The organism is Halopiger aswanensis (assembly GCF_003610195.1).
Taxonomy (GTDB): domain Archaea; phylum Halobacteriota; class Halobacteria; order Halobacteriales; family Natrialbaceae; genus Halopiger; species Halopiger aswanensis.
The window spans coordinates 663003-719160 of record NZ_RAPO01000002.1; the positions used below are offsets into that span (position 1 = coordinate 663003).

54 protein-coding genes (2 of these 54 only partly in view) are annotated in these 56158 nt (G+C 66.6%); 33 read left to right on the forward strand and 21 right to left on the reverse strand.

Annotated features, from left to right (window positions below; genetic code table 11):
- Positions 1–581, forward strand: the 3' portion of a protein-coding gene (locus ATJ93_RS10375; protein WP_120244573.1) for an amidohydrolase family protein. It extends 259 nt beyond the left edge of the window; 581 of the gene's 840 nt are visible here — the last part of the coding sequence; its start codon lies beyond the left edge, outside the window; its stop codon occupies positions 579–581.
- A 43-nt stretch (positions 582–624) separates the two neighbouring features.
- Here ATJ93_RS10375 and ATJ93_RS10380 read toward each other — a convergent pair whose 3' ends face one another.
- From ATJ93_RS10380 to ATJ93_RS10390, 3 genes are all read right to left on the reverse strand, one after another.
- A complete protein-coding gene (locus ATJ93_RS10380) occupies positions 625–1278 on the reverse strand; it encodes a hypothetical protein (RefSeq protein ID WP_120245246.1) in 654 nt (217 codons plus the stop codon).
- Between the two features lie 136 nt (positions 1279–1414).
- Entirely contained in the window at positions 1415–4678 is a 3264-nt protein-coding gene (locus ATJ93_RS10385) for a nitric-oxide reductase large subunit (protein WP_120244574.1), read from the reverse strand.
- A 156-nt stretch (positions 4679–4834) separates the two neighbouring features.
- On the reverse strand, positions 4835–5305 hold the full coding sequence (locus ATJ93_RS10390) for an MGMT family protein (RefSeq protein WP_120244575.1): 471 nt from the start codon (positions 5303–5305) through the stop codon (positions 4835–4837).
- Between the two features lie 124 nt (positions 5306–5429).
- Here ATJ93_RS10390 and trpC point away from each other — a divergent pair, with 124 nt between their 5' ends.
- The 9 genes from trpC to ATJ93_RS10435 all read left to right on the forward strand — a co-directional run bounded on the left by trpC (position 5430) and on the right by ATJ93_RS10435 (position 14619).
- Complete coding sequence (gene trpC, locus ATJ93_RS10395; RefSeq protein WP_120244576.1) at positions 5430–6296, forward strand: indole-3-glycerol phosphate synthase; 867 nt, start codon at positions 5430–5432, stop codon at positions 6294–6296.
- A 6-nt stretch (positions 6297–6302) separates the two neighbouring features.
- Positions 6303–7625 carry a tryptophan synthase subunit beta gene (gene trpB / locus ATJ93_RS10400; protein WP_120244577.1) on the forward strand — a complete coding sequence of 441 codons (1323 nt, stop codon included), beginning with the start codon at positions 6303–6305 and terminating at the stop codon, positions 7623–7625.
- Complete coding sequence (gene trpA / locus ATJ93_RS10405; protein ID WP_120244578.1) at positions 7622–8491, forward strand: tryptophan synthase subunit alpha; 870 nt, start codon at positions 7622–7624, stop codon at positions 8489–8491. The genes trpB and trpA overlap by 4 nt, the downstream gene beginning before the upstream one ends.
- Before the next feature lie 25 nt (positions 8492–8516).
- Entirely contained in the window at positions 8517–9317 is an 801-nt protein-coding gene (locus ATJ93_RS10410) for a 2-amino-3,7-dideoxy-D-threo-hept-6-ulosonate synthase (protein WP_120244579.1), read from the forward strand.
- A gap of 146 nt (positions 9318–9463) precedes the next feature.
- Positions 9464–10060: a poly-gamma-glutamate hydrolase family protein gene (locus tag ATJ93_RS10415; protein WP_120244580.1), complete on the forward strand. Its 597-nt coding sequence runs from the start codon at positions 9464–9466 to the stop codon at positions 10058–10060.
- Between the two features lie 95 nt (positions 10061–10155).
- Positions 10156–10782: an NfeD family protein gene (locus tag ATJ93_RS10420; protein ID WP_120244581.1), complete on the forward strand. Its 627-nt coding sequence runs from the start codon at positions 10156–10158 to the stop codon at positions 10780–10782.
- A 215-nt stretch (positions 10783–10997) separates the two neighbouring features.
- Positions 10998–12395, forward strand: a complete 1398-nt coding sequence (locus tag ATJ93_RS10425; RefSeq protein WP_120244582.1) for a sodium-dependent transporter — start codon at positions 10998–11000, stop codon at positions 12393–12395.
- A 128-nt stretch (positions 12396–12523) separates the two neighbouring features.
- A complete protein-coding gene (locus tag ATJ93_RS10430; RefSeq protein WP_120244583.1) occupies positions 12524–13735 on the forward strand; it encodes an SPFH domain-containing protein in 1212 nt (403 codons plus the stop codon).
- A gap of 260 nt (positions 13736–13995) precedes the next feature.
- Positions 13996–14619, forward strand: coding sequence for a winged helix-turn-helix transcriptional regulator (locus ATJ93_RS10435; RefSeq protein WP_120244584.1), 624 nt, complete (start codon positions 13996–13998; stop codon positions 14617–14619).
- A gap of 77 nt (positions 14620–14696) precedes the next feature.
- On the opposite strand, the gene ATJ93_RS10440 is transcribed toward ATJ93_RS10435, so the two are convergent.
- The 3 genes from ATJ93_RS10440 to yjjX form a co-directional block, all read right to left on the reverse strand.
- Positions 14697–15422: an HAD family hydrolase gene (locus ATJ93_RS10440; protein WP_120244585.1), complete on the reverse strand. Its 726-nt coding sequence runs from the start codon at positions 15420–15422 to the stop codon at positions 14697–14699.
- Positions 15423–15577: 155 nt separating this feature from the next.
- Positions 15578–15811: a DUF7123 family protein gene (locus tag ATJ93_RS10445; RefSeq protein WP_170155556.1), complete on the reverse strand. Its 234-nt coding sequence runs from the start codon at positions 15809–15811 to the stop codon at positions 15578–15580.
- Between the two features lie 202 nt (positions 15812–16013).
- Positions 16014–16535 carry an inosine/xanthosine triphosphatase gene (gene yjjX, locus ATJ93_RS10450; protein ID WP_120244587.1) on the reverse strand — a complete coding sequence of 174 codons (522 nt, stop codon included), beginning with the start codon at positions 16533–16535 and terminating at the stop codon, positions 16014–16016.
- Positions 16536–16754: 219 nt separating this feature from the next.
- Here yjjX and ATJ93_RS10455 point away from each other — a divergent pair, with 219 nt between their 5' ends.
- The 4 genes from ATJ93_RS10455 to ATJ93_RS10470 all read left to right on the forward strand — a co-directional run bounded on the left by ATJ93_RS10455 (position 16755) and on the right by ATJ93_RS10470 (position 19893).
- The gene (locus ATJ93_RS10455) at positions 16755–17744 is read left to right on the forward strand and encodes a transcription initiation factor IIB (protein WP_120244588.1); all 990 of its coding nucleotides are present in this window, start codon (positions 16755–16757) and stop codon (positions 17742–17744) included.
- Positions 17745–17831: 87 nt separating this feature from the next.
- Positions 17832–18518 carry a type I 3-dehydroquinate dehydratase gene (gene aroD / locus ATJ93_RS10460; protein WP_120244589.1) on the forward strand — a complete coding sequence of 229 codons (687 nt, stop codon included), beginning with the start codon at positions 17832–17834 and terminating at the stop codon, positions 18516–18518.
- Between the two features lie 126 nt (positions 18519–18644).
- Entirely contained in the window at positions 18645–19343 is a 699-nt protein-coding gene (locus ATJ93_RS10465; RefSeq protein ID WP_120244590.1) for a hypothetical protein, read from the forward strand.
- A 115-nt stretch (positions 19344–19458) separates the two neighbouring features.
- Complete coding sequence (locus ATJ93_RS10470) at positions 19459–19893, forward strand: DUF7575 domain-containing protein (protein WP_120244591.1); 435 nt, start codon at positions 19459–19461, stop codon at positions 19891–19893.
- A 35-nt stretch (positions 19894–19928) separates the two neighbouring features.
- On the opposite strand, the gene ATJ93_RS10475 is transcribed toward ATJ93_RS10470, so the two are convergent.
- Positions 19929–21161: a 3-dehydroquinate synthase II gene (locus ATJ93_RS10475; RefSeq protein WP_120244592.1), complete on the reverse strand. Its 1233-nt coding sequence runs from the start codon at positions 21159–21161 to the stop codon at positions 19929–19931.
- A 137-nt stretch (positions 21162–21298) separates the two neighbouring features.
- Between ATJ93_RS10475 and ATJ93_RS10480 the strand changes: the two genes are divergently transcribed.
- Positions 21299–21979, forward strand: a complete 681-nt coding sequence (locus ATJ93_RS10480) for an HAD family hydrolase (RefSeq protein ID WP_120244593.1) — start codon at positions 21299–21301, stop codon at positions 21977–21979.
- 21 nt (positions 21980–22000) lie between these two features.
- Here the strand turns inward: ATJ93_RS10480 and ATJ93_RS10485 are convergent, their stop codons facing one another.
- Together ATJ93_RS10485 and ATJ93_RS10490 are read right to left on the reverse strand one after the other, a co-directional pair.
- The gene (locus ATJ93_RS10485) at positions 22001–22540 is read right to left on the reverse strand and encodes a hypothetical protein (RefSeq protein WP_120244594.1); all 540 of its coding nucleotides are present in this window, start codon (positions 22538–22540) and stop codon (positions 22001–22003) included.
- A gap of 110 nt (positions 22541–22650) precedes the next feature.
- Entirely contained in the window at positions 22651–23247 is a 597-nt protein-coding gene (locus ATJ93_RS10490) for a SprT family zinc-dependent metalloprotease (RefSeq protein WP_120244595.1), read from the reverse strand.
- 93 nt (positions 23248–23340) lie between these two features.
- Between ATJ93_RS10490 and ATJ93_RS10495 the strand changes: the two genes are divergently transcribed.
- The 3 genes from ATJ93_RS10495 (at position 23341) to ATJ93_RS10505 (ending at position 26110) form a co-directional block, all read left to right on the forward strand.
- Positions 23341–23631, forward strand: a complete 291-nt coding sequence (locus tag ATJ93_RS10495; RefSeq protein ID WP_120244596.1) for a PadR family transcriptional regulator — start codon at positions 23341–23343, stop codon at positions 23629–23631.
- Between the two features lie 262 nt (positions 23632–23893).
- On the forward strand, positions 23894–24877 hold the full coding sequence (locus tag ATJ93_RS10500; protein WP_120244597.1) for a cation diffusion facilitator family transporter: 984 nt from the start codon (positions 23894–23896) through the stop codon (positions 24875–24877).
- 732 nt (positions 24878–25609) lie between these two features.
- A complete protein-coding gene (locus ATJ93_RS10505) occupies positions 25610–26110 on the forward strand; it encodes a GNAT family N-acetyltransferase (protein ID WP_120244598.1) in 501 nt (166 codons plus the stop codon).
- A gap of 228 nt (positions 26111–26338) precedes the next feature.
- Here ATJ93_RS10505 and gfo6 read toward each other — a convergent pair whose 3' ends face one another.
- Entirely contained in the window at positions 26339–27412 is a 1074-nt protein-coding gene (gene gfo6 / locus ATJ93_RS10510; RefSeq protein WP_120244599.1) for a D-xylose 1-dehydrogenase Gfo6, read from the reverse strand.
- 321 nt (positions 27413–27733) lie between these two features.
- On the opposite strand from gfo6, the gene ATJ93_RS10515 reads away from it, so the two are divergent.
- The 8 genes from ATJ93_RS10515 (at position 27734) to ATJ93_RS10545 (ending at position 36652) form a co-directional block, all read left to right on the forward strand.
- Entirely contained in the window at positions 27734–28507 is a 774-nt protein-coding gene (locus ATJ93_RS10515; RefSeq protein WP_120244600.1) for an SDR family NAD(P)-dependent oxidoreductase, read from the forward strand.
- Positions 28508–28727: 220 nt separating this feature from the next.
- Positions 28728–30011, forward strand: coding sequence for an extracellular solute-binding protein (locus ATJ93_RS10520; RefSeq protein ID WP_245977546.1), 1284 nt, complete (start codon positions 28728–28730; stop codon positions 30009–30011).
- 1 nt (position 30012) lies between these two features.
- The gene (locus ATJ93_RS10525; protein WP_120244602.1) at positions 30013–30930 is read left to right on the forward strand and encodes a carbohydrate ABC transporter permease; all 918 of its coding nucleotides are present in this window, start codon (positions 30013–30015) and stop codon (positions 30928–30930) included.
- Complete coding sequence (locus tag ATJ93_RS10530) at positions 30927–31793, forward strand: carbohydrate ABC transporter permease (protein WP_120244603.1); 867 nt, start codon at positions 30927–30929, stop codon at positions 31791–31793. Before ATJ93_RS10525 ends, ATJ93_RS10530 begins: the two co-directional genes overlap by 4 nt.
- A 6-nt stretch (positions 31794–31799) precedes the next feature.
- On the forward strand, positions 31800–32480 hold the full coding sequence (locus ATJ93_RS10535; RefSeq protein ID WP_120244604.1) for a hypothetical protein: 681 nt from the start codon (positions 31800–31802) through the stop codon (positions 32478–32480).
- The gene (locus ATJ93_RS23650; RefSeq protein WP_170155557.1) at positions 32477–32614 is read left to right on the forward strand and encodes a hypothetical protein; all 138 of its coding nucleotides are present in this window, start codon (positions 32477–32479) and stop codon (positions 32612–32614) included. Before ATJ93_RS10535 ends, ATJ93_RS23650 begins: the two co-directional genes overlap by 4 nt.
- Positions 32611–33828 carry an ABC transporter ATP-binding protein gene (locus tag ATJ93_RS10540; RefSeq protein WP_120244605.1) on the forward strand — a complete coding sequence of 406 codons (1218 nt, stop codon included), beginning with the start codon at positions 32611–32613 and terminating at the stop codon, positions 33826–33828. Before ATJ93_RS23650 ends, ATJ93_RS10540 begins: the two co-directional genes overlap by 4 nt.
- 31 nt (positions 33829–33859) lie before the next feature.
- Positions 33860–36652, forward strand: coding sequence for a sugar-binding domain-containing protein (locus ATJ93_RS10545; RefSeq protein WP_120244606.1), 2793 nt, complete (start codon positions 33860–33862; stop codon positions 36650–36652).
- A gap of 29 nt (positions 36653–36681) precedes the next feature.
- Here the strand turns inward: ATJ93_RS10545 and ATJ93_RS10550 are convergent, their stop codons facing one another.
- Both ATJ93_RS10550 and ATJ93_RS10555 read right to left on the reverse strand, forming a co-directional pair.
- Entirely contained in the window at positions 36682–37119 is a 438-nt protein-coding gene (locus tag ATJ93_RS10550) for a universal stress protein (protein ID WP_120244607.1), read from the reverse strand.
- 289 nt (positions 37120–37408) lie between these two features.
- Positions 37409–38173 carry an IclR family transcriptional regulator gene (locus ATJ93_RS10555; RefSeq protein ID WP_120244608.1) on the reverse strand — a complete coding sequence of 255 codons (765 nt, stop codon included), beginning with the start codon at positions 38171–38173 and terminating at the stop codon, positions 37409–37411.
- 215 nt (positions 38174–38388) lie between these two features.
- Between ATJ93_RS10555 and ATJ93_RS10560 the strand changes: the two genes are divergently transcribed.
- From ATJ93_RS10560 to ATJ93_RS10570, 3 genes are all read left to right on the forward strand, one after another.
- A complete protein-coding gene (locus tag ATJ93_RS10560) occupies positions 38389–38943 on the forward strand; it encodes an LUD domain-containing protein (protein WP_120244609.1) in 555 nt (184 codons plus the stop codon).
- Positions 38933–41191: an LUD domain-containing protein gene (locus tag ATJ93_RS10565; protein ID WP_120244610.1), complete on the forward strand. Its 2259-nt coding sequence runs from the start codon at positions 38933–38935 to the stop codon at positions 41189–41191. The genes ATJ93_RS10560 and ATJ93_RS10565 overlap by 11 nt, the downstream gene beginning before the upstream one ends.
- Before the next feature lie 378 nt (positions 41192–41569).
- A complete protein-coding gene (locus ATJ93_RS10570; protein WP_120244611.1) occupies positions 41570–41848 on the forward strand; it encodes a ubiquitin-like small modifier protein 1 in 279 nt (92 codons plus the stop codon).
- Between the two features lie 583 nt (positions 41849–42431).
- On the opposite strand, the gene ATJ93_RS10575 is transcribed toward ATJ93_RS10570, so the two are convergent.
- Both ATJ93_RS10575 and ATJ93_RS10580 read right to left on the reverse strand, forming a co-directional pair.
- On the reverse strand, positions 42432–44807 hold the full coding sequence (locus ATJ93_RS10575; protein WP_120244612.1) for a GAF domain-containing protein: 2376 nt from the start codon (positions 44805–44807) through the stop codon (positions 42432–42434).
- Positions 44808–44924: 117 nt separating this feature from the next.
- Positions 44925–45899: a sugar phosphate nucleotidyltransferase gene (locus tag ATJ93_RS10580; RefSeq protein ID WP_120244613.1), complete on the reverse strand. Its 975-nt coding sequence runs from the start codon at positions 45897–45899 to the stop codon at positions 44925–44927.
- A gap of 193 nt (positions 45900–46092) precedes the next feature.
- Between ATJ93_RS10580 and ATJ93_RS10585 the strand changes: the two genes are divergently transcribed.
- Both ATJ93_RS10585 and ATJ93_RS10590 read left to right on the forward strand, forming a co-directional pair.
- Positions 46093–46389 (forward strand): transcriptional regulator, encoded by a 297-nt coding sequence (locus ATJ93_RS10585; protein ID WP_120244614.1) that lies wholly within the window; start codon positions 46093–46095, stop codon positions 46387–46389.
- 172 nt (positions 46390–46561) lie between these two features.
- A complete protein-coding gene (locus tag ATJ93_RS10590; protein ID WP_120244615.1) occupies positions 46562–46924 on the forward strand; it encodes a DUF7344 domain-containing protein in 363 nt (120 codons plus the stop codon).
- Between the two features lie 18 nt (positions 46925–46942).
- Here the strand turns inward: ATJ93_RS10590 and ATJ93_RS10595 are convergent, their stop codons facing one another.
- Positions 46943–47434, reverse strand: a complete 492-nt coding sequence (locus tag ATJ93_RS10595) for a Rieske (2Fe-2S) protein (RefSeq protein WP_120244616.1) — start codon at positions 47432–47434, stop codon at positions 46943–46945.
- Positions 47435–47531: 97 nt separating this feature from the next.
- Between ATJ93_RS10595 and ATJ93_RS10600 the strand changes: the two genes are divergently transcribed.
- The gene (locus tag ATJ93_RS10600; RefSeq protein ID WP_120244617.1) at positions 47532–48680 is read left to right on the forward strand and encodes a saccharopine dehydrogenase family protein; all 1149 of its coding nucleotides are present in this window, start codon (positions 47532–47534) and stop codon (positions 48678–48680) included.
- A gap of 145 nt (positions 48681–48825) precedes the next feature.
- On the opposite strand, the gene ATJ93_RS10605 is transcribed toward ATJ93_RS10600, so the two are convergent.
- The 5 genes from ATJ93_RS10605 to ATJ93_RS10625 form a co-directional block, all read right to left on the reverse strand.
- Positions 48826–49719, reverse strand: a complete 894-nt coding sequence (locus tag ATJ93_RS10605; protein WP_120244618.1) for an aminotransferase class IV — start codon at positions 49717–49719, stop codon at positions 48826–48828.
- Complete coding sequence (locus tag ATJ93_RS10610) at positions 49716–50387, reverse strand: anthranilate synthase component II (RefSeq protein ID WP_120244619.1); 672 nt, start codon at positions 50385–50387, stop codon at positions 49716–49718. Before ATJ93_RS10610 ends, ATJ93_RS10605 begins: the two co-directional genes overlap by 4 nt.
- Positions 50380–52065 (reverse strand): aminodeoxychorismate synthase, component I, encoded by a 1686-nt coding sequence (gene pabB, locus ATJ93_RS10615; RefSeq protein ID WP_120244620.1) that lies wholly within the window; start codon positions 52063–52065, stop codon positions 50380–50382. Before pabB ends, ATJ93_RS10610 begins: the two co-directional genes overlap by 8 nt.
- Before the next feature lie 168 nt (positions 52066–52233).
- The gene (locus ATJ93_RS10620) at positions 52234–53043 is read right to left on the reverse strand and encodes a helix-hairpin-helix domain-containing protein (RefSeq protein ID WP_120244621.1); all 810 of its coding nucleotides are present in this window, start codon (positions 53041–53043) and stop codon (positions 52234–52236) included.
- Positions 53044–53122: 79 nt separating this feature from the next.
- Entirely contained in the window at positions 53123–53932 is an 810-nt protein-coding gene (locus tag ATJ93_RS10625) for a shikimate dehydrogenase (protein WP_120245247.1), read from the reverse strand.
- Between the two features lie 157 nt (positions 53933–54089).
- Between ATJ93_RS10625 and ATJ93_RS10630 the strand changes: the two genes are divergently transcribed.
- A complete protein-coding gene (locus ATJ93_RS10630; RefSeq protein WP_120244622.1) occupies positions 54090–55034 on the forward strand; it encodes a calcium/sodium antiporter in 945 nt (314 codons plus the stop codon).
- Between the two features lie 23 nt (positions 55035–55057).
- Here ATJ93_RS10630 and ATJ93_RS10635 read toward each other — a convergent pair whose 3' ends face one another.
- A protein-coding gene (locus ATJ93_RS10635; RefSeq protein ID WP_120244623.1) for a DUF7344 domain-containing protein crosses the window boundary here: on the reverse strand, positions 55058–56158 show its 3' portion. The gene runs 348 nt beyond the window's last position; 1101 of the gene's 1449 nt are visible here — the last part of the coding sequence; its start codon lies beyond the right edge, outside the window; it ends in the stop codon at positions 55058–55060.

Genomic DNA, 56158 nt, shown 5'->3' on the forward strand with positions numbered 1-56158 from the left:
CGCGACGACCGGAGGGGAGCCCGACCGGTCGCCTCCGGAACGCGGTCAGCCGGCGGAAGGAGTACCACACGTCGCCCGGCGACGTCGAGAAGTACGCCTACGACGACCGGTTCCACGGCTTCGTCTTCGATCCGACGGTCGACGACTACCCGGACGAGGACGTGCTCGACGTTCTCGAGGACGTCGGGCTGCCGCTTTTGGTCCGAGCCGGCGTCGACGCCCCGCCCGCGGAACTCGCCGAGATGCTGCTCGGGCGGTCGTTCCCGGTCGTCGTCGCCCACTTCGGCGGCCACCCGCTCGACCGGTCGCTGATGCACGAGATGATCGACCTGCTCGACGAGTACGACGACTGCTACCTCGAGACGAGTTTCGTCCGCTACCGCGACCTGCTCGAGCGGGCGGTCCTCGAGCATCCGGACCGCGTCTTCTTCGGCAGCGGCGCGCCGGCTTGCCACCCGAACGTGGCCGTCATGGAAATTCTGACGCTGGACGTTTCAGAGGACATGCTGCGGCGCGTTTTCTCGAAGAACGCCTGCCGCGTGATCGACGCGCTCGAGTCCGACGTGCAGCTTCGGGTGTGAGCCGTTGAGTACGCGGACCGGTTTTGGGATCGCCGTCCGATCGCTACGAGAAGGGCCCGATCGAGCGATCGTACTCGAGGACGGCGTACCCCTGCGCTTCGTACGCCGCCTGCTGGTAGCGAACGGCAGCGATCGTCTGGGGTAGCCGATTGAGCGGGAACCGACGATTCGACTCGACCGAGACCGTCACGTGCGTCGCGCCGTCCCGTTCCTCGAGCGCGACCGAATACGTCCCCCACGGTCGGCCGGCTTCCGCAACTTCGATCTCGAGATCGACGTCCGGATCGTCCGAAACGGTTCGGGTTTCGACCGTCATCGTAACGGATCGGAGGCCGAACAGATACGATATTTCGTAGTCGGTGCCGTCATCGGTCGAGCGAACGGTGTCGGCGAGTCCCCACTGAAAGGGAAGGATCGGCGGCGTCTCCCCCTCGAAATCGCGTCGAACCGTCTCGAGATCGGCGTCCGTTTGCAGGTGAAGCGTCCCGGAGGTGGTCGAAAGCGGCAGGAGGAGAGCGACGAGTGCGCCGAGCGAGAGGCCCAGGGCGACGAGGTACGGGAGCGCGGCGAACGCGGCCAGAACGGCGACGACCGAGACGGCGGCGACGCTCACCTTCAGTATCCGCTGGGTCCGTTCGTATCGCCGGACGATCGAATCGACGGAAGCCGAATCGCTCGGACTCGTGGCGGAGGGCATACTACCGACGTGATAGAACGAAATCATAAGCCTGCCGAACCGTCGCAGCACCCGATTGCACGCGTGCCGCCGGTTGGGACCGCCGACGGTCGGACCCCCGACACCAGGGGCCGCCGAGACCGGAGGCGGCCGGCTGTCACGCAGTCGCGGTGCTCGCGCTCGAGTCGACTTCTCGACGCGCCGCCAGGAGATGCCGTATTGCCCCCGCCGTAAACGCCAGCGCACCCAGGATCATCGGCGTGTCGCCCAGCGTTCGGGCCCACAGCAGCGTCTGGATGCGGTCCCGCTCGTAGAACTCGAGGCTCCGCGCGGCGGCGTACCCCTCCTGGAACGCCGTCCGCAACTGCAGGAAGCCGATCGGCAGCAGGGAGGCGATCGACATGACCGCGAGGCCGACGTTGGTCAGCCAGAACGCGGCGCGGAACCACGTCGGTTGCCACGCGGCTTCGGGCGTAACCACCCGCAGGATGTAGGTGCCGAGCCCCAGCGCCAGCAGGCCGAAGGCGCCGAACGTCGCCGTGTGGCCGTGCGCGACGGTCAGGTAGGTCCCGTGCTCGTAGTAGTTGATCACCGGCAGGTTGATGAAGAAGCCGAGCACCCCGCCGCCGACGAAGTTCCAGACGCTCGAGCCGACGATAAAGAGCAGCGGCAGCGTGTAGGGGAACTCCTCGCCCTGGGCCCGCAGCGTCCGGTACTCGCCGAAACTGCGGTAGAGGACGAACACGAGCGGGACGAACTCGAGCGTCGAGAACGTCGTCCCGATCGGCACCCAGACGTCGGGGAGACCGACCCACCAGTAGTGGTGAGAGACGCCGACGATGCCGGCGGCCATGATGGCGAACACCTCGAAGAGGATCGCCTGCTCGGCGTCGGCGCGCTCCAGCAGGTCCATCGAGACCAGCGCGACGGCCACGATGGCAGTGACGAAGAACTCGAAGACGCCCTCGACCCACATGTGGACGACCCACCAGCGCCAGAACTCCGTCACCGCGATGTTCGTCTCCGGCGTGTAGAGCATGCTCGCGCCGAAGAGGAGGGCGATCGAGCCGCCGGCGTAGGTCATGAAGTGGCCCAGCCCGGTCGGCGGTTCGTCGAGCCGGCGGACGCTCCGGAGCACGAGGCCGGTCCAGCCGACCAGCGCGGCGAGCAGGGATACCTTCCAGATGCGGCCGGTCTCTAAGTACTCCAGTCCCTCGGAGCCGAGCAACCACCAGAGTTCGCCGTCCTCCGGGCTTCCGAACGCTCCTCGCATGCTAAGCCAGACGCAGGCGAAGGCCCCGACCGTGACGACGACGAGCGCGCCCAGCAGGGCGGTCGCCCCTTCGGCCTGCCGGGGCGGATCCTCGTCGGCGAACAGGCCCGGCAGGAAGAGCCCACCGGCGAGCCACAGCGTCGTGATCCAGAGGATGCCGAGGTTGATGTGCCAGGTGCGGCCGACCGAGAACGGCAGCACGGAGACGAGGTCGATTCCCAACTTCTCGCCGATGCCGTAGAACCCGGTCCGCTCGACGTAGTAGTGCGCGAGGTAGGCGCCGACGAGCACCTGCGCGAGGAACAGCGCACCGGCGACGGGGACGTACCGCGCCGCGGCGTACTGCGCGGGCGTGATCGACACCGAATCGGGCGCGGGAACGTCGACGAGTTCGGTCGTCGGCTCGGCGAAGTCGAAGCTGTGGTAGGCCCAGACGCCCGCGCCGCCGCCGGCGACCAGCAGGACCACGCTGATCGTGCTCCAGACCAGCACCTGCCCCGTCGGCCGGTTGCCGCTGCCCGGCACCGGCGGCCAGTCGTTCGTGTAGGAGTGGTCCGAGCCGGGTCGGTCGGTGTGGGCCATCCACGCCGTCCAGCAGGCGAAGTCCGCGATCCGCGCGGCCTGCGAGGCCGACTCGACGAACCCCGCCGGCACGCCGCGCTCGGGCGACCCGGCGTGATAGCGGTCGACGTACTCGTTCCGAATCCGGCGGTGCGCGTAAGCCTCCGCCGCCGAGTAGCGCGCGATCGCACCCTCGGGCGCGTCGTTCTCGAGTTCGCGCTCGACGCGGTCCGCGACGGCAGCCTGCCCGTCCGCCGACAGCTCCTCGAACGAACCGGCCCCTCGCTGGCGCGCGTAGTACTCGCGCATGAACTCGGTCTTCAACTCGAGCGCGTCGGCGGTGATGTCGACCCCGAAGTACGAGCCGTTGCCCAGCACGGAGCCGTGGTTCATGAGCCCGTTCGCCTGGAAGGCTTTCTTTCCCTGCCGGACCTGCTCGGCGGTTACGACGGGCTCCCCGTCTGGCCCCCGAATCTCGTCGGGGATCGGCGGCGCCCGCTGGCGCGAGAGCCACGCGCCGATCGACATCGCGACGAGGTTGGCGACGAACAGGCCGATCAGCGCCAGCGAGCCCTTCGAGCGCGAGCGAAGCGCCGCAACGCCCGTGAGATCGAAGCCGTCGTCTCCGTCGCCCTCGAGCAAGAGACTCGAGACGAGTTCGACGAGGGCGCGCTCGATCGGGGTGTCCGAAGCGTCACCGGCACTCGAAGCCGTCGGACCCAACAGAGAGAGTAACTGGCCGGCGGCCGGATCCAGCCCGCCGTCGTCCGCGAGTAGCGCGAGCATCGTGGCCGCCGCGGTCGCGACGGATCGGGGTTGGACGGGCTGGTTCCCTTGAGCGGCGGCATCGGTCCCTCCCTCGAGCGCGGCCCGGTCGGTCTCGGTCGGCGACGCGGGAGACAGTTCGCGCTCGTTGGGCTCGCTCGAGGACTCGTCCGGCGTTCGCTCGTCTACGAGCCGCGGAATCTCCTCGGTGAGCAGGCGCTCGAGGGCGTGGCCGACGACTACAGCGTCGCACTGTCCAATTTCCGCGACGGCTTGCTCGAGCGACTGGTCCGGCTCGAGATCGAGTTCCGTTTGAATCGTTTCGCGCAGCTCCGTGAGGGCGGCCTCGATCTCGAGCGGGTCCGCAGCCGTGCTGTCATTGGCCGTCGCTGCATCCGGGCTGTCTCCGTCAGTGAGTCGCTCGAGCAACTCGCCTACGTCCACATCGCCGTCCAGCCCTACTTCCGTCGCCAGCCGCTCGCGAATCGCGTCCAGCGTCCGCTCGTCCAGTCGCGCTTCGTCGAGGTCGTACCGGCGGACGAACCGCTCGAGGGCGCGATCGATCGGATCGGTCCCGTCGGGGCCGCAGGCCGCCTCCTCGCGGAGGTCCTCGGGCGACCGGCCCGCGGCTCGCTCGCAGAGTTCGGTTACGGCGCGGTCGACGACCTTATCCCGTGCGCTCTCGAGCCGTTCGCGAGAACGGTCGCAGAGGTCGTCAACGGTTTTCGCCCCGGCCTCGAGGCGGTCAGTTACGAAATCGGTTCGCCGACGCCACGTCTCTCCGGTGTCATCCCGTGAGAGCAATCGGTCCGTAATGCGCATGTTGCGGCCTCGTTCGGCGTAGCTACTAGGGCCCGAGACCGCACCGTAAGCGTGGACGTGTCAGTCGCCGGCGGTTTATCCCGCCGACTGTGGCGATCGCTAACCCGAAATAAAATGAAGGGGACAGTCGGTTTCGGAGAACGAGCGGTTGTGCCGTTACAGCCCCTCGAGCGACCGCAGCTTCTGCTCGACCGCCGGCGGCGCGGCACTGGGGCCGTCACGGACACGATGGTCCGGGATCAACAGCGGTGCCGGGTTGTTGTCCAGCGCCGTCCGGACAAGTGTCAGATCATCCTCGTCGTCCGGGTCGAGTTCCGGCGTCATTCGAGCCAGCGCCTTCACGTCGACCTGGTCGCCGTAGGGAATCTCCCGGACCTGCTCGAGCACGGCCCGCTGGTCGGTCGGGACCGTCAGCGCGACCTGTACGTCGTCGAAGTCGACCTCCTCAAGGCCCTCGAGGTACTCGAAAATACGGTCGAGGACGGGGTGTTCGTCCTCGGCGTCGGCCTCGGGCGTGTCGGGGAAGTCGACGCTCAGGACGCGTCCGCTGGCGGCGCCGAGTTGCACGTACCGGTCGAGATACGACGATTCCCGCGCGTAGATTCCGGCCTCCGTGACGTCCTCCATGCGCGAGCGTAGGGCACGCCGGTTTGAATAACCGCCGGTCGCGGCCCGGACGCGTTCGCTCGAGCGCCCGCGGCGGGCGGATGGCGCAAGCCTTTTGTACATATGAGTACGTCGATGTACAACAATGAACTCTGGAACGGAGCTCGCGCCCGCGGTGGCGTCGATCCTCGAGGCCGCCCGGGAGCGCTCTGGCGGCGAGACCGCCGTCGACGTGGACGCGCGGTCGCTGCCCGATGCGATCGCGAGTGCGGAGGCGGACGGCCGCGTCCCGGTGATCGCGGAGGTCAAGCCGACGAGTCCAACGGCCGAGGGAACACGGGACGACGATCCCGTCGAACTGGCCGAGGCGATGGTCGAGGGCGGCGCAGCGGCGATTTCGGTGCTCACTGAGCCCTCGCACTTCGGCGGCTCGCCCGAGGCGCTGACCCGCGTCCGCGAAGCCGTCGACGTCCCCGTCCTCCGGAAGGACTTCGTCCTCGAGGAAGCACAAATGGACGTCGTCGAGGCCGACCTCCTCCTGCTGATCGCCCGCTTCGTGGACGATCTCGAGGGACTAATCGGGGCCGCCCGCGAGCGCGGATTCCAACCGCTCGTGGAGGTTCACGACCGCGAAGAGCTTGAGGCCGCGCTCGAGGCGGGGGCGGCGATCATCGGCGTCAACAACCGGGATCTGGCGCGACTCGAGGTGGACCTCGAAACCTTCGAGTCGGTCGCGCCCCATGCGAGGCGCATGACGCGCCTCGATGAGTCGAGCGGCGAAGCCGCGAGACCCGCTCCCGATGACGTGACGCTGATCGCCGAAAGCGGCGTCTCGAGTCCGGCGGACGTGCGCCGGATGCGCGAGGCGGGCGCGGACGCCCTGCTGGTCGGCAGCGCCGTCATGGACCACGGCGCGGCCGACAGCGACGTCGCCGCGAACACGCGGCGGCTGACGCGGGCGGAAGCAACGGGCGAGACGAGCGACGACGACGGCGACGGCAACGGAGACTGATACGACATGAGCACACACGAGCACGCGAGCGAGACGGACGACGAACGGCGGGACGGCACCTTCGGCGACTACGGCGGTCAGTACGTCCCCGAGGCGCTGATGCCGGCCCTGCAGGAACTCGAGGACGCCTACCAGCGGTACGTCCTCGAGAACGAGGACGGCTTCATGGACGAGTTCCGCGAGCGGATGCGCGATTTCGGCGGGCGGCCGACGCCGCTCCAGCGCGCGGATCGATTGAGCGAGCGCTACGACCGCGAGATCTACCTCAAGCGCGAGGACCTGGTCCACGGCGGCGCGCACAAGCTGAACAACGCGCTCGGCCAGGTCCTGCTGGCGAAGTACATGGGGAAGGAGCGCGTGATCGCCGAGACCGGCGCCGGCCAGCACGGCACCGCGACCGCGATGGCCGCGGCCCACCTCGACATGCCCTGCGAGATCTACATGGGACGGACGGACATCAACCGCCAGCGCCCCAACGTCTATCGGATGCGGATGAACGGCGCCGAGGTGAACCCGGTCGAGGCCGGCAGCGGCACCCTGAAGGAGGCGATCAACGAGACGATGCGCGACTGGGCGACGACCGTCGAGCGAACCCACTACGTCATCGGTTCGGTCGTCGGCCCGCACCCGTTCCCCAAACTCGTCCGGGACTTCCAGTCGGTCATCGGCGAGGAAGCCCGCGAGCAGGTCCAGGAGAAGGCCGGTCGACTGCCCGACACCGTCGTCGCCTGCGCCGGCGGCGGCTCGAACACGATGGGGACGTTCCACGCGTTCGTTCCTGACGAGGGGAGCGCGGAGCCACGCTCCGCGGATGACTCGAGCGGCGACGAGCCGCGAGAGCACGTCGATCTGGTCGCCGTCGAGGCCGGCGGCTCGAGCCTCGAGATCGACGAGGACGAGGGCCTCGCACCCAACTCCGCGACGCTCTCGACGGGCACCGACGGCGTGCTCCACGGCGCGATGACGAAGCTGCTCCAGCAGTCCGACGGCCAGATCGTCGAGTCCCACAGCGTCAGCGCGGGGCTGGACTACGCCGGCGTCGGCCCCGAACTCTCCCACCTCGTCGAGAGCGGCCGCGTGACGCCGACCAGCGTCGACGACGAGGCCGCGCTCAACGGCTTCCACCGGCTCTCGAACCTCGAGGGGATCATCCCGGCGCTCGAGTCGAGTCACGCGCTCGGATATCTGGAGGAGCACACCGACGAACTCGGCGACCTCGTCGTCGTCAACGTCTCCGGCCGCGGCGACAAGGACCTCGAGACGGTCCTGGAGGAGACCGAGAAACGCGATCTTGAAGCCGCGCCGGACGTGGAGGTGTTCGACGCGTGAGCGACACACCCGGCGAGTACGACAGCGACGTCGAGGCCGCCATCCGCGAGAACCACCCCGCGCTGATCACCTACATCACCGCAGGCGATCCCTCCCTCGAGGACACCAAGGAGTACGTCGAGGCGCTCGATCGCGGCGGCTCGGACCTGATCGAACTCGGCCTCCCGTTCTCGGAGCCGATCGCGGAGGGCCAGACGATCCAGGCCGCGATCAACCGCGCGCTCGAGGCCGGCACGACCCCCGAGGGCTTCTTCGAGTTGGTCGACGACCTCGAGACGGAGGCGCCGCTGCTGGTGATGACGTACTACAATATGATCCTGCAGTACGGCGACGAACCCGATGTGCGGCCGTTCGTGGAGCGTGCTGCAGAGGCCGGGCTGTCGGGCATCATCGTCCCCGACCTCCCCGCCGAGGAGGCCGATCCCCTTCGCGACGCCTGCGACGACCACGGGCTCGATCTCGTCTTCATCATCGCGCCGACGACCGAGGGCCAGCGCCTCGACGACATCATGTCCCAGGTCTCGGGCTTCGCCTACGTGCAGGCCCGCCTCGGCACGACCGGGGCGCGCGCGAACGTCTCGACGGCGACCCACGACAGCCTCGCGCGCCTCTCCGAGTACGACGTCCCCAAGGCCGTCGGCTTCGGCGTCAGCGAGGGCGACCACGCCGCGGAGATCGTCGAGGCCGGCGCCGACGGCGTGATCGTCGGCAGCGCCTTAGTCGATATCGTCGCGAGCAGCGACGAGACCGCCGAAGCCGTCGAGCGCCTCGAGGCCAAAGCGGCCGAACTCAAGGACGGTGCGCGCCGCGGCGCGGACTCTATCACGGTCGATGCGGAAGATGCACCGGAACCGGAACAGCAATAACTGCAAGCTTGCTACACACTCGCAAATGACCACCGCCACCGGAATCGACGCACGACTCGAGCGAATCGGTACAGACGGGAACTACGTCATCGTCCCGATGGACCACGGGATCACGATGGGCGCCGTACAGGGCCTGAAGGACATCGAATCGACGATCGACGGCGTAACCAGCGGCGGCGCGGACGCCGTCCTCACGCAGAAGGGGATCGCGCCCCGCGTCCACGAGAACAAGAACGGCAAGGGGTACATCGTCCACCTCAACGGCTCGACGACGATCGGCCCCGACGAGAACGATAAACGGATGACCGGCACGGTCGAGGAGGCCGTCCGCGCCGGCGCCGACGCCGTCTCCTTCCACATCAACGTCGGCTCCGACCACGAGCCCGACCAGATCACGCAGCTCTCGGAAGTGACGGCGGAGGCCGAACGGCTCGGCATGCCGGTCCTCGCGATGGCTTACGCGCGCGGTCCGGGCGTCGACCCCGAGGACCCCGAAGCGCTGGGGCACGCCGTCCGACTCGCCGAGGAACTCGGCGCCGACATCGTCAAGACGGGCTACAGCGGCGACGCCGAGAGCTTCCAGCACGTCGTCGAATCGACCCGCCTGCCGGTCATCATCGCCGGCGGTTCCAAGGGCAGCGACCGCGAGACGATCGAAATGGTCCGCGGCACGATGGACGCCGGCGGCGCGGGCATCTCGATGGGCCGCTCGATCTTCCAGCACGAGGACCCCGAAGCCATCGCGACGGCCGTCTCGGGCGTCGTCCACGACGATCTCTCGACCGAGGAGGCGCTGCGCCGGGCCGGCCTCGCGCTCGAGGCCTGAGATCTGACGCGGTCACTGCTGTACACGTTCACGTCGCCGTTCGTCGGTTCGATCTCGTCTTCTATCGCCGTCCTCGACGCCGCACCAGCGACGGCAGTGACGAGCGTGTCCAACAGTTATCCGCATCACGGTCGTAGTCGGTCGCCGTGACGCGACGGACGCTTACGACGCAACCCCTCGAGCGGACCGACACGGGACACTACTCCGAACTGCTGTACGACGACGGGGCGAACGACGACGTGCTGATCTGCGCCGCTCACGGCGGCGAAGTTGAGCCCGGCACCGCTGAAGCGGCGATGGAACTCGCCGGCCGACTCGAGGACGCCACCTGCTGGGCCTGTCTCGGGTACGACGACGAACGGCGGGCGTTCGACCTCTACCATCCGCCCTCGAGTTCCTTCGTCCCCGACGACTACCCGCTGCTCGGCCGAATCGCGGATCGGGGGTTCGAGACGGTGATCAGCCTCCACGGACTGGGCGACGACCGGGTGATCGTCGGCGGCGGAATCGACGCCGACGTCAAGCACCGCGTGCAGGACCGACTCGACGACGCCGTTACGCATCCCGTCGAGACGGCGTCCGACGGGCCGTACGGCGGCGTGAGTCCGGACAACTTCGTCAACTGGCTCGCGCGGGACGGCCGAGGCGGCCTCCAGCTCGAGCAGAGCCTCGCCGTGCGCAGGGCCGAACGCGACGCCGTCGTCGACGAGTTAGCGTCGCTGGTCGACGGCGGTCTCCGCTGATCTGGTCGGACGACCGTCGCAGTCTTTCGATCGGGAAGCTGCTGAAAACGGTATCGCGGTAAACATTTAATCGGGGTGAGCCCTTACGTCCGACCATGCTTGACGCCCTTCTGGGGAACGTGCCGCTCTTGCTCCTCTCGGTGGGTCTCGTGTTGATGCTGCTCGAGGCCCTCTCGCCGGGCGCGCACCTCATCGTCATCGGGGTTGCGCTGGTCGGTGCGGGACTGATCGGGATGCTCGTGCCGCTCACGCTGAGCCCGATCGTCCTGGCCGCGCTGACGCTCGTGATCGGGCTCGCCGCGGCGTACGTCTACCGCGAGTTCGACTTCTACGGCGGGAAGGGAACCGCTCAGACGACGGACTCGGACTCCCTCGCCGGCGCGACCGGCTACGCTACCGAGCGCATCACGACGCGAGACGGCGAGGTGAAACTCGACGAGGGCGGCTTCGCCCCCTACTACAGCGCCCGAACCTCGAGCGGGACCATCGAGGAGGGCGAGGAGATCATCGTGATCGATCCCGGCGGCGGCAACGTGCTCACCGTCGAATCGCTGGGTGCGATTGGCGAGGACGAGATCGACCGCGCGCTCGCCAAAGACGCGGCAAACAACGCCACGAATGCCGATTCGAACACCAGCGCCGACACCGGCAGTCCGCTCGAGGACTCGGGGAACGCGAATGCGAACCCCGAGCGGGAGACGGAAACCGAAAAATCGAGTTAGATCTCTACCGGGCTCGTTGTGCGGACGGCCCCGAAGGCACCGCTAGCTCCGCTGCGTTCTCGATATCTCGTCGTTCGCTCTCGAGCATGCAGTATGGCGTGCGAGAGCCGGTGTGTTCTTCCTATCCTCCTATCGGATTCAAAATCATTATTGACCGCAGTACGGGAGTCGAATCAACACCGATTTCCTACTCCAACGGACACGCCTGTACATAGATGGCTACTCGTGATTCGTGGGTATCGAATATCGGGTTCGTGCTCGCCGCGATCGGCAGCGCAGCCGGTCTCGGGAACATCTGGCGGTTTCCGTGGCTCACCGCCGGCAACGGCGGCAGCGCGTTCCTCGTCGTCTACCTGCTCATCGTCGTCGGCGTCGGCGTCCCCGGACTGCTCGCCGAGTTCGTCCTCGGCCGTCGTGGTCGACAGACCCCGATCGGGGCGCTTCGGTCGCTGACCGCCTCTCGCTGGGGATCGGCGCTGGGGGCGTTCAACGTCGTCACGGCGCTCGTGATCTTCTCGTTCTACTCGGTGGTTGGCGGCTGGATCCTCCGTTACATGCTGGTCTCGCCGTCAGGGTCGTACTTCGGCCAACCGCAGGCGTACTTCGGGACGGTCAGCCACGGCCTCCAGGCGGTCGCGTTTCACCTGCTTTTCCTCGGGATCGTCGCTGCGATCGTCTTCTTCGGCGTGAGCCGCGGTATCGAGCGCGCCTCGAAGGTGATGCTTCCCGCAGTCGTGGTGCTCTTGGTCGGCCTCGCGGTATGGACGGCGACGCAGCCGGGGACCGACGCCGGCTACGCGTTCTACCTCGGTTTCGACGCCGACTACCTCGCTGCGAACTTCGCGAGCGTTCTCGGACCCGCGGCGGGCCAGGCGCTGTTTACCCTCTCGCTCGGCACCGGGGCAATGTTGACCTACGCGTCCTACCTCGAGGAGGACGTTTCGCTCCCGCGAGATACGCTCGTCATCGCCGTCTCGAACACGTTCATCGGCGTTCTCGCCGGGCTGGTCGTCATCCCGCTGCTGTTCTCGCAGGGCATCGAGCCCGGACAGGGCGGCCCGGGTGCGCTGTTCGTCGCGCTCGCGACGGCGTTCGCGTCGCTGCCGGGCGGCGCGGTCGTCGCGACGGCCTTCTTCGGTGCCGTCCTGCTGGCCGCAGTAACCAGCGGGATCAACCTGCTCGAGACGCCGGTCGGGACGCTCGTCGACCACTTCGAGATGCCGCGGGACCGAGCGACGCTGCTGACGACGCTCCTCGTCGCGGTAACCGGGAGCGGCTTGGCGCTGGCCGGATCGATCTTCCAGTTCGTCTCCGGCACGCTCGCGGATCTGCTGTTAACCGTCGGCCTGTTCGCGTTCCTCGCGATCGTCGGCTGGCTACTGCGCGAGGACGCCGTTGCGGAGTTTCGCGTCGGCGCCGGTCGATTCGCCCCGCTGGCCGAACCGTGGCTGTGGCTGGTGAGTTGGGTGCTGCCGGTCGTCGTCCTGTTCTCGCTGACGAACACGCTCACCTCGCTTGCCGGCGTCTCGCTGGGTCTCGGCGGTCGGGCGGTCGTCGCCGTCGTCGCGACAGTCTGTTGTCGGCTGGCCGTCGCGGCGCGAGTCGACGGCTAAGGTGTCACGCTCCGTCTCGAGGGCGAAAGCGGCGATCTCGCTGCGCCCCGCTAATAAGTCACCGGCCGGCGTACACATGTCGGTAACTCAAGGGAACGTTTTTCACGGCACCGACACAAGACCGAACCATGGTAGTAGACCTAATACCACTCCAAGCCGCCGCCGGAGGCGCCATCCTGTTCATCGGCGCCCTCGTGCTCGTCGTCGTCGTCGCCGCCCTCCTCAGCGCGATCGAGATCGTCGACGCGTACGAGAAGCGCGCGCTGACCGTCTTCGGGGAGTACCGTAAGCTGCTCGAGCCGGGGATCAACTTCGTCCCGCCGTTCGTGTCGAACACCTACCGGTTCGACATGCGAACGCAGACGCTGGACGTCCCCCGACAGGAAGCGATTACGCGAGACAACTCGCCCGTGACCGCCGACGCCGTCGTCTACATCAAGGTGATGGACGCCAAGAAGGCGTTCCTGCAGGTCGACGACTACAAGCGGGCCGTCTCGAACCTCGCTCAAACCACCCTCCGCGCGGTGCTTGGCGACATGGGACTGGACGACACGCTCAACAAGCGACAGGAGATCAACGCGCGCATCCGCCAGGAACTCGACGAACCCACCGACGAGTGGGGGATCCGCGTCGAGTCCGTCGAGGTCCGCGAGGTCAACCCCTCGAAGGACGTCCAGCGCGCGATGGAGCAACAGACCTCCGCGGAGCGCAAGCGCCGCGCCATGATCCTCGAGGCGCAGGGTGAACGCCGCAGCGCCGTCGAGAAGGCCGAGGGTGAGAAGCAGTCCGAGATCATCCGCGCCCAGGGTGAGAAGCAGAGCCAGATCCTCGAGGCGCAGGGTGACGCGATCTCGACCGTCCTGCGCGCTCGGTCCGCCGAATCGATGGGCGAACGCGCGATCATCGACAAGGGCATGGAAACCCTCGAGGGGATCGGCCAGAGCGAGTCGACGACGTTCGTCATGCCCCAGGAGCTCACCTCGCTGGTCGGCCGCTACGGCAAGCACCTCTCCGGCAGCGACGTGAAAGAAGACGGCACCGAGCTTCAGGCCCTCGAGTTCGACGAGGAGACCCGCGAACTGATTGGCCTGGACGACATCTCCGAGATCATCGGCGAAATCGATCAGGAGGCCTCGATGGACGTCGAAGCGATGGAGCAGGAGGCTCAGGCGATCAAGGAAGGCGAGGATCCCTCCGAGATCACCGACCCCGACGAGGTCATCGAGGAGATGGACCAGAACTTCCAGGGCCAGACCGACGGCGGCACCGACATCGACATCGACGCGCCCGACGATGGAGACGACGCCGGCACTGACGCGGAGACGGACGCGGACAACTGACGATTGCTGACGACCGCCGCCGACCCTGTCGATCGCTGCGCCGCCCGCCCCTGATCGACGCAGCGACACTGAACGCGGGTTTCGGCCCGTAATCCGATTTTACCGACGGAAACCGATCGCTCGAGTCGAGCGTCCCGACCGAGTCGTCGAGGCGAATTCGGTCGCGAATTCGGTCACGAATTCGGGACGTTCACGGTTCAGTGAACGAAGCGGAGCGAAACCTGTTTTACGTGTCGGGCCCTTTCGAACGGTAGAGAGACATGACATCGTCCGATGGGGTCGACGACAACAAACGAGCGACCCTCCGCCGGTTTGCCGCCCTCGGTGCCGCGACACCGATCGCCGGAGCCGGCTTCTCCGAATCCGCGGCCGCCGACGCGGGCGAGAGCGACGCCCGCGATGCGATCACCGGCTACCTCTCCACGACGCCCGGTGCGCACTTCTCGAAGATCCGGGACGACCTCCAACTCGGCACCGGCGAGACCCAACACCACCTGCGCCGCCTCGAGGAGATCGACGCGATCGAACGGTACCGCGACGGCGACTACAAGCGGTTCGTGACCGCCGGCCGGTTCGACGAGTTCGAGAAGCAGACGCTCGGCTACCTCCGGCGGGACACCCCGCGGGGCATGCTGATCGAACTCCTGTTGAACCCGGACGCGACCGCGGGCGACCTGGCCGACGCGCTCGAGGTCTCGGCGCCGACGGTCAGCAAGTACGCCGGGAAACTCGAGGAGGCGGGCCTGCTCTCCCGAGACGACGGCTACGCGGTCGAACGGCCGGAAACCGTCATGATGCTCGTCGTGCGCCACGCCGACTCCTTCGGCGATCGCGCGCGGAAACTGGCGCGGAACGCGGATCAGCTACTCGAGTACGAGGGCTGAATCGGACGGGATCCCATCGGGCTGCAGTGAATCGCTTCTCGTTCGGTTTTTAGGAGCCGTTGCCGAGCCCAGGCACCTCACGGCCGTTCCGCAACGATCTCGAGATCGAGAAGAGCGGTCAGCGACTCGAGGTCGTAGGTCGCGTCCGCCGGACGCTCGCGGTCGCGGTTGTGCGGACGGCGGATGAAGGCCGTCTCGAGGCCGAGTTTCGTCCCGGCGACGACGTCCTTCGGCGAGTCGCCGACGTAGAGTCCTCGCGGCGCTCCCGTTCCGTCGCCGGTGCCGTCCGCCGGAACGCTATCGGTCTCCGCGGCGTCGAGTCGCGCGAGCGCGTCCTCGAGATAGTACGGGCCCGGCTTCCGTCGCCGGAATCCGTCGATGGTGGGATCGCGGCCGCGAACGACGTCGAACGGAATATCGACGAAGTCGGCGACGAACTCGGCGGTCTCGTGGCGGTTGTTGGTGACGAGTCCGACCGTCGTCCCCGCCCGATCGGCGAGCGTCCGGATGGCGTCGATATCGTCGTACAGGCCGCGTGCGCCCGAACGGAGCCGCTCGTGGGTCCCTTCGGAGGCGTACCGTTCCTTTAGCGTCCAAAACTGATCCGGCTCGAGACCGAGTTCGGCGCAGTGTTCGCGGATCGCCGCGATGTCCTGACTCCTGAGTGCGCGGCGCTGGTTGGGTGTCGGCTCGGCGCCCAGTTCCTCGAGCGCGGCGTCGGCTGCGTCGTCGTACACCTGCGGAGCGGTCCGGGGCCCCTCGAGGATGATTCCGTCCATGTCGAAGCAAATCGGCACCGTCATTCGTGGTGGCTCGTGCATCGCCGGCGCAGCTGAAATAGACGGTGGTCGCGGCTAGGTGACGTGCGCTGAAAGAAAACGAGAAAATCGATCGCCGAGCGGGGACTGCCGGCGACGCGGGGAGGATCGATTCAGGGGAACTCGCAGCGAGCCTGCAGTTAGACGCTGACCTTCCAGGTCGTACTCGAGGAGTAACCCCACTTTTCGATCTCGACGTCGTAGTCGCCGTCCTGAATGGCGGTGATGTTCGACCCCACCTCCTTCGCGGTCATCCCGAGCTCCTTCCCGATGATACGGGATTTGAAGTAGGTCTTGGTAGCCGCGTTCTCCCGGAGGTAGCGGAGAATTCGTTGTTGTTTGCTCGTGAGGTCGGATGCCATTGCGCTGCTCATACCGATTTCGATGCGAGGAACGCCCTTAGGGGGTTTGGTACGCGCGGTTAACCCGCCGCCGTCGTGCGGTTTTCCCGGAGAGTAATAGCTCGATACTCGACCGGAAAGACTGGCTTGGTACGAGCGGTTAATTCATTCGATTTGACGACTATCCGGGCCCGTGATCGGTTTCGATCGGAAAGAAGGGATTACCGGCACCCGGCTACTCGTACTGCGTCGTCCGGAAGGGACCGAACGCGCAGGCGAGCGCCTGGCCGAGCGCCGTCGTTCGATCGGTTAAGCCGTCCGTACAGACGCCGATCGCTCCGTCTGACTCGGCGATGCCCGTCGTATCGAGTTCATCATCCATTACCGGGCCGAGTTCTTCCCCCGCCTCGAGCCGCTCCGCGACGCGGTCGGGGAGCCGAAGCGAAGGGCCGCCGCCGCGCTCGACTCGCTCGCCGTCGGTCACCGCCGCCCACATGATCAGCGTCACGCCGGGCGCGCCGTCGAACCGGGTAACGCCGCCCTCGAGACCGACGCCGAACTCGTAATCGGCACTCGCTTCGGCCAGTGCACGCCGGGCGCGGTTCTCGGCGCCCGCGACGGTTTCCTCGACGGACCACGGCTGTTCGGGGACGCCAGACTCGACGTCCACGGCGGTAACCGTCGGCTCGAATCGCTCGAGCGTTCGTTCGACCGCGTCGATCTTGACCGGGTTAGTGCTGCCGACTGCAACGTCCATACGGGGGCTTCGAACGACGGCTAATTGGACTCTCCGCTTTGGGACGCATTCACTACTTCAATGTTATGATTCCTCATACCGGTTCGGGCGAATTACCGGGTTTCGTGGCGTATCGGATCTCGATTTCGAAATCATTATACCTCGGGTCTCAGAACGGAGTAGGTAACGACTCCGTCCGGACTTTTGCGATTCGTTCGTCCGGGCAGCACTCGCCATCGCATGACCGACGCACAATCGAACACGAGAGTACGGCGTACCGAACGAGAAACCGACACCACGACCGAAACAGAGACCGAAACCGAATCGAACGACCTCGTCTGTCCGGAGTGTGCGGGCAACCTGGTCGTCGACGACGAGCACGGTGAAACCGTCTGTGAGGACTGCGGCCTCGTCGTCGAGGAGGACTCCGTCGACCGCGGCCCCGAGTGGCGCGCCTTCGACGCCGCCGAGAAAAACGAGAAGTCCCGCGTGGGCGCCCCCACGACGAACACGATGCACGACAAGGGGCTCTCGACGAACATCGACTGGCGCAACAAGGACGCCTACGGTAACTCGCTGGGATCCCGGCAACGGGAGAAGATGCAGCGCCTGCGCAAGTGGAACGAGCGGTTCCGCACCCGCGACTCCAAGGAGCGCAACTTAAAACAGGCCCTCGGTGAGATCGACCGCATGGCCTCCGCGCTCGGCCTGCCGAACAACGTCCGCGAGACCGCTTCCGTCATCTACCGCCGCGCGCTCGAGGAGGATCTCCTGCCCGGCCGCTCGATCGAAGGCGTCTCGACGGCCTGCGTCTACGCCGCCGCGCGCCAGGCCGGCGTCCCGCGGAGCCTCGACGAGATCGCGGACGTCTCCCGCGTCGAGAAAAACGAGATCGCCCGCACGTACCGCTACGTGGTCCGCGAACTGGGGCTCGAGGTCCAGCCCGCCGACCCCGAGAGCTACGTGCCCCGCTTCGCCTCCGGACTCGAGCTTTCCGACGAGGCCGAACACCGCGCCCGCTCGCTGCTCCAGAACGCCAAGGAGAAGGGCGTCCACAGCGGCAAGTCGCCGGTCGGCCTCGCGGCCGCCGCGGTCTACGCCGCCGCGCTGCTGACCAACGAGAAGACCACCCAGGCCGCCGTCTCCGACGTCGCCGACATCTCCGAAGTCACCATCCGCAACCGCTACCACGAGCTCCTCGAGGCCGAGGAGACGATCGGACTGGCCTGATCGGCGACGCGTCGAATCGACGACGAACCCGCACGAATCGCGCGGATCGGTACCATTTTTCTATCACCGGTTCTCACCGGTAGTATCATGGCTCTCGCATTCGATTCGTTCGTTCTCGCCGCCGCAACGGACGACCTGACGGACGAAGCTCGAGCCCGCGACCACGCGGACGCCGTCGAGTTTCGAATGGACCTGACGAGCGCGGACGACGCGCTGGCCGCCCTCGAGGCCTACGACGGCCAACTCCCGATCCTCGCGACCAACCGCGCCGCGTGGGAGGGCGGCGAGTGGGCCGGCGACGACGCGGAGCGGCTCGAGGTGCTGGCCGAAGCCGCTCGAACCGACGGCGTCGAGGCGATCGACGTCGAACTCGAGTCGCTGCGATCGGGCGCGGCCGACGACGTGCTCGAGACCGCCCGGGAGCAGGACGTTTCGGTGGTCGCGTCGACACACGACTTCGAGGGGACGCCGAGCGAGGACGCGATGATCGACCGACTCGCCGAGGCCTGCGAGTACGCCGACGTCGGCAAGCTCGCGGTGACGGCCCGCGACCGGTCGGACTCGCTCGCGGTGCTGTCGGCGACGCATCGGTTGACGCAGGACGGGAAGGCGGTCGCGACCATGGCGATGGGCGAGGCCGGCAGTCACACGCGAGCCGTCGCGCCGCTGTACGGCTCGCGGATCGGCTACGCCCCCGTCGACCCCGCCGACGCTACGGCGCCCGGCCAGTACGACCTGGCGACCCTCTCGCGGCTGGTGTCGGATCTCGAGTAACCGCGTCAGAATCGAAGTCCGCATCGGCGATACAACTGACTGACTGCGGTCAACCGATGATTAGCTGTCGGTACGCGTGACGGTAACAGCTGCATACCAATAGGTGACCCCGACGCATGCGGTCGTATGAACTCGACGGGGACGAGTCGCCTCGAGTCGCTCCGCCGGCGGTCGACCGGGGCCGGAGAGCGCGGGGCGGCGTTCGCGTTCGTCGGCGGGGGACAGGACGGGGATGGCGGCGAGGGAAGCGACAGGGCGGTCGATCCCGAAACGTCGTCGCGCGCCGAAACGCTGCTTCGCTCGATCGGTCTCGTCGCGACGCCGCCGGGATCGACGCCGCTTCGCCTCGAGTCGGCGTTCGAAACGGCCTGGCGGGAGCGGCTGCGCGAGATCCGCACGCAGGATGCACAGCGGGAGGTGCTCGCGGCGCGGCTCGGCACCGCTCCCGGACGGGTAACGCTCGCGGTTACCGGCGACGGGTTCGTCGCGACTCGTGGCGACGGGCGAGTCGGGTGCTGGCCGTCGAACGCGGCTTTTCTCGCCGACCTCGCGGCCGCGGAGACGCTGGACGAGCGTCGACCCGACTGGCAGTCCCTCGAGCCGGACGAACAGGGGATCGTACTGACCGCGCTCCGACTGTTTCTCGACCGCTGTCCGAACTGTGACGGCGCGCTCGTCGGGGCCGACGCGGGAACGGGGACGGCAACGGCGGCGGAACTCGAACGGCCGTCCGCGACGGGAACCGCCCGAACGGGTGCGGATCGGGGCGTTTCCCTCGAGTGTGCGTACTGCGGCGTGATGGTGATCCGGGCGCCGTACGAGTGACGGCCGTGACCGTCCCGGGACGCGATTTGCAGACGACGGCGGGGGACGAACGGATTCGAGAAGGCGTCATCTCGGAATCGGAATGTTAACCAGTCGGCTGGCCTAGTGTCCGACCATGACATGGTTTCGTGCGCTCCTCGCCGGGGCCCTCTCGATCCTCTTTCCCGGCGCAGGACACGCGTTCCTGCGGGACTGGCTCCGTGCAGTCGTCTTCGCGGGGCTGTATCTCTCGGCGATCGCGATCTTCCTCCCGATGGACCAGCTCGCCGCGGCGGAAACGATGACCGATGCGGTAACGATCGTCAGCGAGGATATGGACTCGATGGGACAGTTCGCGCTCTCGTTTATCGGCCTGTTCGCGGCGATCGACGCGACGTTCCGCTCGCTCGGCTTCCCGCCGACCGCGTCAGGCTCCGGCGCAGGCTCGAGCGACGGGCCGACCTGTCCCGAATGCGGCAAGGAACTCGACGAAGACCTCGAGTTCTGTCACTGGTGTACGACCCGCCTCGAGCCGGCCGAGCCCGAAGAGGCGGAACCGAGCGAAGCCTGATCGAGCCGCGAAAAACAGCGCTCCAGTCGGCGACGCTACTTCTCGATGATGCTCTCCTCGACGGCCTCGCCGAAGTGACGCGCCGTGTCCTCGTAGTACAGCAGGAGTTCGTCGCCGGCCTCGAGGTCGGTCACCGCCTTGCGGCCCTCGCCGGTGGCGACCTTGATCGTTTCGGCGTTCTGGAGTAGCGTCTCGACCCGGTCGCCAGCCTGCGTCTCGAGTGCGACCCGGAACATCGGGCGCTGCTCGATCTTGACGCGACCGACGATGGCCTCGCGGGTGTTACCGTTAGTGTCGACGACCTGCACCTCGTCGCCGCTTTGCAGTTCCGAGAGGTACTTCGTGCCGCCGTCGGGCGTCCGAACGTAGGCGTGAACCGCGCCCGCGTTGACTCTAAAGGGCCGCGAGGCGACGTAGGGCGACTCGGCCGTCTCGGCGTGGACGAAGACCAGTCCGCGGGCCATCGAACCGACGAGCATCCCCTCGTCGTGCTCGAGCAGGCTCCCCGTATCGATACAGACCCGATCGGCGCTGCCGACGCGCTCGACGTCGAGCACCTCGGCGTACTCCAGATCGAGGGTCTCGCGCTCGGCCTCGTCGCGGACCTCGACGGTCTTGCGGATCTCGTCGGGGTCGCTCGAGTCCAGCAGGACGGAGTCGGCACCGATCTCGAGCGTTTCGAACGCTGTCCGCGCTTCCTCGGCGGTGGTGACCCCCGCCACGAGGTCGGTCTCGTCGCCGATTCGGGCGATCAGGTTCTCGAGCGGAATGATCGTCCAGTCCTCGCCGATGATGATCGTGTGGTCGGCCTCCTGGGCCGCGGTCTCGGCGAATTTCTCGTACTCGGTGTCGAGGATCCGGACGTACGCCCCGCGCTCGAGGTCGGCGTCCTCGTCACGGCGCAGCGTCGAGAGGTCGGCCGAGCCGGAGAAGTCCTCGGGCATGTCGATCGTCGCGTCGCCCTCGCCGTCCTTGCCGACGATGACGGCGTCGGGTTTCGCGGCGGCTTCGTCGCCCGTGTCGCCGACGTCCTCGATGACGTCCTCGGCGTCGTCGCTTTCCGCGTCGTCGACGAGCGTCACGTCGCCGTTCGTTCGGAACGCCGCGACGTTGATGTCGCCGAGTTCGCGCACGCGCTCGACGTCGGCTTCGTCGACCAGTACCCAGTCGGCGCCCGCCTCGAGCGCGGCGGTGATCCGCTCGCGGCGCTCGTCCCAGTCGCCGACGGTGTCGTCGGCCTTGATCCAGACGGATCGTGTCCGTGTCATGCATCGACGGTCGAAGGGAACCGGCTTGAACGTGGCGAATCGTGCAGGCCGGTCCCGCGGCCCGTCCGCCGACCGCGTTGGGTCCGGAATTGCGGCCGTCGAAACGTTAAGAACGCGCTCGCACCAACTAGGGATAGATGTCCGGCTACGACGCGATCTGTTTCGATCTCGACCACACCCTCTGCGAGCCGACCCGCGACCCCGCGGCGCTGCTCGAGGCGGCCTTTACCCGCGCAGACTGCGAGCGGTTCTGTACCCCGGCCGACCTGCGCGCCGCGATTCCCGATCTGCCGACGGCGGAGTCGGATCTGGAATTCTACGAGCACCTGTTTACCGAGGTCGCGCGCCGCGCCGAGCGCGATATCGACTCCGAAATTCCGTCGCGACTCGCCCGCGCGTACCTCGCGGAAACGGACCCGACCGCCGTCCAGTTTCGGCCGGGCGCCGAGCGCGCCCTCGAGTACGCCCGCGACCGCGGGCAGGTCGCGCTGATCACCAACGGCGGACGCGAGACCCAGACGCAGAAGTTGCAGGCGCTCGGCATCGAGGACGCCTTCGACGTCCGCGTCTTCACCGAGCCGAGCGCGGGGATCCACCCGAAGCCCGACGCGGCGCCGTTCGAACACGCGCTCTCGACGCTCGAGGCGACGCCCGACGGCGCGATTCACATCGGCGACTCGCTGCACGCCGACGTTGCGGGGGCGAACGCGATGGGCCTCGATTCGGCGTGGATCGCGACCGACGGCGGAACCGACCTCGGTGAACACCGACCGACCTACGAACTCCCGTCGCTCGAGGCCTTCGAGACGATCGTCTGATCGCGTCGGCGTCGGTTCTACTTACGAGTCGTCGTCCGGCAACAGATCGCTGTGGACGACCGCGCGGTACTGGTCGTCCGTCGCCGCCTCGAGGCGAGTCAACAGGGCCGCCGCCTCGGGGAAGTCGTCGGGCAGTTCGAAGGGGTCGTCGGCGTCCTCGTCGCGCCGCCGACACACCGTGATGAACGACGCCAGCGTCGAGTACGTTCCCGGACGGGCGTAGACGACGCCGACGTCGTCGGGCACCTGCTCGCGCCAGTACTCGATCACCGGCTCGGCCTCGAGTCGCGGCCGGCGATTCTGCTCGGCGAGTTCCGCCGCGTCGATCTCCGCGTCGCCGAGTACGTCGTCGAAGACGGCCTGCAGCTCCTCCGTGTTCTCTTCGATGTAGGGGGCGTCCGCCTCGGCCTGAATCAGTTGCTGAAAGGCGTCGAGCTCCGCCGATCGGGCCGCGACGGGATAGACGAAGTCGTGGTTCTCCTTCGGCAGCTTGTAGGACTTGCCCTCGACGCCCTGTTCGCCGGGACCCGACTGACCGAGCATCAACTCGAGGATTCCCATAGCTAGTACAGGTTCTGTGAGGCGAATAAGTGTTCCGCGGTCAGGGTATCGATACGCGCCGTCGGCTGCCGATCCGCGACCGCCTACGGGACACAGAGTGTTCCGATCGCCTACCAGTCGTCGCCGAGCGCTGCCTTCACGCCGCCGTACTCACTAGCCGTCGCCCACGTCCGCCCGCTCTCGACGTGTTCGACCGCGTAGGCGCCGCCGCAACTCCCACAGCGGTACTGCTCGGGCGCCTTCACCGGTTGCGAGGCGCGATGTCGCGTCGCTCGCCAGTCACAATCCTCGTCGCGACAGCGAAGGACGTACCGCGGCTCCGCGAACGCCCGACAGTGACGCGGCGCCTCGAGGTCGGCCGCCCGCTCGCGGAATCGCCGTCCGTGCCCGGACTCGCCGAACTGTTGGAACTCCCAGGCGTGGACGAGTTCGTGGCGGACGACCGCGGCGAACTCCGGCCACTCGTACTGCTCGTAGGCGCGCCGCGCGAGGACGATCGTCGCGACCTCCCGAGTCCGGTCCCAGCGACACGCCCCCGCGCGGCGGCGGGCCCGAGCCGAGACGTCCCACTCGAGGGCCTCGAGATCGACGGGCAATTCGTACTCGCCGTCACCACCCTCGCCGGCAACCTCGCGGGCGTGAATCCGCGCTCGGGCGACGATCTCGTCGTCGATCGTAAGCGACTCTCCGTCGGACGCGTCGGACACGGGCCGACGATGGACTGGCCACACCGAATTTCTTCCGATCGCAACCCGGTGTCGACCGGTTTATTTATGTTCCTGACACAACAACGTTCAAATATGTACGATTTAACGGGCTTCCAGCGGGACCTCCTGTACGTCATCGCCGGACAAGACGAGCCACACGGCCTCGCAATCAAGGAGGAACTCGAGGACTACTACGAATCGGAGATCCACCACGGTCGCCTGTATCCGAATCTCGACACGATCGTTGACAAGGGCCTCGTCGAGAAGGGGCAGGCGGACCGGCGAACGAACTTCTACACCCTCACCCGGCGCGGCCGGCGCGAGCTGGAAGCGCGACGCGACTGGGAACAGCAGTACGTCGCCGACCTCTTCGAAGACGACTGATCGCGGTCTCGAGTGGTCGACGAACGCGTTTGCATCTCGTCACCGTCAGTATCGACTGATCTACCAGCGTCTGCGATCGGTCACCGACTCCGACGCGCCGATTTCCGATGGGGTTCCGCTATCTACCGCAGTTCGGAAGCCTGTCGTCCCAGTCTCCGACTTTGTTAACAACTACTCGGCATTCAGTTGTTAATCTATAGCGAAGTACGGCGCGTTTACAACAGCGATGTTGATAAGATTCGGATCCTAAGCGACGCCAACGATGACCGATCACGAGTCGGCTCGAGCCCATCACGAGGACCACGCTCACGGGCACGGAGACGAGCACGCTGGCCACGACCACAGCCACGGCCACGGTCACGATCACGGCGCCTCGTCGACGAGCAGCCGCAAACTCGCCGTCGTCTCCGCGATCAACCTCCTCGGGTTCGTCGCGGAACTCGCGGGCGGGCTCCTGTTCGGGTCGGTCGCGCTCATCAGCGACGCGTTCCACATGCTGTTCGACGCGCTCGCGTACGTGATGGCCTTCGCTGCCGCCTACATCGCCGAATCCTACGGCGACGAGGGGCGTTGGTCGTACGGCCTCCACCGCCTCGAGCCGTTCGCCGCCTTCCTCAACGGCGTTCTCCTCCTCCCGATGGTCGGATTCATCCTCTGGGAGTCCTACCACCGTTTCCTCGAGCCCGTCGCGATCGGAACCGGACCGACGCTCCTCATCGCCACGGGCGGGCTCGCGGTCAACGTCGGTTCGATCTACGTGTTACACGGCGGCGAGATGAGCCTCAACGAGCGCGGCGCGTTCTACCACCTGCTGGGCGACGCCGGCGGGTCGGTCGCCGTCATCGTCTCGACGGTCGTCATCGAACTGACCGGGTTTCACCTCGTCGACCCGCTCACCGCCGGCCTCATCGCGGTCGTCGTGACGTGGTCCGCCGTGAACGTACTTCGTGGCAGCAGTGCGATCTTCCTCCATCGAACGCCGTTCGATCGAACAGCCGTTCGCGACGTGCTCGAGGGACTCGAGGGTGTAACCGCGGTCGACGACCTCCACGCCTGGCAGGTCTGCAGCCAGATCACGGTCGCGACCGTCCACCTCGAAACGGACGCCGAGACGATGGCGGATGCTGAGGCAGTGACCCGACGCGTACACGCGGAACTCGAGGCTCACGATGTCGATCACGCGACCGTCGAACTGTGTCCGTCGTACGCTGCTCGCGACGTCCACCTCAACGCGCACTGCCACTGACCGAGCTACAGTTTTTCGGACGGTCAGCCGCTGTCCCGGAGAATTGAACGACTACGTCGGTGGCAACCCGCTGCCGAAAAGCGAGGGAGGGTGCATGGTGAAGGCGGCGTGCTGATGATAACGCCGAACGGGTTCCTCACCTCGCTGGTCCAACATTTCTCCGATGACAGAATAAACGTGATGGCCGGTTCTCCGTTCTGTCAGCCCAAAATCGTATTCGCGGTACAGTGACTACTATATATGAATCCGGAGAGAAAACGGATCCATCTAGATTCGATATATGTCTTATTCCCGGCGGCTACTGAATCCGCTTCCGTTCACATACAAATACTCTTTCAAACGTAGATCTGACTTCGAGCGACCGTATATCGAGGACGCGAGGAGGATTATACGGCGTTATACCCGTAGCCGACGGAGAACATGACCAGATACCGCAAATGGACTCGACGACCGTAAAACGGTCAAACACAGCGAAGAGAGTGGTTCGATCGCTTCACGAGTCACTCGACCGACCGTTCTCTACGCGGAATCGAATATTGTCTGTATCTATAGTAGTATTGGAAACCGATAAAATCTGGAAAGGCCGTGTTGCGTGACGTCACTAGCGCGGTCACTCACACCAGTAGCGACAGTTCGTACTGGAATGACGATCCCTCTCCCTCGAGTCCCGATCACTCCCAGAAATCGGGAATGCGGGATGCCCTTAGGAGCGTGTGGCAACTACCTTCGCGTATGGCCGCCGCCCAACGGACGTCGCTTCCCCGCCCGCCGAAAACGTTCACGGACCGCGAGGAGCGGCGAATCTCGATCCACGAGTACGACGGTGAGCTGGGGCCGCTGCAGGAGATGTACGCGCATTTCGGCGACGACTCGCGGACACAGGGATTACCGCCCAGAAGCGAGGACCGAACTGTTGAGTGGCTTTCCGAGTTGCTCGAGGAGGGACTGAACGTCGTGGCCCGCCACGAGGGCGACGTCGTCGGACACGCCGTCCTGATTCCGTACGATTCGACGTCCGAACTCGCGATTTTCGTTCGGCCGGCGTACCAGTCCGCCGGAATCGGGACGCACCTCATCGGCTGTTTGCTCGGCCACGGGCAGGCCAACGGGCTGACGCACGTGTGGCTCACCGTCGCTCGGACGAACCGGATTGCGATGAACCTCTATCGCTCGGCGGGATTCGAGATCACCGAGCGAGACCGTGGCGAGTACGAAATGGAGCGGGAGTTATAGACCGTCGTCGGATTCGTGTCGACCCTCTCTCTTCAGCGACTGTAGACTTGTGTTTCGTTCTCGACAATTCTCGTCACCTGTCTCCGATCCGTTCTATTTGCCGTGTAACGGCCCAGCAGAGAATCGTTTGCGAGGAAGGGGCCGCCCTCGAGTCTCGAGCGGGGCCGGGTCGAGATCGAACTGGATCTACAGTAATCGCGAGTAATCCGCGGCGTCGCCGCCGCCCGATTAGATGTCGACGGGTTCGTCCCGCTCGGCGGCCTCGTGGATCGCCTCGATCGTTCGGAGATCCTCGAGCCCGTGGCGGCCGTCCGGAAGGATCGGTTCGTCGCCGAGGACGCGGTCGGCGAAGTAGTCGAACTCCTCGCGCATCTCCTCGACTTCCGTGAAGTCGGTATCCTCGATGGTCGCCTCGACGCTGCCCGAGGAAAGGTGCAGCGTGGCCTCGCCGTGGAACGCGGGCGAGAGCTCGATAAGACCGTCGGTGCCGATGATCTTGAGTTCGGTGTCCTCCTGGGCGTGCTGGCTCGTCGTACAGACCAGCGGAACGTCGTCCTCGAGGGTGAGCGTAATCGTGGCGAACTGGTCCGGAACGTCGTCGAACGCCTCGTGGGTGGAGGACATGTGGGCCTCGGCCTGTACCGGATCCCGCTCGAGGAGGAAGCGCGCGGTGTTGATCGGGTAGATCCCGAGGTCCATCACGGAGGTACCGTAGCCCGTAACGTCCGAGTCGAGGCGCCACTGGTCGGGGTCGGGGATCATCTCGAGGAGCGGCTGGGTGTTGTTGCCGTAGACCTGCGTCGGCTCGCCGATGAAGCCGTCCTCGATGAGTTCCTTGGCGCGGCGGACGGCGGGTTCGGTGTGCATCCGGTAAGCCGTCATCAGCGGGATATCGCCGTCCTCGGCGGCGTCGACCAACTGCTCGGCGCGCTCGACGGTCGCCTCGAGGGGCTTCTCGCAGAGGACGGCCTTGCCGAGTTCGGCCGCGGTTTCGACGTACTCGAGGTGGTAGGCGTTGGGCGTGCCGATGTAGACGGCGTCGTAGGCGTCGGTCGCAGCGCCGTCGTGGTACTCGTCGTACGTGATCCCGCGGTCGACGTCGTGTCGGTCGGCGAGCCGCTGGGCCTTCTCCGTGGACGAACTGACCAGTACCGCCGTCTCGCAGTAGTCCGTCTGTTCGATCGCCGGGATGACGACGTCGACCGTCCACCAGCCGAGGCCGAGCAGGGCGAACCGAACCGTCCCGTCGCCCGCCGTCTCCCAGTCCCGCGTTGCGAAGTCCGTGACCATCGTAGCGTCCATGTGCGACGTTTCGGACCGGGTGAATAAAACCGTTCGGTGCTGCGCGAACGGCGGCGCGGTCGGGCGACCGAGACGGCTCCTGCGACCCCGAACCGATCGAGAGCCGAGACACGAGTCGCTACGGCGTATTTCTTGATTAGAAACAAAGTCGCTGCTAGCTCGAGATTTACAATCGTATTTTTGTAACCCGAACACTCGGTGTGAATTGATACCATGGGGGACGACGGATCTATCCGGCGAATCGACTCGTTCCCTAATACGAAACGTGGCTCGAGGTCGTTCATGAAAACGTTCATGATGGTCGCTGTGTTCGCGTGACACATGGACGAGTATACGCATACCCCGGTCACCGTCGCTGACAAGCGTGCCGTCGTCGTCGGCGGCACGAGCGGGCTCGGGCAAGCGATCGCCGTCGGGCTCGCGGCCGACGGCGCGGACGTCATCGCGACGAGTCGCTCGGAAGACGCGGTCGACGAAACGGCCGCCCTCCTCGAGGAACGGGGCGCGACGACGGCCCGAGTCACCTGCGACGTCACCGACCCCGAGTCGCTCGAGGATCTCCGGGAGGTCGCCGAGGAAACCCTGGGCGGGATCGACGTCGTCGTCTCGTCGGCGGGGGCGATTTCGCGCGACACCGTCGTCGGAATCAGCGACGACGAGTGGGATTTCGTCACCGACGTTCAACTCGACGGCGTGCGACGCATCACGCAAACGTTCGCGCCCGCGATGGACGAGGGCGGGAGCATCATCAACATCTCCTCGCTCGCGGCGCGGCTCTCGATGGCGAATCTGCCGGCGTACTCGGCGGCGAAGGGCGGCGTCGAGGCCTTTACGCGGGCATCGGCGAAGGAACTCGCGCCGGAGATTCGGGTCAACGCTATCGCGCCCGGCTTCTTCATTACGCCGCAAAACGAGGAGACCTACGCCGACGGAACCGAGAAGCGCGAGCGCATCGACGAGCGGACGCCGCTGGGGCGGGTCGGCGAGCGCGAGGAACTCATCGGCGCAGCGATCTACCTCGCGAGCGACGCGTCCTCGTTCGTCACCGGCGAAGTACTGACGGTCGACGGCGGATTCGCCGACAGCGCGTTCTGACGGGGTCGAACCGATACCCGTGATAACGGCAAACCGGGGAGTCGCTCCGTCGCAGTTGTCCTGCGAATCGCCGACGATTGTACTGCCGGAAACACCCACCTTATTCCGGTTTTGACGCCCCTGACGACGATTATTCTAGGCGTACTGACCGGAAGATACATATATTATGTTTAATTCATACACTTGTGTGCCAATGCGCAACATCAACAGGGGTGAGACTATGTCACGCCCACCCGACAGCGGCTCGTCGCGACAGGTGAGCCGTCGCCGCGTACTGCAAGCGACGGGCGCTGCCGGATTGACCGGTATCGCCGGCTGTACCGGATACGTCGGTAGTTCGCGGGACGGCGTCGAGTACTGGACCCTCTTCGGCGGCGGCGACGGGGCCGTCATGGAGGCGATGGTCGACGAGATCAACGCGGGCGACGAGTACGACCTCCAGATCAACCGCCAGCGGGTCCCGTGGGACGAACACTACGGTCGGCTCTACACCTCGATGGTCGGCGGGAACCCGCCCGACGTCGCGGTGATGCACTCGCGGATGATGCGGGACTACGAGGACAGCATCGTCCCGGTTACCGACGAAATCGGCCTCGAGCCGTACCTCGAGGAGGTCGCCCAGGGCGGCGTCGTCGACGGTGAACAGCTCGCCGTTCCGCTGGATACGCACCCGTTCGGGCTCTACTACAACAAGGAAGTGTTCGAGGAAGCGGGGCTCGATCCGGAGGACCCGCCGAACACGGCCGACCGGTTCTACGAGTGCGCCAACGCGATCGTCGAGAACACGGACTACTACGCCTTCGACTACTTCGAGGGCCAGTTTCACGCCGAAGTCATGCGGATGCTGTTGCACGGCCGCGGCGGGCAGATCCTCACCGAGGACTACGAGCCCGCCTTCGACACCGACGACGGCCACGCGGTCGTCCAGGAGATGCACGACTGGGTGCACGAACACGAGTGGGCCCCCGTCGACCCAGGGACCGGCTGGGACGCGTGGAACCGCGGCGAGGTCGGCATGAAGATCGAAGGGACGTGGCACATCAGTATCGTCCGCGAGGCGGGCTTCGAGTTCGGCCTGACGGAACCGTTCATCATGCCCGAGGCGGACAGCCCCGTCACGGTCGGCGACAGTCACATGCTGATCATCCCGCAAAGCGACGAGCGCGACCAGGCGCGACTCGAGGACGCGATCGAGACCGTTCGCCTGCTCACACAGGAGTTCAACGCCCGGTGGGGATCCGAGGCCGGTCACCTCCCCGCCAGCAAGGAGGCGATCGAGAGCGACGACCTTCGGGAGTCCGACACGTGGGACCAGACGCTCGAGACGTTCTACGGGATGGTCGAGAACGACCAGTTCATCCGGCCGCCCGCGACGCCGAACGTCGAGGAGTACACGGAACAGATCTACCAGCCGCTCGACGACATGCGCGCCGGCAACATGGCGCCCGAAGCAGTGATCGAAACCGCCACCGAGGGCGTCAGACAAACGTTCAACAGGAGATAACATGGCACAAGCAACCCAACAAACCGACGCGAACGCGGACGAATCGGGACCCGTCGACCTCTCGGAGTCGTCGGTCCGTGAGCTACTCGCGGGAGGTACCTTCGCACTTCCCTATCTCCTGATCGCCGGGACGTTCCTGTTCGGACCGCTGCTGCTCGCGCTGTACATGAGCTTCCACGACTGGAACGCACTCGATCCGGCTCAGTCGCAGTTCATCGGCCTCGAGAACTACCGGGTCCTGCTGTCGGATCCGGACTTCTGGAACGCGCTGCGAAACACCGTCTACTTCGTCGTCCTCACGGTGCCGCCGATCGTTATCGGCTCGCTGTTTCTGGCGCTCGGCGTCAACCGCGACGTGAAGGGCAAGTGGCTGTTGCGGACGATTTTCTTCAGTCCGTACGTGCTGACCGTCGCGGTCGTCGGACTGCTGTGGACCGAGATTTTCAGCGCCTCGGGACTGGTGCCCTACTACGTCGGCGGCGGCAACTGGCTGACCGACCATCAACTCGCGATGCCGGCGATCGCCATCGCGACGATCTGGTGGCAACTCGCGTTCAACTTCATCATCCTGCTGGCCGCGCGCCAGAACGTGTCGGATCGCCTCTACGAGGCGGCGAAACTGGACGGTGCGAGCACCTGGCGGATGATGCGCGATATCACGATTCCGCAGATGCAGAATCCGCTGATATTCGTCGTCATCGTGACGTTCGTCGGCTCCTTCCAGGTGTTCGGACAGCCCTTTATTATGACCGACGGCGGCCCGTCGTTCTCGACGACGACGATCGTCCTGTACCTCTACGACACGGCCTTTACGGGCCGGCAGTTCGGGTACGCCGCCGCGGTCGGTTACGTCCTCTTTATGATCCTGATCGCCGTGTCAGCAACCAGCTACTACTTCCTCGGAGGTGATAACCGATGAGCGTCGAATCGCGCGGCCTCTTCGACGAGGTCTCGCTGTCGAACACCCGTCTGCGGACGATCGCCCTGTACGTGGGGCTCTACGGGACGGCGGCGCTGTTCCTGATCCCGTACTGGTACATGTTCGCGACGTCGTTCATGACGCGCGATCTGGTCTACGCGGAGGTGCCGTACCTGATCCCGTGGGACCTGACGCTGTACTGGTACGAGTACCTCCTGACGAACTCGCTGATCGTCCAGTGGACCGTCAATACGGTCATCCTGGCCGGAATCACGACGGCGGTCGTGATCCTGGTCGACGCGATGATCGCGTACTCGCTGACCCGACTCGAGTGGCCCGGCCGCCGCGCTATCTTCGCGGTCATCGTGGCGAGTTTCATGGTGCCGGGCATCGTCAACCTCGTCCCGGTCTACATCATCGTCAGCGAACTCGGCCTCGTCAACTCCGTCTGGGGCGTCGTACTCCCCAGCGCGGCCAATCCGCTCGGCGTGTTCATGCTCGTCCAGTTCTTCAAGGACATTCCCGAGGAGTTGGAGGAGGCGGCCCGCCTCGACGGGTTCTCGCGCCTGCGGATCTTCACCCACATCGTGTTACCGCTGATGCGGTCGGCGCTGGCCGCACTGGGGCTGTTCATCTTCATCTGGACGTGGAACGCCTTCGTCTGGCCGCTGCTGATCTTCCAGAGCGACGCGATGTACACGCTGCCGATCGGGCTGGTGACGCTGCAGGACAACCTCGGCGTCACCGAACCGGGCGTCATCATGACCTCGGCGGTCGTCGCCTCGGTGCCGCTCCTGTTGGTGTTCCTGGTCATGCAGCGCCACCTCGTCCGCGCGGTCGAAATGCAGGGGACCACGAAGTGATCCACGATGCGCCAACAACAGATCCAACCGCAATCGAGCGACCTCGACCCGATGTACGCCTCGCTCCGGCGAACGACGCGGTTCGTCTGGGACAACCTCGTCGAGGTAGTCCAGATCAGCCTCGCGTGGTTCCTCGCGGCGCTGCCGATCGTCACGATCGGGCCGGCGACGGTCGGGGCCTACCGCGCCGTGCTCTCGCTTCGCGAAGGCGACGGCGAGTCGGCAGACGGCATCGATTGGCCGGCAGTCCTCGAGACCGTCCGCGCGGGGTTCGTCCACGCGACGCTGCTGTCGTTCGTCCCGCTCGTGTTGCTCGTGAGTGCGGCCAACTACGTGCTGGCGTACCTCGCGAGTGGCTCGGTGACGGCGGGCCTGCTCGGCTTGGGCTGTCTGTACGCGGGGCTGTACGCCGGCCTCGTCTCGATGCCGACCCTGCTGGGGCTGGCGTCGGGGAAACCCGTCCTCGAGGCGTTCGCGGACGGCTACCGCTGGACGGCCCGTCACGCGGTCGGCGCGGTCGCCCTCGGCGTCGTGACGGTCGTCCTGTTCGTCGTCAGTTCGTTGCTAACCGTCGCCGTCGCGGTGTTGTTCGCCGGCGTCGCGTTTGCGCTGCACGTCGAGTTCGTCGCGAGCGTCTCGGCGCCGGCCGAGGCGAGCCCGGTCGCCACGGAGGTGACCGACGCGTGAGCGGGATCGACGACCGAACGCGGATCGGCACCCCGGAGACGGGCGAAGCAGGTGCAATCGCGGCCAGCGCAGTTGCATCGACGGCAACGATCGAAAACGACGCGCACGACGCGCGAACGGTGCTACGACAATGAGCGACGCAAACGAACTCAGCGACACGAACATCGAAGCGGCATCGACGGCGGAGACAACTACGGACGGGGAATCGGCCTCCGTCACGTTCGACGACGTCCGGAAGGTCTACCTCGACGACTTCGTCGCGATCGAGCAGTTCAACGCCCACATCGAGGACGGCGAGTTCATCACTATCGTCGGCCCCTCCGGTTCGGGCAAGTCGACGCTGCTGCGGATGATCGCCGGCTTAGAGGAGATTACGGACGGCGACATCAGAATCGGCGACGAGAGCATCAAGGGCGTCGAACCGCAGGATCGTGGCATCGCGATGGTGTTCCAGAACTACGCGCTGTACCCGCACATGTCCGTCCGGAAGAACATGTCCTACGGGCTGAAGCTGACGACGGACATGTCCGACGAGGAGATCGAGCAGCGGGTCGAGGAGACGGCCGAGATGATGGGGATCGGCGACCAACTCGACGCCAAACCCAGCGAACTCTCGGGCGGCCAGCAACAGCGCGTCGCGACCGGCCGTGCCATCGTCCGAGACCCGAAGATCTTCCTGATGGACGAGCCGCTGTCGAACTTAGACGCGAAGCTCAAGGTCCACATGCGGACCGAACTCCAGCGACTGCAGGAGGATCTGGGAACGACGACGATCTACGTCACCCACGACCAGCACGAGGCGCTGACGATGAGCGACCGGATCATCGTCCTCGACGGCGGCGAGCTCCAGCAGTTCGCGACGCCCGAAGAAGTCTACAACAACCCGGCCAACCGGTTCGTCGCGGACTTCATCGGCAGCCCGGCCATGAACTTCTTCGACGTTTCCCTTTCCGGCTCGACGCTCGTCGGCGACGGGTTCACCTACGAGGTCCCGCCGTCGATCGTCGACGAAATCCGGGAGTCGAACGCCGGCGACGACCTCGAGCTCGGCATCCGCCCGGAGGACATCGAGTACGGCGGCAACGGCGACACGATCGCCGCGACCGTCGACGTCGTGGAGGTCGCGGGCAGCGACAACTTCGTCTACCTCGACATCGAGGGCTCGGAGTGTCGCGTCCGCGTGCCCGGTGACGTAAAGCCGGACGTCGGCGACCGGGTCGAGATCGCGTTCGACCCCGCGGATATCCACCTCTTCGACGAGCGGACGGGCGACAATCTGCTGGCCGACATGCGACGAGATTCGCGGGCCGAGACCGAAGCCGAGACTGAAACGGAAGAGGCCGCCTAACGGCCGCGGAGAGCGATTTTCGATTGTATTCATGAGTTCAGAGACACACTCGAGCGCGACCGCGAGCAGCGACCGGCGGCGGATCGACCTGACCGGCCCGTGGCAGTTCGTTACGGACCCCGACGAACGCGGCTGCGAGCGCGACTGGGCGGCCCCGGAGGGCTCGCTGCCCGACCGGGTGCGGACGGTCGAGGTCCCCCACGTCTGGCAGGAGCACGACGAGTTCCGCGAGTACACCGGCACCGCGTGGTACCGGCGGACGATCGACCTCGAGGCGCCGCCCGTGGGAGACGGCGACGACGGGCGCCGCGCCCTCCTCCGGTTCGGCGCCGTCGACTACGAGGCCGTCGTCCGGGTCAACGGGGACCGCGTCGGCTCGAACCGGGGCGGCTACCTCCCGTTCGCGGTCGACGTCACCGACGCGCTGGTCGCCGGTGAGAACGCGATCGCCGTCGAAGTCACCGATCCGGACGACATCTCGGAGATTCCCCACGGGAAGCAGGGCGAACCGTGGTACCAGCGCGTCAGCGGGATCTGGCAGGACGTCACTCTCGAGTACGCCCCAGCCTGTCGCGTCGAACGACTCCGCGCGACGCCGAACCTCGCGGACGACAGCGTCCGGATCGAACTCGAGACGACGGCCGACGCCGTCGCCGCCGTCGAGGGCGAGAATCCGTCGGCGGTCGACGCAACGATCGCCGTCGAACGCGACGGCGACGCAGTTGCATCCGCGACGACCGCCCTCGAGGCCGACGGCGCGGCCGAGGTCACGCTCTCGATTCCCGACCCCGACTACTGGACGCCCGAGACGCCAGCGCTCTACGACGTGCGGGTCGCCCTCGAGCGCGACGAGACCGTCGTCGACCGCTACGAGGACTACTTCGGGATGCGAAGCGTCGAGGCCCGCGACGGCCGGATCTACCTGAACGGCGAGCCCTATCCGATCCGCGGCGCGCTCGAACAGGGCTACTACCCGAAGACGCTGTACCGGCCGTCCGAGGACGGCTGGTTCGAAGAGGAGGTGCGGACCGCCAAGGACCTCGGCTTCAACCTCCTGCGCAAGCACATCAAGCCGGCCCATCCCGACTTCCTCGAGTGGGCCGACCGGCTCGGACTTCTGGTCTGGGAAGAGCCGGCGAACCCCGCAGTGTGCACGGAGCGCTCCAAGACGGAACTGGCCGACCAGCTCCGGGGGCTGCTCGAGCGCGATTACAACCGGCCGAGCGTCGTGATCTGGAGCATCTACAACGAGGAGTGGGGGATCGGCAACCCGCAGGGGCTCGACGTCGAGACGTCGCTGTGGGACGACGAGTCGAAGCAGGCCGATCTGGCAGACCTGTACGAGGAAACCAAAGCGGCCGATCCGACGCGGCTCGTCTGTGACAACTCGGGGTGGGCCCACGTCGCGACCGATATCAACGACTACCATCGCTACTTCGTCAGCCCCGACCGCGCCGACGCGTGGGCGGCCGATCTGGACGGGATGATCGACACTCCCGAAGCGAACTACGCGGCGACCGAAACCGATCCCGACGACGCGCCGATCGTCGTCTCGGAGTTCGGGACGTGGGGCCTGGGCGATATCCGGGCCGTCGAAGCCGCGTACGACGGCGAGCCGCCCTGGTTCGACTACGAGTTCCTCCCCGAGGGGCTGAAACGGCCCGCCGGCTACCGCGAGCGGTTCGCCGACTCGACGCTGTCCGACGCCTTCGAGGACCTCGAGACGCTGGCCGAGGCGTGGCAGCGCCGCCAACTCCGCTCGAACAAGGACGTCATCGAGCAGATGCGCGACCGCGACGAGGTCGCGGGGTACGTCCTGACCGAGTTCTCCGACATCGAGTGGGAGTTCAACGGCCTGCTCGACTACCGGCGCGAGCCGAAGGGGACCGTCGAGGCGTTCGCGCAGGTCAACGCTCCGGTCGCCGTTCAACTCGATCTCGAGGAGCGAGCCGTCTGGGACGACGGACGGATCGCGGCGGACGCGGTCGTCGTCAACGACACCGCCGAGGAGGTCGAAGCGGCTCTCTCCTGGGCCGTCGGGAAAGAATCGGGGCGGCAAACGGTCGCAGTCGATTCCGTCTCGAGGGTCCGGATCGCGGATCTCATCGACGTCCCCGCGTCGACTGTGACGGCTGACGCCGATACGGTGGCGACAGAGACGATCACCCTCGAGTTCGGCGACGCGCGAACCGCGGAACCCGTCACTGCCTGCCCGCGCTCCCGGCCGCGGTTGCACGCCGGGCAAGACGATCGGTCAGCCGATGCTACGGTCTACGTCGACGACGACGCGCTGCGAACCGTCCTCGAGGGCCGCAACTCCAACTGGACGGTCGGCGACCGGCTCGAGGGCGACGTCGACGTCGCGCTCGTCACTGCGATGACCGACGACGTGCTCGCGTACGTCCGGGACGGCGGCGACGTGCTGGCGGTCGCGGACGCTGACGGCTCGGTCGCGGACAGCGATAGCGCAGCGGCGTTCGACTACCGCGACCTGCCCGAAGACGAAAGCTGGAACCTCGTCGCCTCGCTGCTGTACACCGTCGACGAGCGCCTCGAGCGACTGTTCGGAACCGTTCCGGGCTGGGAACTCGACGGGCTGTACCCCTACGCGGTCGCGGATGTCGACTCGGCCGACGACGTGGCCGTCGGTTACGTCGAAGGATGGCTGGCGAACCCCTCGGCCGCAATCGCGACCCGCACCTACGGCGACGGAACGGTGCAGACGTGCACGTTCCGGGTCGCCGACGCCTACGGCGAGCACCCGACTGCGACCGTCCTCGTCGACGACCTACTCTCGAGACGCCTCGAGTCGGCCGCCCGGTGACCCGCGGGTGAGGCGCTCGAACCCGCCGCCTACCCACGCTCCCGCTCGTCCATAACCGCAAGCACCGGACACGACGCGTCCAGCAACACGGACTGGGTGACGCTACCGAACAGCGCCTTTCCGACCGGCGACCGCGAGCGGCCCCCGACGACGATGTAGCGCGCGTCGACCTTCTCGGCGTACTCGAGGATCTCCGCGGGCGCCTCGCCGGTCCGGCCGACTGCCTCGTACTCGTCGGTTACTCCCTCGGCGACGTCGGCGAGGACCGACTCGGCGATCTCCTGCGCCCGCTCCGGCGTCACCGAATCCTCGATGTTTAACGATTTGGTGATGAGTTCGCGGTGGGACGGGCCCTCGTAGACGAGGACGGCGTGCAACGGTTCGTCGAACCGGTTCGCCAGCGTCCACGCTTCGCTGAGCACCCGACTCGAGCCCTCTTCGCCGTCGATCGCTGTTACGACGACCATGGCCGCACACTCCACGACGGGACGTAAATAAATTCCCTCGCGCCTCGGTCGCAGTAGCCGTTCGACCCGTCGGTTCGATCGATGACGGAGTCGGTCAACGGGCCCGAAACGCCGCCGATCACCGCGTCCGATAGGGGCGGACACAGATTGTCAGCCGGCGACGACCGAACCGGTCGAACCGACGTGTAATGTTACAATCATACGGGTGTAATGAAACGGACGAGTCAGCCCGAGTACGGCGTCGTTCGTGGCAAAAAGCGGATTTCAGTGTCCGACGGAGCCGGACGACTTACGAATACGTCATGTTGACTTCGATCACGTTCGCGGTGCTCAGGACGTGCTTCGGAATCTCCTCGTCGAAGCGGTCGTCGGTGAACCGGTTCGTCGGGCCGGAGACGCTGATCGCACCGAGAGGTTCGTCGTTCTCGTCGCAGATCGGCGCTGCGATACAGCGCATGCCGAGCACGCGTTCCTCGTCGTCGATCGCGTAGCCGCGGTCGCGGATCGCCTCGAGTTGAGCCTTTAGTTCCGTCTCGTCGGTGATCGTCCGCTCGGTCACGCCCGGCAGTCCGTGGCGGTCGATGATCTCGTCGACCGTCGATTCCGACCGGTGGGCGAGGATCGCTTTACCGAGCGCCGTCGTGTGGAGGTGGACTCGCTTCCCGATGTGGGTGTCGAGCGTGACCGCGTCGTCGCCCTTGAACTTGTTGAGGAAGATTCCCTTCCCGTGTTCCTCGATCATCAGATTGGCGTGCTCGCCGGTCTCCTCCGCGAGCTTTTTGATCTCCGGCGAGGCGACCTGATACAGTTTCATCCGGCTCCGGGCGAACCCGCCGAGTTCCAGAAACCGCGCGCCGACGTGGTAGGTCCCGCCCTCGTTGACCAGGTACTCGGCTTCGGTCAACGTCCGGAGATGGTCGTGAACGGTACTCTTGGGCATCTCGAGTTCGTCGGCGAGTTCGGCGACCCCCGCCCCCTCGAGTTCGTGAAGGGTTTCGACGATCTGGAAGGTCGTCGCGGCGGCCTGCACCGGGTATTTGGGTCGTTGTGACATTGTGACGTAGTTGCGCACCGATCTATTTAATAGTTATCCGGTGTGACCGGATCGAACGCGATTCGTTGCGGAACGCTTCGATTCGAACGGTAGTCCGCGGATTTCGGCTGCTGGCTGTTAGACGTACCGAATTCGGGCGGGCCGAGCTGGACGTGTCCGTCCCTCGCAAGTAATGATAAGACCCAAATCACCGGGCTTCGTTACCTATCCTCAAGATGGCAACGCAACTCGAGACGTTCGAATCGAATCTCGGGACCGTTCGGACCGACGTGACCCGAGCGACCCCCTCGACGTTCGAGGCGGCGATCGCCGACGCGATCGTCGAGCCGGCCGTCGGCACCTCGCTCCCCTTCGAAGAAGTCTCACTCGCGAATACGGACGTCGTCTGCGACCCGACATCAACCCAACTCCGCGAGGCCGCCTGCGGCGTCACCGCCGCGGCGATCGGCGTCGCCGACTACGGCTCGGTCGTCCTCGAGGCGACGCCGGACGGCGCCGAGTTCGCGGGACTGTTTCCGGATCGCCACGTCGTCGTGCTTCGTAAGCGCGATATCGTCCCCGACATGGCCGCGGCGTTCGAGCGCCTCGGCGACCGGTTCCGCGACGGGCGAGACGACGCCGTGATCGCGACCGGCCCGAGCGCGACGGCCGACATGGGCGAACTCGTCCACGGCGTCCACGGGCCGCGGGAAACGCACGCGATCATCCTCGAGAGCGAGGAACAGAGCGAACGCGACGGCGAGACCCGAGGCGAGAACGATGTCCAGTGAGCGAGCGGCGAAGGCCGACCGGATTCGCCACCTCCTGGCCACCGAGGGCGACAGCGTCGGGGAGAACGCCCGCGGATTCAACGCCGGCCGCTACGATTCCGTCGAACGGCTCGAGGACTACGAGGCCTACAAGGACCGGGCGCGAGCGATCAAGGAGGAGGCGATCGAGCGCCTGCCCGACCTGATCGAGCAGGTACGGGAAACCGTCGAGGAAAACGGCGGTACCGTCTACGTCGCCGACGACGCCGCCGACGCGAACCGCTACGTCCGGGAGGTCGTCCGCGACAACGACGCCGAAACGGTCGTCAAGTCCAAATCGATGACGACCGAGGAGATCGAGCTCAACGAGGCCCTCGAGGCCGCGGGCAGCGAGGTATGGGAGACCGACCTCGGCGAGTTCGTCCTGCAGGTCGCCGACGAGGCGCCCAGCCACATCGTCGCGCCGGCGATCCACCGCTCGCGCGAGGACATCGCCCGCCTCTTTAACGAGCAGTTCGACTTAGAGGAGGACCTCGAGACGGCCCAGGAACTCACCGAGTTCGCCCGGGAGTACCTCGGCGAGCGCATCGACGAGGCGGACGTCGGGATCACCGGCGCGAACTTCGTTACTGCGGACACGGGGACGATGGCGCTGGTCACCAGCGAGGGCAACGCCCGCAAGAGCGTCGCCGTGCCGGACACCCACGTCGCGGTCGCCGGCGTCGAGAAAATAATCCCGACGTTCGAGGATCTCCAGCCGTTCGTCGAACTCATCGGGCGCTCGGGGACGGGCCAGGACATCACCTCCTACGTCTCGCTGTTCTCGCCGCCGGTCGGAACGCCGACGATCGATTTCGACTCGGACGAGCCGATCGCCGACGCCGGCAGCGAGGACCGGGAGTTCCACCTCGTCCTGCTGGACAACGGCCGGATGGAGATGCGCGAGGACGACCAACTCCGGGAGACGCTGTACTGCATCCGGTGTTCGGCCTGCGCGAACTCGTGTGCGAACTTCCAGTCGGTCGGCGGTCACGCCTTCGGCGGCGAGACCTACTCGGGCGGCATCGCGACCGGCTGGGAGGCCGGCGTCCACGGGCAGGACTCGGCCGCCGAGTTCAACGACCTCTGTACCGGCTGCTCGCGCTGCGTCAACCAGTGTCCGGTGAAGATCGACATTCCGTGGATCAACACCGTCGTCCGCGACCGCATCAATCGCGACGCCGAGGACGGCCAGTTCGACTTCCTCGTCGAGGGATTGACGCCCGACGAGGAACCGGCCGGCCTCGACCTCCAGAAGCGGTTCTTCGGCAACTTCGCGACGCTCGCGAAACTCGGGTCGGCAACCGCACCCGTCTCGAACTGGCTCGCCGACCTGCCGCCCTCGAGGCTGCTCATGGAACGGACCCTCGGCATCGACCGCCGCCGCGAACTCCCCGCGTTCGAACGCGAGACGTTCGTCGAGTGGTTCCGCAACCGCGACGTGTCTCGGCCCGTCGATGCGGAGTACCACGCCGTCGTCTACCCCGACCTCTACACGAACCACGTTCGAACCGACCGGGGGAAGGCGGCCGTCCGGACGCTCGAGGCGCTGGGCGTCGCGGTCGAAGTGCCCGACGTCGCTCCCTCGGGGCGAGCCCCGCTCTCGCAGGGGATGGTCGCCACCGCCGAGGATCACGCCCGGGACGTGGCCGCCGATCTGGAGCCCTACCTGGAGGCGGGCTACGACGTGGTCGTCGTCGAACCCAGCGACCTCGCGATGTTCCAGCGCGAGTACGAGAAGCTGCTCGACGCGGACCGATACGAATCGCTCGCGGACCGCAGCTACGAGGTCTTCGAGTACGTCTACGGCCTGCTCGAGAACGGCGCCGATCCGGCGCCGTTGGGCAGCGCCCATAGCGGGGCTGACGACGCGACGGCTGGCACCGGGACCGAGACCGGGGCCGCCGATATCGCCTACCACTCCCACTGCCAGCAGCGAACCCTCGAGCTCGAGCCGTACACGATCGACGTCCTCGAGCGCCTGAGCTACGACGTCGTCACCTCCGACGTCGAGTGTTGCGGGATGGCCGGCAGCTTCGGTTACAAACAGGAATACTACGACCTGAGCATGGACGTGGGCGACCGCCTCCGCGAGCAGTTCGAGGCGCCCGACGCCGCGGACCGAACGGTCGTCGCCAGCGGCACGTCCTGTCTCGAGCAACTGGATTCGCTGTTGACCCGCCGCCCGCGCCATCCGATCTCGCTCGTCGATCCGGGACGGGTGGATTAATCTCGGGCCGACGACGGCGCGTCGGGCGTTCGAGGGTACTCGACACGCGTCGGGCGTGAGCGGTGTTACCAGACACAACAGCTTTTACCGATGACGACGTAGGTTCAGTTGCCAGCGCACTCCACGGACCTGCACCCACCCACCGATCCACGTCGGATGCCTGGCGCGACGTACTGCGATCGGTTCGGCGATCCTGCACCCCGTCGAGCCGTCGCGCGCGGACGTGCGTCACCGGGACCCGATCGCGAACCACGACGCCCATCGTCTGCTGACAGCAGCACGGCGTCGGGTCGCGATTCACTCCCATCTCGTGAATCGTGTGATTCCTGTCCCCAGCAACTGCTTTCAAGCGGCTCGCCGTCGTACCACTAGGTACCGATGCGCGTCACGTGCGAACTCTACGGCCCCTTTCGCGACCCCGTCGGGACAAAGTCGCTCGAGCGGGAGGTTCCTGCCGACGCGACCGTCCGTGACGTATTCGCCGGCCTCGCGGACGACTATCCCGGTCTTCGGAATCGGCTCTTCGACGGCGGCGAGTTCGCCGATTCAGTCATCGTTCTGCGAAACGGCCGGAACGTGACCCACCAGCGCGGTGCCGAAACGCCCGTCGTGGACGGCGACGTGTTGAGCGTGGCGCCGGCAGTCGACGGCGGCTGACGCGTTGGCCGTTCCTTCCGTCAGTGACACTTACTTGATGGATGCGGGCTGCTCGATATCGCGGCTTCAACCGCCTTCGTTACCATCACCGATAGTGTTGAATAGCATATACAATTCAAAATATCTCGGAGTTTAAATACGTTGGATAACTATTCAGAACAGAGCGGTTGCCCTTCCTCGAATCGAGGTTACAATGATGTAAGCCCCGACAGAATCACCAATATGCGGCTATTAAGCGCCAAGAGGCGCTATCTGTCGGTTTTTGTCCTTCGATTCAGTCCGTCAGATTCCTGCCGATCAAATGAGCGGCGGTCAACTCTCGAAGCGGAGAGTTTCACCCCTTATTTTGACTAAGTTCGCACTTTAGCAGTGACGGGCCATCAATCGCCATCGATTCACGTTCGGTTTTACACAGTCGTCCGGAACGGTTCAATTCTCGATCTACCAGAATTCATAGTAGCACTGCATTCCGATAATTATTCGGAAAATGCTGTGGGATTCGACTAGTAGTTCCTGTACTCCACTGGGCCACAACAGCGAGTCGCCGTCCGCACCGACGACCGAAACGAGCGTCCCAACCGCGTTACTCGGCAACCGTGAGACCGGTGATCTCGAACCGGGTACCGCCGTCGGCACCGTCGGTCACCGTGATCTCCCAGTCGTGGGCCGCGACGATCTCGTGGACGATGGACAGGCCGAAGCCGGTGCCATCCGCGGACGTCGAGTAGCCGCTCTCGAAGATCTGCGACCGTTCGTCGCCGGGAATTCCAGGCCCGTCGTCCGCGACGTAAAAGCCGGCTCGGTCCTCGAGATCGCCGACCGTTACCGTCACGCCGTCGCCGCCGTGTTCGACCGCGTTGCGAAAGAGGTTCTCCAGCAGTTGCTCGAGTCGCGACCGATCCGCGCGAATCCGTCGGTCGACGCGCGTGACGAGCGTCGCCTCGGCCGTTGCAACGCTTCGCCAGCAGGTCTCGCTGAGCGCCGCGAGGTCGACCGATTCGAGGTCGTCGATCCGGTCGCCGTCGCGTGCGAGGGTCAGAAGTTCCTCGATCAGCCCGTCCATCCGATCGAGCGCCCAGCGCACGTTGTCGAGGTGGTCGTCGACGGTAGTGTCGCCGTCGGCACCCTCGTCGTCCCCCTCACACGCCAGTTCCAGGCTGCCCTCGGCGACCTGCAACGGATTTCGGAGGTCGTGCGAAACGATGCTCGCGAACCGCTCGAGGCGCTCGTTTTGGGCCTCGAGTTCGGCCGTCCGTTCCCGAAGCAGTGATTCCCGGTCGACGCGCTCGAGGGCGGCCCTCAGCGTCGAGGCCAGAATGTCGGTGAGTTTCGTATCCGTCTCGCTGAACGCTCCCGGCGTCGTCGAGGTCACGACGAACACGCCGCGGTCGGCAATCGGATACAGGATCGCGCTCCTCGCGGGGGTTGTATCGACGAATTCCGGGTACTCGTTCGTGTCGTGGATAGAGACCGGTTCGCCGTCGTCGAAGACCTCCCAGACGAGCGCCGTCACCGGATCCGCCGTCTCCGATCGAACGTACTCGGGTGTCGAGTCGAGGACTTCGTCGACGGTGTCGGTCGTCGCAACCGGCTCGAGGCGCTGTTGGCCGTCGCGCTCGACGAACCCGTGAAACGTCGAGAGATCCGCGCCCAAAATCTCGTGGGCGGCGGTGACCGCAATGTCGGCCGTCGCGTCGACGCTCGAGGTGTTCATCAGCGTCTGCGTCCGCTCCTGCAGGAGCTCGAGTTTCCGAGCGTGGGCTGTCCGGTCGAGAGCGCTCGTGACGTTCGCCGCCAGCAGTTTCGCGAACGTGACGTCGGCGTCGTCGAAGGCGTCGCGCTCGGTCGAGGACGCGATGAAGATGCCGTGATCGTCGAGCGGGAGCAGGATCTCGCTCCGGACTGGCGTGTCGGGGTTGAGCACGCCCTCCGCCTCGCGAACGTCGGCGTAGACCTGTGGTTCGCCGCGCTCGAACGTTTCCCAGGCGAGTCCGTCGGTGAGTACGGGCGGCTCCCCGAGTAGCTCGCGACTCGAGTCGGAGACGCTGACCGGTACTAGGCCGTCGACGGCCTCGTCGTAGCGATGGATGCCATTAAGCGGGAAATCGAGGATGTCGTCCGCCGCGTCGGTGGCGAGCGTCGCGATCTCCTCGACGGTCGTCGCCTCGATCAGATCCCGCGTCGCGGCGTGCAGCCGCGTGAGTTTCTGTTCGCGGGCCTCGCGACCGGAGATGTTACGAACCGTACAGATGAGTTCGCTGTTTTCGGTCGTCGAGACGACGTGGTCCTCGAGAAACGTGGTGCCGTCAGCGCGGCGGCCGGTGGTGCGCCCGTGCCAGTAGCCCTCGGCCTCGACGGCGGGGATGAGTTCCGAGCGCACGAACTCGACCTCCGAGTCGGGGTACAGCAGTTCCCAGTCTTCGCCGAGTAATTCGTCCGGATCATACCCGTACAGCTCGGCGTAGGCGTCGTTGACGTACTGGAACCGCCCGTCGGCCCCGACGATGCTGATTCCCTCCTGTGCGGTTTCGATCGCGGTGTGGTGTCGGCGGCGCTGTCGCCGGGTCCGAGACGCCTCGACCGCGTCGACGATTCGGTCCGCCAACGCGGCGTACTGTTCAGTACCAGTGTCCCTCTGCAGATAATCGGTCACGCCAGCCGAGATCGCGTCGCTGGCGACCGCTTCGGAGCCGCCGGCCGTAAATAGGATAAACGGCAGGTCCGGATACTCCTCGCGAACGGCCTCGAGAAACTCGATCCCGTCCCTTCCGGGCAGTTCGTAGTCGCTGACGATGCAGTCGACATCGGCGGTGAGCCGATCCAGCGCCGCGTCGGCGCTGGCGGCGGTCGCGACCGACAATCGGTCGTGCCGCTCGAGAGACGTCGCGACGCGCGATCCGCCGTCCGCGTCGCCGTCGACGTAGAAGACCGATAGTTCGTCCCCACCCCTGATCGGCATACCTCCGATATACGAGTCCGTACCCGTGGCTCTTTCGAATGCAGCGACTCTCGGCAGTTGTCAGTTCACGGGGTGACGCGGGAGATTGCGTGAGAACGGCGGTGAGCGGGACGCGGCTTACTCCGACGATCCGTTCGTAATCGTCGTGTGAGCGCCGATGAGTGCCCCTGCCAGATCCAGTTCCTCGATGTGGGTCCCCTCGTCGATGATCGACCGGCGAATGTCGCCGTTTCGAACCGTCGCCCCGGGGAAGATGACCGCGTGATCGAGGTTCGTCTCCTCGAGCGTGGCGTCGGCCATCACGTGGACGTTGTCGCCGATCGTCGCGTTCTCGAGGGTCGCCGAGTCGGCGACCAGCGAGTTGCCGTCGAGATGCCAGGAAACGGCGTCGAGGTAGCTCTCGGGTGTACCGATGTCGAACCACGCGCCCTCGAAGGTAAAGGCGTACGTGGGCTCGCGGTTCTGGAGCCACTGGACGAACCAGCCGGGCTCGTCGGGGTTGTTCCCCTCCTCGAGGTAGGTCGGCAGGAGGTCGAGCGACTCGCCGGGGAACGCGTAGCAGGCGATCGAGACCAGCGTGCTGTTCGGATCCTCGGGTTTCTCCTGGAAGTCGACGACGCGGTCGCCCTCGAGGTCGACGAGGCCGTAGGACTTGGCCTTCTCGCGGGAGCCGACGTCGTAGGCGGCCAGCGTCGGGGCGTCTTTCTCCTGGAAGTAGTCGAGGAAATCGGCGACGTCGAAGCTGATGAGGTTGTCGCCGGCGATGACGAGCAGGTCGTCGTCGACGTTCTCGCGGTCGATCAGTTGTGCGAGCGCACCGACGACGCCGAACTTCTCGTCCTCGTCAGTCGTGTCTTCGACGGAGAGCTGGGGCTTGTCGAACTCGCTGTCAGCGAGGTGGGCCTCGAAATCAGCGGCGAACCGCTCGTTGGTGCTGACGTAGACCTCGTCGATTCGCTCGTCCGCCTCGAGTTCGGCGAAGATGCGATCGATGACGGTCGACTCACCGATCGGGAGGAACATCTTGGGCCGATGTTTGGTAATCGGCCACATCCGAGTCGCGTATCCGCCAGCAAGGACGACGGCCTTCATGCGAGACCGTTCAGCGGGTGACGATAAGTTACTTGCCCTTTACTGAGAGCAGGGTGAACCACTCCCGGTGTGAGCCCGGAACGACGACTGTACGCACCGGCGTTTGCGATGGCCACTCGATTGATGCCGGGTGTGGGGGAAAGGGGAGACCGGGGAGCGAAACCGTAAAAGACCGCGGCCGATCAGTCACCGTATGCGCGAGGCCGACGAAACGACACGACAGCGGCTCGCCGATGCGCTCCGGTCCGAGCCGGCGACGCCGAGCGAACTCGCGGCGGCGTTCGATCTGACGCCGAACGCGGTACTCCGTCACGTCGAACACGTCTCCCGGACGATCGACGGCCGGGACGACGAGCAGTTCCTCGTCGCCCCACCGGAGTGTCAGGACTGCGGCTTCGCCGACTTCGACGACCTGCTTAACCGCCCCTCGCGGTGTCCCTCCTGTAAGAGCGAATCGATCGCCGAGCCGACGTTTACCATCGACGACTGACAGTCACGATCACCGGACAGCGGCCGCCGATTCGACACGCCTATTTACCGGCGAAGCGAGGAACCGACACGTACCCTCGAGCGAACGACGATCGACGGCCCTTCGCTCGGCGTCCCCGCTTGCCACCGGCCGTCGACACGCGGCCCCTTAGACTCGAGGGCTCAGGATACGTATGACAGCTACATCCAATTCAGCGCTCGACCGGCCGGAGTTCGTGCTCGCGGTACTCGAGTGGCTCGACGGCCGCGAGGTTCCCGCTGCCGTGATCGACGACGCGTTCACCTTACTCGCCAGCGAGCGGCGGCGGCTGCTCCTCGCGGTCATGACGAGCTACGGCGAGGCGATCACGCTCCCGGACGCTGCGGAGGAAGTCGCCGTCCGCGAAACCGGGCAGGCAGTCACGGAGCTGTCGGGCGAACAGGTAGCGAACGTCTACCTCTCGCTGTATCACGATCACCTCCCGCGACTGGTCGACGCCGGCCTCCTCGAGTACGATCAGGAGCGGGATCTGGTCTCGCCGGCGCCGCTCCAGTAGGCAGTCATCGCTGGTCGCTCAGAACTCGACGTTCGATGTCGAGGTCAGATCGTCGTCGTCCTCGATCGGCCCCGCACCGACGAACCTGTATTCCTCGTCCGCTAGGTAGACGTCTCCGTCGGCGACGGTCACCTCGAGTTCGGTTAGCGTCGCGCCCTCGCAGGGGCCGTACGTACAGTAGCCCGAGTCGGCCTCGAAGTAGGCGCCGTGGTTCTCGCAGACGAGTTCGCCGTTTCGCATCGCCGCGCCCGAGCCCTTGTCGAGTTTGATGTGGGTGAAGTGCTGGCAGTAGTTGAGCCAACAGGAGACGCTCCCGGCGCTGGCATCGCCGTCCGCCGTCTCATCGCTCGCCCCACTCTCGGCCGGTTCGTCGGTCTCGCCGGTTTCGGCGGTCTCGCTGGCGACCAGAATCGCCTCCTTCCGATCGCCGTCCTCGTCGGCGACCCGGAACAGGTAACTCGAGTCCGTCGGCACGTCCGCGAGGGCCACGATTCGGGATTCGGCGTCCATCAGTATCGATGCCGTCTTGCCGTTCGTGAGTCGTGAACGTTACGACTGCAGCGAACGTCTGACGCAGTTTTAACACCCCGAGCGGTCAACGGAGCCCATGGATTCCCTTCTCATCTACGGCGCATACGGCGACACGGGACGGCTAATCGCCCGCGAGGCCGTCGCCCGAGGAGGGTCACCGACCGTCGCCGGCCGGGACCGCCGCGCCGTTGCGCGGCTGGCTGACGGACTCGGCGTCGACGGCCGCGCGTTCGACCTCGAAAACGGCTCGCTGGCCGCCCGCCTCGAAGGGTTCGACGCCGTCTTAAACTGCGCGGGCCCGTTCGTCGAGACGGTCGACCCGCTGCTCGAGGCTTGCCTCGAGTCGGGGACGGACTACCTCGACATCACCGGCGAGGTCGCGGTTTTCGAACGCCTGCGCCAGCGCGATGCGGCCGCGCGCGAGGCGGGGATCACGCTGTTGCCGGGCGTCGGCTTCGACGTCGTTCCCTCGGACTGTCTGGCCGCGTTTCTCCACGCACAGCTCCCGTCGGCCGACGAACTCGCGCTCGGGATCAAGGGCTCCGGCTCGCTCTCGCGGGGGACCGCGCGGACGATGGTCGAGCAACTCGGGAGCGGCGGCATCGTCCGTCGAAACGGGCGGCTCGTGAAGGTCCCCACGGCGTTTCGCAGCCGCGAGATCGACTTCGGTTCGGGACCGGAACACGCCGTCACGATCCCGTGGGGCGACGTCGTCACTGCGGCCCACACCACCGGCATCGGGACGATCGAAGTCTACGCCGCCGCGCCGCCGTGGGCCGACCGGCTCCTGTCGGCCGTCGACTCCATCGGCTGGTTACTCGAGCGTCGGGCCGTCGAACGCGGGTTGAAGCGGCTGGTCGACGCTCGCGTCGACGGCCCCGAGAACCCGCAGTCGGCCGGCGGCCACGCCGTCGTCTGGGGTGAGGTCACCGACGACGCGGGGCGGCGCGCCCGCGCCAGACTGCGGACGCCCGATCCGTACGCGCTGACCGCCGAGTCCGCGGTGATCGCAGCCCAGCGCGTGCTCGAGAATCGGGACCGAACGGGCGGCGGCTCGGTTCCGAACGGGTTCCAGACGCCGGCGTCGGCGTTCGGCCCCGACTTCGCGCTGGAACTGACGGATACCGACCGCGAACTGCTGGCGGCGCCGGCGGAGTCCGCCGTCGCAAACGAGGCAAACAGTGCTGGCGGATCGGCGCAGTCGACGCTCGAGTCGGACGATTAGCGGCTGTTTCGGATCGAAGTGCGGGTTCGCAATCCAACTCGGCGTCTTCGGCCCCACTCGTCGCCGCCGCTCCCCGTCCGTCCATCATCGCTCAAGTTCGCTCGACCTGCGTCCGTCGCTTGAACCTGTTGGACGGCGGAGGGAACTACTGGTAACAGGCTTGCTCGATCCGCTCGTCGTACAGCCTCGAGAGCCGGTCGGTCACCGGGCCGCCGCCGATCTCGTCGCCGTCCAGCGTCGCGACCGGGCGCAGTTCCCACGTCCGGTTCGTCAGAAACGCCTCGTCGGCCGCGAGCACGTCCTCGAGATCGTACCGTTCTTCCCGAACTGGAATGCCGGCTTCTTTAGCTAACCCGAGGACGATTTCGCGCGTGATTCCTGGCAGTACCGGCCCGTCGGTCGTCGGGGTGTGAAGTGTCCCGTGGCGAACGAAACACAGGTTGCTCGTGGCACCTTCGGCGACGTGGCCATCGCAGTCGAACATGAGCGCCTCGTCGGCCGATTCGGCCCCGTCAGAAGCGAGGTTCCGAAGCTCCGCCCGGGCGAGGATTCCGTTCAGGTAGTTGTGCGTCTTCGCACCGGCCGGAATCGCGTCGTCTGGCACCCGTCGCGTCTCGACCGTCTGTACTGTCGCGGGCTCGTCCCAGACGGGGTCGCCCTCGAGGCCGCCGCGGGGCAGCGGTTTGACGTAGACGACGACCGTCGGATCGACTTCGGGCTGGGGCGTGAGCTTTCCCGGCTGGACCCCGCGAGTGATCGACAGTCGAACGTAGGCGTCCGCGAGGTCGTTCGCCGCGAGCGTCTCGTCGATCCGCTCGCGGAGGTCGGCGGCCGAGAGCCCGTGCTCGAGGGAAATCGACTCGCAGGTGCGCTCGAGGCGGTCGACGTGGCGGTCCCAGGCGGAGATCGTCCCGCCGTAGGCCCGCAGCGTCTCGAAGGCGGCGTCGCCGTAGCGGAAGCCGCGATCGTCGACGCTGACGGTCGCCTCGCCGGCGGGCACGAGATCGCCGTCGACGTGGTATAGGAGGTCGTCGGTCATGCTTCGCTTCGCTCCGCGGCGGCGAGCCGACAGAAGTTCTCGATCATCCGCTTGCCGACCCGCAGCGAGATGCCGTCTCCGGTCGCGGCGTCGTCGTGGCCCCGCGTGAGGATGCTCTCGGGGTGGAACTGGACGCCGACGTGGGGCTTCTCGCGGTGGCGAACCGCCATCAACACGCCGCGCTCGTCGGTCGTTCGGGCCGTCTCCTCGAGCGCATCCGGCAGGTCCGTCCGTTCGACCGCCAGCGAGTGGTAGCGCCCGACCTGGAAGTCCGCGGGAAGCCCCTCGAAGATGCCGTCCCCATCGTGGGTGACGGTCGAGGGCTTCCCGTGGACGACGTCGGGCGCGTGGACGACCGGCGCGCCGTTTGCGGCACACAGCGCCTGATGGCCGAGACAGACCCCGAGGATCGGATACGCGGTTTCGGCGAACAGCGGGATCGAGACGCCGGCCTCCTCGGGCGTCCCGGGACCGGGCGAGACGACGATCCCCGTGGGATCGAGGTCGCGGACGCCCTCGAGGTCGACCTCGTCGTTGCGGCGCACCACGACCGTATCGGCGACTTCACCTACGTACTGCACGAGGTTGTACGCGAAGGAGTCGTAGTTGTCGACGACGAGGATTCGCGTTTCCCCGCTCGTCGCGGCGCCGCCGTCACGGTCACGCATCGGAATCACCGCCGCCGCGGCCGTCGAGCGAGGTTTCCGTGGGTTCGTCTTCGACCGTCGGTTCGTCCTCGGTCCCGTCGTCGGCCTCGAGCGCCAGCCCGGCCCGCTCGCCGAGCGCCTCGTCGACGGCGGTGATGAGCGCTCGCGCCTTGGCCAGCGTTTCGTCGTACTCACGTTCCGGGTCGGAGTCGTGGACGATTCCCGCCCCCACGCGGAGGTGGTACTCGTCGGCGTGTCGAACCAGGGTCCGGATGACGATGTTCAGCGTCGCGCGGCCGTCGAAGCCGAAGATTCCGACGCTGCCGGTGTAGGGGCCGCGCCGCGTCGCCTCGAGAACGTCTACGATCTCCATCGTCCGCGGTTTGGGTGCCCCGGTGATCGTTCCGCCGGGGAAGACGGCCGCGACGGCGTCGGACAGCGTCGCGTCCGAGCGCAACCGACCGGTCACGTTCGACACGAGGTGCATCACCTCGGAGTAGCGGTCGATCCGCCGGTACTCGTCGACCTCGACGGTGCCGTACGCACAGACCCTCCCGAGGTCGTTGCGCTCTAAGTCGACCAGCATCGCGTGTTCGGCTCGTTCCTTCTCGTCGCTCAGGAGGTCGGCCTCGAGCGCGTCGTCTTCCTCGGGCGTCTCGCCGCGGGGTCGGGTCCCGGCGATGGGCTCCGTGCGGACGAAGTCGCCGTCGCGCTCGAGTAACAGTTCGGGACTCGCGCTCACCAGATCGGCCGCCCGGAACTCGAGCAGACACGAGTACGGCGCCGGGTTCACCCGCCGCAGGGCGTCGTAGGCCGCGACCGGGTGGACCGCCGCGGGAGCGACGAGCCGCTGAGAGATGTTCGCCTGAAAGGTGTCGCCGTCGCGAATGTACTCCTTAGTCCGTCGAACGCGATCGGCGAACGCCTCGCGACCGCAATCGCTCTCGAAGGTCGCGTCCGGTCGGTCGACCGGCGGCTCGCCGACGCTCGGATCGCCCTCGCGGACGGCTCGAGCGAGTTCGAGCGCGCGGTTGCGACCGCGTTCGTACGCGGCTTCGATCGCGTCGGCTGTCGGTTCGGTCGTCCCCCGTTCGATGGTGAGCCGCGGACAGGCCGTGATGCGGAGGGTGACGGACGCGTCCTCCCTCTCATCGCCGCCGTCGACCGGCGCCTCCCACGCCGCCAACCGGTCGTAGACGCCGACCTCGAGTCTCGGCAGGCCGCGGTCGTCGACGGCCGACTCGGGTAACTCCTCGAGTTCCCGGGCGACGTCGTAGGAGAGCCAGCCGACGGCGCCGCACGGGTAGGGCACGTCGCAGTCGCCGCGGACGAGACGGTCCCCCGCCAAGAGCCCCTCGAGCGCGGCGAGCGTCGGCGACTGCCCGTCTCGAGATCGGGCAACCGCGTCCGCAGCGCAGGTGAGCCGGTCGACCGGATCGACGCCGAAGTAGCCCCACCCGGGCTGCCCGCCGGTCGTCTCGAGGAAGGCGCCGCCGTCCGAATCCTCGCGCACCCGGCGGTAGGCGAGAAACGGATCGGCGGCGTCGACGCGAACTTCGACGGGAATCCGCAGTTGGGTGGGCGTTCCGGTGCGCGTCGTCGGTTCGGGCCCGTCATCGCCGGACCGCACTCGGTCCAGCCCCTCGCGAGCGGCCGCCCGAAACGAGTCGAGCGTCGTGACGACGCGCGGATCGCTCATATCCCTCGAGAGCAGCCGCGCGACTAATCTTCTTTCGGTCCCGCGGGACGCGTTGGCGTCGGGAATGCCGGCCGATCGGCCGGTCGGTCGCGAGCGAAAGTGGCGCTCGTGGGACTCGAGTCGAGCGCACGGAGAAGCAAAAGAGAACGAGCCCGCCCGCGAACGGCTCTATCTGACTTCGGCGCGGTCGATCCAGCCCTGAATTCGCTTCTCGGAGATGTCGGTCTGTTCGGCCAGGTCGGCCGCGTCGGCGACCGCGAGTTCGTCGACGGTCTCGACGCCGGCGTCGGCGAGCCGGTCGGCGTACGCGGGACCGATACCCTTGATGACGTCGACGGGTTCGGAGTCGGTCGCATCGTCGGCTTCCGACTCCGGTTCGGGTTCCGGTTCCGGCTCGTCCTCGCTCTCGGTTCCGGTCTCGGTCTCCGCCGACTCGTCGGTCGGCTCGGATTCCGATTCGGCTTCAGCTTCGGCTTCGGTGGCGGCCTCGGTCTCGGCCTCGGTCTCGAGATCGGTTTCCGCCTCCGGTTCGGTGGCCCCGTCGTCCTCGCCCGCGTCGCGGTCCGGTTCCGCGTCTTCGATCGCGACTTCGGCCTCGTCGATCTCCGTCGTTTCGGGTTCGGTGTCGGTCTCGGCGGTCTCTGCTGCCGTCGCTGCTTCGGCGTCGGCCGTCTCCGCTTCGGTCGACGCCGTGTCCGTATCCGCGTCCGTTTCTTTCGGGCCCGGCGATCCGGGCGGCTCGGGCGCCTCCTCGGACGTTTCCGTCGGTTCCGTCGGGGAGTCCGTCGACGCCGCGGCGTCGGTTCCGGAGGCAGCGGCCTCGTCCGCGGCCGCCTGGTCCGCCGGCGTCGATTCGGACCGGTCGCTCCCGCGCGATCCTTCGCGTTCGACCGTAACCCCGACCTCGCGGGAGCTTCGCGGCTCCGAGCCGGACTCGTCGAGTCCCAACAATGACTTCAGCTTTTCGAGGATTGCCATTAGCCGGATATAGTCGTCTCTTTCACTTAAATTCGGCTGATACGATACAGGAACTGCCAAGACGGCCGACCGAACGGCCTCAGAGCCGCGATCGCAGCGCCTCGTTCATCGCGTCGACCGGCGCGTCCCGTCCCGTCCAGCGCTCGAAGGCCTCGACGCCCTGGTAGAGCAGCATCCAGGCGCCGTCGACCGTCGTCGCGCCGACGTCGGCCGCGTCCCGAAGGAGCCTAGTCTCGAGTGGCCGATATACAGCGTCCATCACGGTCAGGTCGCCGTGGAGCGCGTCGGCGGGCACCGGCGTCGCGTCCTCCTCCATGCCGACGCTCGTGGCGTTGACCAGTACGTCGGCGTCCGCGAGGAGTTCCTCGAGCGCGTCGAGGCCGTGACCCGTCGCGTTCGGTACCTCGTCGGCGAGGTCGTGGGCCTTCGACTCGGTCCGGTTCGCGATGTCGACCGTCGCGTCGGCGTCCGCGAGTCCGAACGCGATCGCTCGCCCCGCACCGCCGGCGCCGACGACGACCGCGCGGGCGCCCTCGAGCGAGAGGGACGCGTCCGATTGCTCTCGCAGCGCCCGCAGGGCGCCGCCGGCGTCGGTGTTGTGGCCCGTGGGGCGGTCCCCGGTGAAGTCGATCGTGTTCACCGCGCCGATTCGGTCGGCCAGGTCGTCGGGTTCGACGACCGCGAGCGCGTCCCGTTTGAACGGAATCGTCACGTTCAGTCCCGTCACGCCGAGGGCTGCGGCGCCCTCGACCGCGGCCTCGAGGTCGTCGGGATCGGGTTCGAAGGTCACGTAGCGCGCGTCGATGTCCAGTTCCTCGTAGGCCGCCTCGTGCATCGGCGGCGACAGTGAGTGGCCGACGGGGTTGCCGAGTAAACCGAAGACGTCCATCGCCATGGGTGGGGATCGGTGCGGCGGGGATATAATGGGTGGGACTTCGACGCCGCGCTGTCTGCCACGGTAGAGGGATCTCGCCGCCTCGAGCGCATCGCCTCGAGCGCACCGCAGTTTCGGGTCGCTTATACCGCGTTCACTACAACTCGCCGCCATGCTCTCCGGGATCGCGCTCGACGTCGTGCTACTGGCTGCCGGCATCGTCGCGCTGTACGGCGGTGCGGAACTGCTCGTCGCCGGCGCTGGCCGGCTCGCGATCGGCATCGGCCTCCGCGCGGCGACCGTCGGCGTCACCGTCATCGCGTTCGCGACGACCGCGCCCGAACTCTTCGTCTCGACCATCGGCGCGCTGAACGTCTCGACCGACATCGGGCTCGGCACGATCGTCGGCTCGAACATCGCGAACATCGGGCTCGTACTGGGCGTCTCGGCGCTCATCAAACCGCTTTCGGTCACCGAAATCGTCGTCCGTCGGCACGTCCCCTTCATGATCCTCGCGGCGATCCTGCTCGTCGCGCTCGGCGCGAACGGCACGATCGGTCGGCTCGAAGGTGCGATCTTCCTGCTCGTGCTCGCCGGATTCACCGCCTATCTGCTCTACTACGTCAACGCGGATCCCGCGCCGATGGTGGACGAGCCGGACGCGGGCGAGGGGATCTCGATCAAAGACGTCGCGCTCGTCCTCGGCGGGTTACTGGTGCTCGTCGTCGGTTCGCGATGGCTCATCTCCGGCGGCACCGGCCTGCTGTCCGCGCTCGGCGTCTCGGAACTGGTGATCGGGCTGACGGTGCTCGCGCTCGGCACCTCGCTGCCGGAACTGGCGGCGTCGGCCGTCGGCGCCGTCCGCGGCGAGACCGAGTTCGCCATCGGCAACGTCGTCGGTTCGAACATCTACAACATCCTCGCGGTTTTGGGGATCGTCGCGCTCATCACGCCGATCGACGTCGCCGCGAGTACACTCCGATTCGAACTCCCGATCATGGTCGCGTTCACCGTCGTCCTGGTCGGGATGATGGGCTACGGCAGGCGGCTCACGCGACTCGACGGCGCCGCGCTGGTCGTCGGGTACGCCGGCTTCATCTATCTCCTCGCAACCTGACTCACGGACGGCAGCGTCCGCGATCACATCGGCAGCGGCGACGGCGTCCCGTCCGTTTCTTCGCTCTCGCGGCCCTCCCGCGTCGACTCGAGGCGGTCCAACCGCGGCCCGAGATGTTCGCGTACGAGTGCGACCAGCGCGTTGTCCGGGCCTTCGCCGGTGACCGCAGTCGCGCTCGGCGTGTCGTCAGTTGCGCTCCCGTTGGATCCGCCGTCGTCGATCGTTACGAGCATGACCCGCTCGCGGTCCGCGAAGACGACGCGGCCGTGGTGGACCCGATCGGCGGGAAAGTTGAGCCAGTCGAGTTGCGGTTCACAAACCGTTGCGTCGGGAACCGCGGCGCGGACGGTCTCCCGAACCTGCGGCGACCGCGAGCCGACGTAGACGTCGACCCCGCGGTCGGCGGCCGCGCGCCAGCGCTCGAGACACTGCTGTTGGAGGATGCCGTCGTCGGGAACCGTCACGAACAGTTCGTCCTCGGCGCCGGCGGCGATGTTGTGGCCCCGTTCGACGATGGGTTCCGCACCGTCGATCGCCCAGCACGACGGTGTTCCGTCGGCGCCCGAGCCGTCCCGCTCATCGTCGTCCGACTCGCTCCCGGTGTCGACGTCGAACTCCCCGCGTACCCCGTCCGGCACCGACGAAGCCGCCTCGGGCCGTCTCGAGCCGCTGTTTTCTGACGGCAGTGAGGTCGACGCCGTCTCGAGCCGATCGGCGATCGGCGCGAGCGGACTCGCCGCCAGCCAGTCGGTTCGCCACTGCGGGGCGTCGGTCGCGAGCGCAGCCGTCGCCGCGTCGCGGTCGTACGTGACGAGCCCCGCGTCGGCGAGCGCGGGAAGGCGCCCGTGCTCGAGGTCCGTCGAGACGTCCCGTACCTCCCCTTCGGTGACGTCGACAAGGCGCCGATCGTCAGCGCCCTCTCGCGCTGCGATTAGCGTCGCGAGGTCGTCGAGCGGAACGGCCCCGCGGTGGCGAGCGAGCACCCGACAAGCGGTTCGACAGCGGGCCGATCGGAACACTTCGCAGGTCCGATCCAGCAAATCGTCGTCGCCAATGTCGCCGTCGACCGGCGACTCGAGTAGGGTGCGAACCCAGTCGGCCTCCAGAAGCGGATGGGCGGCGAG

Excerpts from the sequence above, each read along its gene's own strand:
- ATJ93_RS10380 (WP_120245246.1), bottom strand. The coding sequence starts at position 1,278 with ATGCCCTCCGCCACGAGTCCGAGCGATTCGGCTTCCGTCGATTCGATC.
- ATJ93_RS10385 (WP_120244574.1), bottom strand. The coding sequence starts at position 4,678 with ATGCGCATTACGGACCGATTGCTCTCACGGGATGACACCGGAGAGACG.
- ATJ93_RS10390 (WP_120244575.1), bottom strand. The coding sequence starts at position 5,305 with ATGGAGGACGTCACGGAGGCCGGAATCTACGCGCGGGAATCGTCGTAT.
- trpC (WP_120244576.1), top strand. The coding sequence starts at position 5,430 with ATGAACTCTGGAACGGAGCTCGCGCCCGCGGTGGCGTCGATCCTCGAG.
- trpB (WP_120244577.1), top strand. The coding sequence starts at position 6,303 with ATGAGCACACACGAGCACGCGAGCGAGACGGACGACGAACGGCGGGAC.
- ATJ93_RS10410 (WP_120244579.1), top strand. The coding sequence starts at position 8,517 with ATGACCACCGCCACCGGAATCGACGCACGACTCGAGCGAATCGGTACA.
- ATJ93_RS10420 (WP_120244581.1), top strand. The coding sequence starts at position 10,156 with ATGCTTGACGCCCTTCTGGGGAACGTGCCGCTCTTGCTCCTCTCGGTG.
- ATJ93_RS10425 (WP_120244582.1), top strand. The coding sequence starts at position 10,998 with ATGGCTACTCGTGATTCGTGGGTATCGAATATCGGGTTCGTGCTCGCC.
- ATJ93_RS10430 (WP_120244583.1), top strand. The coding sequence starts at position 12,524 with ATGGTAGTAGACCTAATACCACTCCAAGCCGCCGCCGGAGGCGCCATC.
- ATJ93_RS10435 (WP_120244584.1), top strand. The coding sequence starts at position 13,996 with ATGACATCGTCCGATGGGGTCGACGACAACAAACGAGCGACCCTCCGC.
- ATJ93_RS10440 (WP_120244585.1), bottom strand. The coding sequence starts at position 15,422 with ATGACGGTGCCGATTTGCTTCGACATGGACGGAATCATCCTCGAGGGG.
- ATJ93_RS10445 (WP_170155556.1), bottom strand. The coding sequence starts at position 15,811 with ATGAGCAGCGCAATGGCATCCGACCTCACGAGCAAACAACAACGAATT.
- yjjX (WP_120244587.1), bottom strand. The coding sequence starts at position 16,535 with ATGGACGTTGCAGTCGGCAGCACTAACCCGGTCAAGATCGACGCGGTC.
- ATJ93_RS10455 (WP_120244588.1), top strand. The coding sequence starts at position 16,755 with ATGACCGACGCACAATCGAACACGAGAGTACGGCGTACCGAACGAGAA.
- aroD (WP_120244589.1), top strand. The coding sequence starts at position 17,832 with ATGGCTCTCGCATTCGATTCGTTCGTTCTCGCCGCCGCAACGGACGAC.
- ATJ93_RS10465 (WP_120244590.1), top strand. The coding sequence starts at position 18,645 with ATGAACTCGACGGGGACGAGTCGCCTCGAGTCGCTCCGCCGGCGGTCG.
- ATJ93_RS10470 (WP_120244591.1), top strand. The coding sequence starts at position 19,459 with ATGACATGGTTTCGTGCGCTCCTCGCCGGGGCCCTCTCGATCCTCTTT.
- ATJ93_RS10475 (WP_120244592.1), bottom strand. The coding sequence starts at position 21,161 with ATGACACGGACACGATCCGTCTGGATCAAGGCCGACGACACCGTCGGC.
- ATJ93_RS10480 (WP_120244593.1), top strand. The coding sequence starts at position 21,299 with ATGTCCGGCTACGACGCGATCTGTTTCGATCTCGACCACACCCTCTGC.
- ATJ93_RS10485 (WP_120244594.1), bottom strand. The coding sequence starts at position 22,540 with ATGGGAATCCTCGAGTTGATGCTCGGTCAGTCGGGTCCCGGCGAACAG.
- ATJ93_RS10495 (WP_120244596.1), top strand. The coding sequence starts at position 23,341 with ATGTACGATTTAACGGGCTTCCAGCGGGACCTCCTGTACGTCATCGCC.
- ATJ93_RS10500 (WP_120244597.1), top strand. The coding sequence starts at position 23,894 with ATGACCGATCACGAGTCGGCTCGAGCCCATCACGAGGACCACGCTCAC.
- ATJ93_RS10505 (WP_120244598.1), top strand. The coding sequence starts at position 25,610 with ATGGCCGCCGCCCAACGGACGTCGCTTCCCCGCCCGCCGAAAACGTTC.
- gfo6 (WP_120244599.1), bottom strand. The coding sequence starts at position 27,412 with ATGGACGCTACGATGGTCACGGACTTCGCAACGCGGGACTGGGAGACG.
- ATJ93_RS10515 (WP_120244600.1), top strand. The coding sequence starts at position 27,734 with ATGGACGAGTATACGCATACCCCGGTCACCGTCGCTGACAAGCGTGCC.
- ATJ93_RS10520 (WP_245977546.1), top strand. The coding sequence starts at position 28,728 with ATGTCACGCCCACCCGACAGCGGCTCGTCGCGACAGGTGAGCCGTCGC.
- ATJ93_RS10525 (WP_120244602.1), top strand. The coding sequence starts at position 30,013 with ATGGCACAAGCAACCCAACAAACCGACGCGAACGCGGACGAATCGGGA.
- ATJ93_RS10530 (WP_120244603.1), top strand. The coding sequence starts at position 30,927 with ATGAGCGTCGAATCGCGCGGCCTCTTCGACGAGGTCTCGCTGTCGAAC.
- ATJ93_RS10535 (WP_120244604.1), top strand. The coding sequence starts at position 31,800 with ATGCGCCAACAACAGATCCAACCGCAATCGAGCGACCTCGACCCGATG.
- ATJ93_RS10540 (WP_120244605.1), top strand. The coding sequence starts at position 32,611 with ATGAGCGACGCAAACGAACTCAGCGACACGAACATCGAAGCGGCATCG.
- ATJ93_RS10545 (WP_120244606.1), top strand. The coding sequence starts at position 33,860 with ATGAGTTCAGAGACACACTCGAGCGCGACCGCGAGCAGCGACCGGCGG.
- ATJ93_RS10550 (WP_120244607.1), bottom strand. The coding sequence starts at position 37,119 with ATGGTCGTCGTAACAGCGATCGACGGCGAAGAGGGCTCGAGTCGGGTG.
- ATJ93_RS10555 (WP_120244608.1), bottom strand. The coding sequence starts at position 38,173 with ATGTCACAACGACCCAAATACCCGGTGCAGGCCGCCGCGACGACCTTC.
- ATJ93_RS10560 (WP_120244609.1), top strand. The coding sequence starts at position 38,389 with ATGGCAACGCAACTCGAGACGTTCGAATCGAATCTCGGGACCGTTCGG.
- ATJ93_RS10565 (WP_120244610.1), top strand. The coding sequence starts at position 38,933 with ATGTCCAGTGAGCGAGCGGCGAAGGCCGACCGGATTCGCCACCTCCTG.
- ATJ93_RS10570 (WP_120244611.1), top strand. The coding sequence starts at position 41,570 with ATGCGCGTCACGTGCGAACTCTACGGCCCCTTTCGCGACCCCGTCGGG.
- ATJ93_RS10575 (WP_120244612.1), bottom strand. The coding sequence starts at position 44,807 with ATGCCGATCAGGGGTGGGGACGAACTATCGGTCTTCTACGTCGACGGC.
- ATJ93_RS10580 (WP_120244613.1), bottom strand. The coding sequence starts at position 45,899 with ATGAAGGCCGTCGTCCTTGCTGGCGGATACGCGACTCGGATGTGGCCG.
- ATJ93_RS10585 (WP_120244614.1), top strand. The coding sequence starts at position 46,093 with ATGCGCGAGGCCGACGAAACGACACGACAGCGGCTCGCCGATGCGCTC.
- ATJ93_RS10590 (WP_120244615.1), top strand. The coding sequence starts at position 46,562 with ATGACAGCTACATCCAATTCAGCGCTCGACCGGCCGGAGTTCGTGCTC.
- ATJ93_RS10595 (WP_120244616.1), bottom strand. The coding sequence starts at position 47,434 with ATGGACGCCGAATCCCGAATCGTGGCCCTCGCGGACGTGCCGACGGAC.
- ATJ93_RS10600 (WP_120244617.1), top strand. The coding sequence starts at position 47,532 with ATGGATTCCCTTCTCATCTACGGCGCATACGGCGACACGGGACGGCTA.
- ATJ93_RS10605 (WP_120244618.1), bottom strand. The coding sequence starts at position 49,719 with ATGACCGACGACCTCCTATACCACGTCGACGGCGATCTCGTGCCCGCC.
- ATJ93_RS10610 (WP_120244619.1), bottom strand. The coding sequence starts at position 50,387 with ATGCGTGACCGTGACGGCGGCGCCGCGACGAGCGGGGAAACGCGAATC.
- pabB (WP_120244620.1), bottom strand. The coding sequence starts at position 52,065 with ATGAGCGATCCGCGCGTCGTCACGACGCTCGACTCGTTTCGGGCGGCC.
- ATJ93_RS10620 (WP_120244621.1), bottom strand. The coding sequence starts at position 53,043 with ATGGCAATCCTCGAAAAGCTGAAGTCATTGTTGGGACTCGACGAGTCC.
- ATJ93_RS10625 (WP_120245247.1), bottom strand. The coding sequence starts at position 53,932 with ATGGACGTCTTCGGTTTACTCGGCAACCCCGTCGGCCACTCACTGTCG.
- ATJ93_RS10630 (WP_120244622.1), top strand. The coding sequence starts at position 54,090 with ATGCTCTCCGGGATCGCGCTCGACGTCGTGCTACTGGCTGCCGGCATC.